This is a genomic window from Psychromonas algicola, assembly GCF_004378355.1.
In the GTDB taxonomy this organism is placed as follows: domain Bacteria; phylum Pseudomonadota; class Gammaproteobacteria; order Enterobacterales; family Psychromonadaceae; genus Psychromonas.
Genome location: NZ_SNUB01000023.1, coordinates 1 through 55,371, shown reverse-complemented (window position 1 = coordinate 55,371; position 55,371 = coordinate 1). Strand labels below are relative to the sequence as shown.

47 protein-coding genes are annotated in these 55,371 nt (G+C 37.7%); 14 read left to right on the top strand and 33 right to left on the bottom strand.

The window, feature by feature from the left end; translation table 11 throughout:
- Window positions 1–113: 113 nt before the first annotated feature.
- Entirely contained in the window at window positions 114–959 is an 846-nt protein-coding gene (locus E2R67_RS11825) for a pPIWI-associating nuclease domain-containing protein (RefSeq protein WP_134291162.1), read from the top strand.
- A gap of 98 nt (window positions 960–1,057) precedes the next feature.
- On the opposite strand, the gene E2R67_RS11820 is transcribed toward E2R67_RS11825, so the two are convergent.
- Together E2R67_RS11820 and mrcB are read right to left on the bottom strand one after the other, a co-directional pair.
- The gene (locus E2R67_RS11820) at window positions 1,058–1,486 is read right to left on the bottom strand and encodes a tetratricopeptide repeat protein (protein WP_134291161.1); all 429 of its coding nucleotides are present in this window, start codon (window positions 1,484–1,486) and stop codon (window positions 1,058–1,060) included.
- A gap of 13 nt (window positions 1,487–1,499) precedes the next feature.
- Window positions 1,500–3,752 (bottom strand): penicillin-binding protein 1B, encoded by a 2,253-nt coding sequence (gene mrcB, locus E2R67_RS11815; protein WP_134291160.1) that lies wholly within the window; start codon window positions 3,750–3,752, stop codon window positions 1,500–1,502.
- Window positions 3,753–4,475: 723 nt separating this feature from the next.
- Between mrcB and E2R67_RS11810 the strand changes: the two genes are divergently transcribed.
- Window positions 4,476–5,060 carry a DUF938 domain-containing protein gene (locus E2R67_RS11810; protein WP_134291159.1) on the top strand — a complete coding sequence of 195 codons (585 nt, stop codon included), beginning with the start codon at window positions 4,476–4,478 and terminating at the stop codon, window positions 5,058–5,060.
- A 62-nt stretch (window positions 5,061–5,122) separates the two neighbouring features.
- On the opposite strand, the gene E2R67_RS11805 is transcribed toward E2R67_RS11810, so the two are convergent.
- On the bottom strand, window positions 5,123–5,695 hold the full coding sequence (locus E2R67_RS11805; RefSeq protein WP_208379517.1) for an AAA family ATPase: 573 nt from the start codon (window positions 5,693–5,695) through the stop codon (window positions 5,123–5,125).
- Between the two features lie 210 nt (window positions 5,696–5,905).
- Between E2R67_RS11805 and E2R67_RS11800 the strand changes: the two genes are divergently transcribed.
- The 7 genes from E2R67_RS11800 (at window position 5,906) to E2R67_RS11770 (ending at window position 13,208) form a co-directional block, all read left to right on the top strand.
- Window positions 5,906–6,859, top strand: a complete 954-nt coding sequence (locus E2R67_RS11800; protein WP_134291158.1) for a metal-dependent hydrolase — start codon at window positions 5,906–5,908, stop codon at window positions 6,857–6,859.
- Window positions 6,860–7,094: 235 nt separating this feature from the next.
- Window positions 7,095–7,598 (top strand): DUF4405 domain-containing protein, encoded by a 504-nt coding sequence (locus E2R67_RS11795; RefSeq protein WP_134291157.1) that lies wholly within the window; start codon window positions 7,095–7,097, stop codon window positions 7,596–7,598.
- 140 nt (window positions 7,599–7,738) lie between these two features.
- Entirely contained in the window at window positions 7,739–8,608 is an 870-nt protein-coding gene (locus E2R67_RS11790; RefSeq protein WP_134291156.1) for a lipase family protein, read from the top strand.
- Between the two features lie 217 nt (window positions 8,609–8,825).
- On the top strand, window positions 8,826–10,178 hold the full coding sequence (gene hflX / locus E2R67_RS11785) for a GTPase HflX (RefSeq protein WP_134291155.1): 1,353 nt from the start codon (window positions 8,826–8,828) through the stop codon (window positions 10,176–10,178).
- A gap of 501 nt (window positions 10,179–10,679) precedes the next feature.
- Window positions 10,680–10,931, top strand: coding sequence for a DUF1127 domain-containing protein (locus tag E2R67_RS11780; protein ID WP_134291154.1), 252 nt, complete (start codon window positions 10,680–10,682; stop codon window positions 10,929–10,931).
- 239 nt (window positions 10,932–11,170) lie between these two features.
- Window positions 11,171–12,466, top strand: coding sequence for an alpha/beta fold hydrolase (locus E2R67_RS11775; RefSeq protein ID WP_134291153.1), 1,296 nt, complete (start codon window positions 11,171–11,173; stop codon window positions 12,464–12,466).
- 34 nt (window positions 12,467–12,500) lie between these two features.
- Window positions 12,501–13,208, top strand: a complete 708-nt coding sequence (locus E2R67_RS11770; RefSeq protein WP_134291152.1) for a hypothetical protein — start codon at window positions 12,501–12,503, stop codon at window positions 13,206–13,208.
- Window positions 13,209–13,366: 158 nt separating this feature from the next.
- Here E2R67_RS11770 and E2R67_RS11765 read toward each other — a convergent pair whose 3' ends face one another.
- The 6 genes from E2R67_RS11765 to ugpB all read right to left on the bottom strand — a co-directional run bounded on the left by E2R67_RS11765 (window position 13,367) and on the right by ugpB (window position 19,127).
- On the bottom strand, window positions 13,367–13,885 hold the full coding sequence (locus E2R67_RS11765) for a DUF2867 domain-containing protein (RefSeq protein ID WP_166739378.1): 519 nt from the start codon (window positions 13,883–13,885) through the stop codon (window positions 13,367–13,369).
- A 196-nt stretch (window positions 13,886–14,081) separates the two neighbouring features.
- On the bottom strand, window positions 14,082–14,921 hold the full coding sequence (locus E2R67_RS11760) for an HAD family hydrolase (RefSeq protein WP_134291150.1): 840 nt from the start codon (window positions 14,919–14,921) through the stop codon (window positions 14,082–14,084).
- Entirely contained in the window at window positions 14,914–16,020 is a 1,107-nt protein-coding gene (locus E2R67_RS11755) for a sn-glycerol-3-phosphate import ATP-binding protein UgpC (RefSeq protein ID WP_134291149.1), read from the bottom strand. The genes E2R67_RS11760 and E2R67_RS11755 overlap by 8 nt, the downstream gene beginning before the upstream one ends.
- On the bottom strand, window positions 16,021–16,869 hold the full coding sequence (gene ugpE / locus E2R67_RS11750) for a sn-glycerol-3-phosphate ABC transporter permease UgpE (RefSeq protein WP_134291148.1): 849 nt from the start codon (window positions 16,867–16,869) through the stop codon (window positions 16,021–16,023).
- Complete coding sequence (gene ugpA, locus E2R67_RS11745; protein ID WP_134291147.1) at window positions 16,869–17,750, bottom strand: sn-glycerol-3-phosphate ABC transporter permease UgpA; 882 nt, start codon at window positions 17,748–17,750, stop codon at window positions 16,869–16,871. Before ugpA ends, ugpE begins: the two co-directional genes overlap by 1 nt.
- Window positions 17,751–17,819: 69 nt before the next feature.
- Window positions 17,820–19,127: a sn-glycerol-3-phosphate ABC transporter substrate-binding protein UgpB gene (gene ugpB / locus E2R67_RS11740; protein ID WP_134291146.1), complete on the bottom strand. Its 1,308-nt coding sequence runs from the start codon at window positions 19,125–19,127 to the stop codon at window positions 17,820–17,822.
- Window positions 19,128–19,381: 254 nt separating this feature from the next.
- Between ugpB and E2R67_RS11735 the strand changes: the two genes are divergently transcribed.
- Both E2R67_RS11735 and E2R67_RS11730 read left to right on the top strand, forming a co-directional pair.
- Window positions 19,382–20,122 carry a glycerophosphoryl diester phosphodiesterase gene (locus E2R67_RS11735; protein ID WP_134291145.1) on the top strand — a complete coding sequence of 247 codons (741 nt, stop codon included), beginning with the start codon at window positions 19,382–19,384 and terminating at the stop codon, window positions 20,120–20,122.
- On the top strand, window positions 20,115–20,909 hold the full coding sequence (locus tag E2R67_RS11730; RefSeq protein WP_243837009.1) for a DeoR/GlpR family DNA-binding transcription regulator: 795 nt from the start codon (window positions 20,115–20,117) through the stop codon (window positions 20,907–20,909). The genes E2R67_RS11735 and E2R67_RS11730 overlap by 8 nt, the downstream gene beginning before the upstream one ends.
- 57 nt (window positions 20,910–20,966) lie before the next feature.
- Here the strand turns inward: E2R67_RS11730 and E2R67_RS11725 are convergent, their stop codons facing one another.
- The 16 genes from E2R67_RS11725 to gltB form a co-directional block, all read right to left on the bottom strand.
- Window positions 20,967–22,751, bottom strand: a complete 1,785-nt coding sequence (locus E2R67_RS11725; RefSeq protein ID WP_134291144.1) for a protein adenylyltransferase SelO — start codon at window positions 22,749–22,751, stop codon at window positions 20,967–20,969.
- Between the two features lie 238 nt (window positions 22,752–22,989).
- Window positions 22,990–23,907: a hypothetical protein gene (locus E2R67_RS11720; protein WP_134291143.1), complete on the bottom strand. Its 918-nt coding sequence runs from the start codon at window positions 23,905–23,907 to the stop codon at window positions 22,990–22,992.
- Between the two features lie 362 nt (window positions 23,908–24,269).
- Window positions 24,270–24,809, bottom strand: coding sequence for a hypothetical protein (locus E2R67_RS11715; RefSeq protein ID WP_134291142.1), 540 nt, complete (start codon window positions 24,807–24,809; stop codon window positions 24,270–24,272).
- 131 nt (window positions 24,810–24,940) lie between these two features.
- Window positions 24,941–25,378, bottom strand: coding sequence for a hypothetical protein (locus E2R67_RS11710; protein WP_134291141.1), 438 nt, complete (start codon window positions 25,376–25,378; stop codon window positions 24,941–24,943).
- 97 nt (window positions 25,379–25,475) lie between these two features.
- Entirely contained in the window at window positions 25,476–26,366 is an 891-nt protein-coding gene (locus E2R67_RS11705; RefSeq protein ID WP_134291140.1) for a DMT family transporter, read from the bottom strand.
- A 165-nt stretch (window positions 26,367–26,531) separates the two neighbouring features.
- A complete protein-coding gene (locus E2R67_RS11700; RefSeq protein ID WP_134291139.1) occupies window positions 26,532–27,131 on the bottom strand; it encodes a glutathione S-transferase family protein in 600 nt (199 codons plus the stop codon).
- A gap of 81 nt (window positions 27,132–27,212) precedes the next feature.
- On the bottom strand, window positions 27,213–27,734 hold the full coding sequence (locus tag E2R67_RS11695; RefSeq protein ID WP_134291138.1) for a suppressor of fused domain protein: 522 nt from the start codon (window positions 27,732–27,734) through the stop codon (window positions 27,213–27,215).
- A 117-nt stretch (window positions 27,735–27,851) separates the two neighbouring features.
- Complete coding sequence (locus E2R67_RS11690; protein ID WP_134291137.1) at window positions 27,852–28,151, bottom strand: hypothetical protein; 300 nt, start codon at window positions 28,149–28,151, stop codon at window positions 27,852–27,854.
- 868 nt (window positions 28,152–29,019) lie between these two features.
- Window positions 29,020–29,307, bottom strand: coding sequence for a type II toxin-antitoxin system RelE family toxin (locus E2R67_RS11685; protein WP_134291136.1), 288 nt, complete (start codon window positions 29,305–29,307; stop codon window positions 29,020–29,022).
- Complete coding sequence (locus E2R67_RS11680) at window positions 29,297–29,548, bottom strand: type II toxin-antitoxin system Phd/YefM family antitoxin (protein WP_134291135.1); 252 nt, start codon at window positions 29,546–29,548, stop codon at window positions 29,297–29,299. The genes E2R67_RS11685 and E2R67_RS11680 overlap by 11 nt, the downstream gene beginning before the upstream one ends.
- Before the next feature lie 1,101 nt (window positions 29,549–30,649).
- On the bottom strand, window positions 30,650–31,336 hold the full coding sequence (gene leuE / locus E2R67_RS11675) for a leucine efflux protein LeuE (protein WP_134291134.1): 687 nt from the start codon (window positions 31,334–31,336) through the stop codon (window positions 30,650–30,652).
- A 200-nt stretch (window positions 31,337–31,536) separates the two neighbouring features.
- Window positions 31,537–35,424 (bottom strand): ATP-dependent RNA helicase HrpA, encoded by a 3,888-nt coding sequence (hrpA, locus tag E2R67_RS11670; protein WP_134291133.1) that lies wholly within the window; start codon window positions 35,422–35,424, stop codon window positions 31,537–31,539.
- A gap of 155 nt (window positions 35,425–35,579) precedes the next feature.
- On the bottom strand, window positions 35,580–37,073 hold the full coding sequence (locus E2R67_RS11665) for a Ppx/GppA phosphatase family protein (protein WP_134291132.1): 1,494 nt from the start codon (window positions 37,071–37,073) through the stop codon (window positions 35,580–35,582).
- A complete protein-coding gene (ppk1, locus tag E2R67_RS11660; RefSeq protein WP_134291131.1) occupies window positions 37,070–39,163 on the bottom strand; it encodes a polyphosphate kinase 1 in 2,094 nt (697 codons plus the stop codon). Before ppk1 ends, E2R67_RS11665 begins: the two co-directional genes overlap by 4 nt.
- 246 nt (window positions 39,164–39,409) lie before the next feature.
- Window positions 39,410–40,879, bottom strand: a complete 1,470-nt coding sequence (locus E2R67_RS11655; protein WP_134291130.1) for a glutamate synthase subunit beta — start codon at window positions 40,877–40,879, stop codon at window positions 39,410–39,412.
- Entirely contained in the window at window positions 40,879–45,396 is a 4,518-nt protein-coding gene (gene gltB, locus E2R67_RS11650) for a glutamate synthase large subunit (RefSeq protein WP_134291129.1), read from the bottom strand. Before gltB ends, E2R67_RS11655 begins: the two co-directional genes overlap by 1 nt.
- Before the next feature lie 842 nt (window positions 45,397–46,238).
- On the opposite strand from gltB, the gene E2R67_RS11645 reads away from it, so the two are divergent.
- Window positions 46,239–47,360, top strand: coding sequence for an MFS transporter (locus E2R67_RS11645; protein ID WP_445177041.1), 1,122 nt, complete (start codon window positions 46,239–46,241; stop codon window positions 47,358–47,360).
- Between the two features lie 3 nt (window positions 47,361–47,363).
- On the top strand, window positions 47,364–47,663 hold the full coding sequence (locus E2R67_RS11640; protein ID WP_134291127.1) for an MGMT family protein: 300 nt from the start codon (window positions 47,364–47,366) through the stop codon (window positions 47,661–47,663).
- Between the two features lie 96 nt (window positions 47,664–47,759).
- On the opposite strand, the gene aroC is transcribed toward E2R67_RS11640, so the two are convergent.
- Window positions 47,760–48,848: a chorismate synthase gene (gene aroC, locus E2R67_RS11635; RefSeq protein ID WP_134291126.1), complete on the bottom strand. Its 1,089-nt coding sequence runs from the start codon at window positions 48,846–48,848 to the stop codon at window positions 47,760–47,762.
- Between the two features lie 72 nt (window positions 48,849–48,920).
- Window positions 48,921–49,832: a 50S ribosomal protein L3 N(5)-glutamine methyltransferase gene (prmB, locus tag E2R67_RS11630; protein WP_134291125.1), complete on the bottom strand. Its 912-nt coding sequence runs from the start codon at window positions 49,830–49,832 to the stop codon at window positions 48,921–48,923.
- A gap of 55 nt (window positions 49,833–49,887) precedes the next feature.
- Here prmB and smrB point away from each other — a divergent pair, with 55 nt between their 5' ends.
- Window positions 49,888–50,433: an endonuclease SmrB gene (gene smrB / locus E2R67_RS11625; RefSeq protein ID WP_134291124.1), complete on the top strand. Its 546-nt coding sequence runs from the start codon at window positions 49,888–49,890 to the stop codon at window positions 50,431–50,433.
- A 181-nt stretch (window positions 50,434–50,614) separates the two neighbouring features.
- Here the strand turns inward: smrB and E2R67_RS11620 are convergent, their stop codons facing one another.
- The 6 genes from E2R67_RS11620 to E2R67_RS11595 all read right to left on the bottom strand — a co-directional run bounded on the left by E2R67_RS11620 (window position 50,615) and on the right by E2R67_RS11595 (window position 55,264).
- Window positions 50,615–50,824, bottom strand: coding sequence for a Type I secretion system protein TolC (locus E2R67_RS11620; protein ID WP_243837008.1), 210 nt, complete (start codon window positions 50,822–50,824; stop codon window positions 50,615–50,617).
- 468 nt (window positions 50,825–51,292) lie between these two features.
- The gene (locus tag E2R67_RS11615) at window positions 51,293–51,730 is read right to left on the bottom strand and encodes a DUF4262 domain-containing protein (protein ID WP_134291123.1); all 438 of its coding nucleotides are present in this window, start codon (window positions 51,728–51,730) and stop codon (window positions 51,293–51,295) included.
- A 102-nt stretch (window positions 51,731–51,832) separates the two neighbouring features.
- Window positions 51,833–52,147 carry a hypothetical protein gene (locus E2R67_RS11610; protein WP_134291122.1) on the bottom strand — a complete coding sequence of 105 codons (315 nt, stop codon included), beginning with the start codon at window positions 52,145–52,147 and terminating at the stop codon, window positions 51,833–51,835.
- Between the two features lie 205 nt (window positions 52,148–52,352).
- A complete protein-coding gene (locus E2R67_RS11605) occupies window positions 52,353–53,024 on the bottom strand; it encodes an HAD family hydrolase (protein ID WP_134291121.1) in 672 nt (223 codons plus the stop codon).
- 73 nt (window positions 53,025–53,097) lie between these two features.
- Window positions 53,098–53,943, bottom strand: coding sequence for a DUF1330 domain-containing protein (locus tag E2R67_RS11600; RefSeq protein WP_134291120.1), 846 nt, complete (start codon window positions 53,941–53,943; stop codon window positions 53,098–53,100).
- A gap of 121 nt (window positions 53,944–54,064) precedes the next feature.
- Window positions 54,065–55,264 carry an HNH endonuclease gene (locus tag E2R67_RS11595; RefSeq protein ID WP_243837007.1) on the bottom strand — a complete coding sequence of 400 codons (1,200 nt, stop codon included), beginning with the start codon at window positions 55,262–55,264 and terminating at the stop codon, window positions 54,065–54,067.
- Window positions 55,265–55,371: the final 107 nt, after the last annotated feature.

The following is a 55,371-nucleotide window of genomic DNA, read 5'->3' as shown; positions in this document are numbered from 1 at the left end:
GCAATTAAACGGAACTAAAACAGTGGGTTACGTTTCGCTTCGCTACACATTTTAACCTACTATTTTTGTCCGCTTAATGCGGCGTTAAGCGTCATGTAAATTTGGTATATAAAATGAAACTAAAAAAACTATTAACATACGATTTCATAATTGATTTTAAAAAATTATTGGTTACTGATTTTGAAAAAACACTTTTCATTGCGAGTCTTCGAAATTACTGCTCTCATGGTAACCCTTTACGGTTTCATAATTTCGCATTTTCTATGCGAGAACTTGTATTACAAGTTATAGATCGTAGGGCTCCAGATAAAGACGTAATGTCAGCTATTTGGTATGAATGTGATAGTGATCAATTTAAAGTTACACGCCGGCAAAAATTAAAATTTTGTGCTCAGGGTTACCTTGCAGATACTTATTTAGATGAAGATGCACTTGATGAGCTAAATGACAGTATTAAAAAATACCTAAAAGAGTTTAATTTCTTTAACAAATACACGCATATTACAGAGAAACATTTTAAGTCATGTCCACAAAAGTTTTATACGGACATGAAATTCATTATTCAGCGTTCAAAAGAAGTGATCGAAGAGCTTTCGTCATTGGAAAGTTTTGTTATCTCTAAAGTTGAATATCGAGTTCAAGATGAAATATTTGACTCGGTGGTTAATAATTTCCCCGATGAATTATCAATATTAGCTAGTAACGTGATAATTGATCAGGTTTCACCTGAAAAATTAGAAATTGAGTACTTAGGTTCTGATGGAATAATAATAGGAGTTGATGGGACTGTTTATGTTAGCCAAGAGTACGGTAAAGGTGAAGATTTTTTATCAATGTCCAATGACTATCCATTTAGTACAACTTTAGAAGTTTCTATTTCTGATCCTAGTGATATTAATATTGACCCGAACAATATCGAAATTGATACATCATCTTGGTTTGGTGATGATGCCGCTTAACAAGCTAATCAACTGGAAGAAAAGTATTGGACACTCAATAGTTGAATACAATAAAATCAATATCTTGCAATTTAAAGTCGATGGGTGCCCTGTTCTTTTTAATACAAGCTTTGTAGGCTGATCTTCTCTAATAACAACTCAGCTTGTTGCGTTAATGATTGATTCGGATTTAAGCTAAGGGCTTTTTCAGCGAATGACTGTGCTTGTCCATTCTTACCTTGACGATAACTGAGTTCTGCTAGTCGTAAATATATCTCAGGGTTGCGAGGAGAAATCCTAATCGCACGTTCTAAAAGCCTTGTCGCTCCTTGTAAATTTCCCTTGTTTTCTTGCAGTTCAGCGAGCGTTAATAGTGAGCCTAGTGCAGAATTTCCCTTTACCGTATTATCAATTCCGTCAGTTGGGTTAAGGATTGAGCTAGGTGCTGTAGGTTCTGTTTTTTCTGGTGCTGTCGTAATAGGTTTAGTAGAACAGGCAACTAAAAAACAAGATAAACCAGCAACAATAGCAATTTTGTAATAATTCATTATTCAGGCCTCTTTAGTTGATTAGCTGACGGAACCAGTCGATGACTTTATCCGACGTTTTGCAACGTATTTCTTCTGTGGGTTCACTACCATTTACAAAAGGCAGTGGAATGGCATTGCTGCAACTATCTTGACTACCGACTCCAGTTTCGCCGTCAACCCAACTGAGCGAGATATTTTTAGGCGGAATATTCTGTAAAGGTTGATGAGCACGCGCTTTAAAAATATCCGCCCAAACGCGCAACGCACCACTTGATCCAGTCAATCCCATTGGTTGGTTATCATCTCGCCCAAGCCAAACAACGGCTTGCATGTCATCTGAAAAGCCTGCAAACCAACTGTCTCGTAAATCGTTACTTGTTCCTGTTTTACCCGCTACCGCAAAGTCAGGTAATAACCATTGTAACGCTTTAGCTGAACCTTCGTGTGTCACTGCTTGTAAAGCATGGCGTAAGGTATAAACGGCACCAGAATCAAAGCGTTTTTGTATATCAATCGGATAGCTTGTTAACACTTCGCCGTGGTTATCGACTACAGAACTAATTGCTAACAATGGCGTATAAAACCCACCAGACGAAATCGTTTGATACATATTAGCGACCTCAAGCGGACTCAATTCTGCAGCGCCTAATGTAATCGCAGGCAATGCAGGAATATCACTTTCAACGCCAAGTCGTTTGATAGTGGATAATATATTATCTAAACCAACATCATTCGCTAAACGCGCAGTGGCTTGATTATAAGAACGTGCTAATGCTTTATATAAAAGTACATCACCATGATCTTTTAAATCATAATTTTTAGGCGCCCAAACATCGCCACTATCCAATACTTGCTCGTAAGGTGCATCACTTATTAGCGTCGCCAAAGTATATTGGTCGTTTTTTTCCAGCGCCGTTAAATATACTGCTGGTTTCATTAACGAACCAATTTGTCGGCTCGCATCAATAGCACGGTTAAACCCTGAATAACGCGTGTTTGTACCACCTACAATAGCAGTAACCGCACCTGTATTAGGTTGCGTAACAATCACAGCACCTTGCAGATTTGAATTAGGATCAGATTGTTTATGTTTTTCGATCGCTTTCACTAAACTAGATTCAGCCGTTTCTTGAATTAATGGATTAAAATGAGTAAAAATAGACAGCCCATCAGAACTTAAATCCTCAGCTTTATAATCATTTTGTAGCTGTCTGCGCACTAGATCTAAATAAGCAGGATAACGTTTGTTACTGCTCGCTGTACGGTCACCAATTTCTAGTGGTGCTTGCTTGGCCAACTCAGCAAGATTTGCATCAAGGCGGTTTTCTCTCACAGCAATATCTAACACCAAATTACGACGTTTTAATGCACGTTCAGGGTTACGCCATGGATTATAGTAACTTGCACCACGTACTAGTGTGACTAACAATGCTTGTTGCGAAAGCGATAAATCCATCAGATCTTTTTTAAAATAATATTGACTCGCTAAACCAAAACCATGAATGGCACGCGGCCCATCTTGTCCGAGGTATATTTCATTCATATACCCTTCTAAAATATCCGCTTTGCTTGCATGTAATTCTAGTAACATGGCCATCAGCGCTTCCTGCGCTTTACGAATTAGCGTGCGCTCTGGCGTGAGGTAATAGTTTTTAATTAATTGCTGCGTTAAGGTTGATGCGCCCTGTGAAAAACCACCTTTTTTAATATTAGTCACCACTGCTCGTGCAATACCACGCAGTGAAATACCGTAATGGTCATAAAAGTCTTTATCTTCAACTGCCACTAGCATTTCTTGTAAAGAAACTGGCACATCCGCAAGCTGCACTAATAATCGGTCTTCATTATGCGATGGATAAATTCCCCCAATAACGAGCGGCTGCAAACGCACTAAAGCATCGTTATATTGACTTTCTAGTGTTGAAATAACGCCTTTATTCAAGGTGATTTTTATTTTTTGTGCGGCAGCTAATTCATCACTGAATTGAAATTGAGGAATGAAAATAGTCATTTGATTTTGATTAATTAACGCTTCACCGGGTTGATCAACATTGTTGACAAAATGGTAGCCAAGCAGCGTCATCTCTTTTCGTAAATCGCTCAAACTGAGTGGTAACCCGACATATAGCTCTAAAGGTCGAGCGTAAACGGTAGACGCCACAGACCATTGTTTATCTTTAAAAGTCGAATTAACAAGGGAATTTAAATACAGAAGAATAGCAACAGAAACCAATATCAAGATCAAAAATGGTATTCGTAATTTAGTAATAAATTGATGAAACACAGTAAGACCTTATCAGGTTAAAAATAAAATGAACAAAGATAATAGCATAGTGAAGCCAGTCAATTTTATGTTTATTGACGACGAATTGTTGCGTAACAGTTTCTTTTTTATGAGAATAATGTTTTAACTCTAAGTATATGTTTACTGCAACACAGACTTTCAGACTGCATATCCGAACAATAGTTTCACTCATTCAGCAACTCAACTTAGCAGTGTTATTTTTAACGAATTGATTTATTGTTGAAGTAATTAAAGTCTTGGACATATATGGACGAAATAGTGGATATCCACTCACTGAAGTTAATTATATCAATCCATTAAAAATTAAATCGATACTCAATGAGCCTACATCAAACTCTCCCGAACGGATTAAGCTTTGCGTATTCTTTTCAGTCTCTTTGCTTAGTTTCTCTTCTAGCCAAGAGAAACTAAAGTCGCCGACAGGGCGAAAATACTGTTATTAACAATCTAAATGTTCCGACGAGCGCAGACGAGTTACTTTACAAATAACAAAGTATTGGCCAGCCAACTCATAAACAAAATACTATTAATAAGTTAACGCTAATAATCCTATTTTTTTATTTAAATATAAAAAGCAGGATGAATCCTACGCCTCAAAGAGAAATAGACATGAACCACCCATCAATAAAAATACTAGTCACAAGTTGCTAAACCCGCTTAAAATACCTTTTAATAAAATCCTTAATACAAAAGAGAATAAGCATGACAAAACAATTTTCTGGTTCTTGTGAACGTAACCAACAACCTATTTTAGAGCAACTTTTTCGCTTATTTAAGGACCGCCAACGAGTATTGGAAATTGGTTCGGGTACTGGACAACATGCCGTGTTTTTTGCAAAACACTTAGCACATATCAATTGGCATACTAGCGATGCGAAAACGAATCACGCGAGTATTAACGCATGGATTGAAGAGTCCCCTAGTCAGAATTTACACTCCCCTATCGAGTTTCTGTTTGGCGAACAATCTTGGCCAGCGATTGAGATGGATGCAGTTTTTACAGCCAATACCACGCATATTATGCAAAAGCATCACGCCAAACTGATGATGGAGACGATTGCTGCGAATCTACAAAAAGGCGGGCTATTTTGCCAATATGGCCCGTTTAATATTGATGGGAAATATACCAGTGAAGGCAATCGCGAATTTGATTTACATTTAGCAAATGAAGGTTGTGGCGGTATTCGAGATATTAATGAATTAACGCAATGGGCAACAGGGCTTCGTTTGGTGGAGAAAATCAGTATGCCTGCCAATAACTTTCTATTGGTGTGGCAACGTTATTAATTGCGGCACCATGATAAGCAATACATTGAGTTGCTTATCATGGTGCATGTTGTCATTAGTTACTATTTTTCAGTAAGTAACTCATCAATATAGCGAATTGCATTTTTTAATCGTGTTTCTTTATCCCCTTTTAGCAACAAGTAATTCTTCTTGTGTGTTATCAAGGCATTTTCAAATTGCGTAAACATTTGCTCTCGCAACTCAGGTCTGTCACGTAAATCGTCTGCCTCCCAAGGAGTATCAATATAGGTTAAGCAATATAAGTCATAGTGATTATTAGTAATGGCTTGATTTAATTCAGGCAATTCAAAACCTTCAAAGTAAGCTTCCGCATACACTTTTGTTTCTAATAAATCAGTGTCGCAAATAAGTATTTTATGCGCACTTTTCGATGCTTCATTTTCTAAGCGTATTTGCCCTTGTGCAATCCGGATTATATCCTTCGGTTCACATACCTTTTGGTGCTTATCCCATTTTTCTTGTGCAAATTCACGTAAAAACTCAGGTGCCCAAACGGTATTGTAATGTGCAGCAAGTTGTCTAGATAAAGTGGTCTTTCCCGTGCTTTCAGGACCAAATAAAACAACTCTTATTAATTTATCGCTTTGCTGCTTAAGTGTTTCTTGTATGCTCACGCAGTATTCCAATGTAACTAAATCAGGTAGGTATTACATATTGAAAGGGAATTGAGGTAAAGCTTTTATAAAATAAATTAAGTATGTTTTTAATAATTGAAAATAGAGTTTATTCAATCCTTGGTAAGTGAAATTTTTAGTCTTCATAAACGGTCTTTATTTTATCGAAAATGATAACTCGCAATTTTTATATGTCGAAACAGGATTGTTATGGACTCAATTACGCAGATTGTATTAGGTGCAGGTATTGCGGGAGCGATCGCTCACAAACAATTGGGACGTAGCGCACTGGTTATTGGTGCGGTATTAGCGACCTTACCTGATCTGGATATTTTTGTTCCTGCCAGCGATGTAGTCACTCGATTTACCGAGCACCGTAGCTTTTCCCACTCTTTGTTTATTTTATTCCCCTTAGCTTTTATTTGCTGCTTATTATTGAAGTTAAAGTTCAAAACTAATGTTATTTCAAGCCAACGGTTATTTTGGTTAACGTGTTTACCTTTAACCACTCATCCTATACTTGATGCTTTTACCAGTTATGGTACACAGTTATTTTGGCCACTAACCACTCATCCTATTTCTATCGCTTCTATTTTTGCGATTGATCCTTTATATACATTACCGCTATTGATTGGCTGTGTTTATTTATGGCGAAATAGTAAAAACTCCACTGCACAAGCAGATAAAAAAACGCAAACCGCAAGACGAATCAACCATATTGGTTTAATAATAAGTAGCGGTTATTTATTACTTGGGTTGTGGTTACAAACACTCACCTTAAATAAAATTGAAACCGCCCTTCACGGTAATAATATCGCAACCAATAAAATATTTATTTCGCCCTTATATCCAAGCTTAAACTGGTGGGGTGCCATCGTGATTGATCAAGGTGTTTACTACGATGTACAGGTTAATATATTCACTAATACTTTACAGATTTCTGCCCCACAAGATCTAGGTTATAGCATGATTGATAAACCGAATTCTGCTTTAACGTCATTGAATTGGTTTACTAATGGTTTTATTCGCTTGCAAGATATTGAAGGTAAATTAGTAGCCACTGATCTAAGAATGAAAACAGGCCAGCTCGGTTACGCCTTTAAATTTGCATTAGCAGAAAAAGAAAATGGCGATTGGACAAACATTACTCCACTGCGCCTATAGGGCTCTTTAAATCAGCGATTAAAATAAATATATAGCGCATCTCCTCTCACCTTAAAAGCAATAATTATCAATCAGTTAAAATATTAACCATTCGAGTTTAAATTAAATAAATTTAGCAATGAGATTTTGTATTTATTTAAAATTAAATAATAAAAATGCAATCTAGGATAAAATTTACACTCCCGTTCTAAGCTAGAGTTAATCTACTTTTATTAACGAACACGAGGGTTCTTCCATGTTTAATTTACGCAGTTGGGCAACACCCATTACTATCGGCTCGTTTATTATCTCTGCTCTTAGTGGTGTTATTTTATTTTTCCATTGGAATATTGGGATGATGAAACCCGCACATGAGTATTTAAGTTGGTTTTTAATTCTTGGTGTGGCAATGCATCTTGTGATCAATTGGCGTCCCATGCTTAGCTATTTTAAAAAACCAATTCCACTCGCTGTGATTGGATTATTTATTGTTCTGACAGCCCTTTCATTTTTCACTTTAGGTAATAGCAATATTAATGGCGGTGGGAAGCACAATAAAATGGGAGTCAAAACCACAGAGTTATTAAAATCAGCTCCCATTACTATGATTGCGCAATTGTCAGAAGTTACGCCAGATACGCTTACCCAACGCTTAGAAGCTGAAGGGATTGTGGTGTTATCTATAGATCAAACCGTGATGAATATAGCCAAAAGTAATAATCTAAATACACAGCAAGTACTCTCAGTACTAATAAAGTAAGTAATACTGCTTTAAAGTTTTAACTGATATTTTAAAATATAGTCAAAATACTATTTTTATAAAGTATATAAAAAACTGTCAGTAGAAGCGGTTATTTAGTAGTATGACCGCTTTCTAGTTGCTAGGTTATCCATAATAAAATGCTTAAATACTTCATTATTTTTACTTCACTTATTTTCACAAGCTCAATGCAAACAGTGCTTGCAGCGCAAAATTTCTCAGCCATTAAAACCCAAGCGACACTTGCTAATGCAACCTATTTAGAGACTGATGAACTTAAAGCAGCAATGCAAGCAAAAGAAATACAGCTAGTACATCAAACCACCCTTCCTGAATCTCAAGTGAGTTATTTTTTAACTCAATCTAACGGTGTGCAGACTATCGCAATTCGCGGTACAGCTAATCTACAAAATGCCATGGTTGATATTGATTTAGCATTACAAGCAGATGCAAAACTGGGCATTATATTGCATCAAGGTTTTGCTTCAGCAGCGCGAGCAATTTACCAAGATGTAAAACCTTACCTAGCTGATGATATGCCTATTCAAACAACGGGCCATAGTTTAGGCGGAGCAATTGCTGTCATACTTTCAATGTACTTAACACAAGATGATTACAATCTGTCACAAATCATCACTTTCGGACAACCTAAAGTCACTAATGTAGCTGGTGCAGAAAAATTCAGTGATTTACCTTTAACAAGAATCGTCACTGCAAAAGATATTGTGCCATTAGTACCGCCACTTAGCCCAATGCAAATAAAAGAGTTAGATATTTATTGGCATATTGGTGAAGAAGTTATTTTGTTAGATAACAGCGAATACTCTCAAACCAATGGTATTAAAAGCATGTTACGTGCAACTAAATTTACTTCATCGATACCAGATGAAGAAAACCTAAATGCGCACAAAATGGATAACTACGCGCGTTTAGTTGATCAATTAATAGATAACGCGGTAGAAATACCTTACAAAACCGAAATAAGCTTTTGGGGCATTTCTATTAATTAAGCTTAAATAATTCCGATACCTGGGAATGCTAATATCAGCTTAATAAAAATCGATGAAGTAAGTATTCAAATACAATGATAAAACCCAATGCTCGAGGCTTAAAACATAGATCATAACCAAATTCCCACCATTACAAACAGTAAAAGCGAAATACATATATAAGCTAGACACAAACGCGTAGGATGCATGGCATAGCATTTTAAGCAATGAGTAAAACATGACAATCGCAACCACTGAAGAATTTATTACACGCGCATTATTAATTTCCATCCGCACTCCTAACGTCACCCAACAAGAAGTCGATGAATCGTTATCTGAACTAGCACGTTTAGTAAATACATTAGGTTTTACTGTGGTGGGAAGTAAAACCCAACGCCAACGATCTACTAAACAATTATCGGTATTAGGCTCAGGTAAACTCGAAGAGCTAGCAGCATTAACTGGCGAAGCAGAGCCTATTGAAGAAGGCGCTGAAAATAACGATGTAGAATTTGACCAAACAGAACTTAATGAACTGCTCGCAAGCGATGATATTAAAGAGCAAGCGAATGTAGTTATTTTTGATTGTGAATTAAGTCCAAACCAATTACATAATGTTGAAGCCGCATTAGGTGTAGAAGTTTACGATCGTACTCGCGTTATTATCGAAATATTCAGTAAACACGCACGTACTCGTACTGCTAAATTACAAGTAGAAATTGCACGACTTAACTACCTAACACCACGAATCAGAGATGAAAATAGTGGTGACCGAGAACGTCAAAAAGGTCGCTGGATAGGTGAAACTGCTTTTGAAGTTAATCGCCGTCGTATTCGCGATAAAATCGCAGATATTAAAAAAGAATTAAAGAAACTACAAAAAGAAATGCAAGGTCGACGCAGTGGTCGTATCGAGCAACTTTGTGTCGCATTGGTTGGTTACACCAATGCAGGTAAATCATCATTAATGCGTGCGCTAACCGATTCTGAAGTATTAGTGGAAGATAAACTGTTTGCCACCTTAGACACCACGGTAAGAACTTTACAACCAGTAACACAACCGCGTATCTTAATATCTGATACCGTCGGTTTTATAAAAAAGCTCCCCCATGATTTAGTGGCATCATTTCACTCAACCTTAGAAGAAGTCAAGGACGCCTCGTTACTACTTTATGTTGTTGATGCGTCGGACGAAAACTTCGTTTCTCAATTAGCCGTTGTTGACCAAGTACTGGGTGAATTAAATGTCGACTTTAATAACAAGTTATTACTACTTAATAAAGTCGATTGTTTGACTGAAAAGCAACAACTTACGTTATTAGAGGAATATCCTGACGCGCTACAAATCAGTACCCGTGATAAGAATGACGTCGCGTTAGTACATAAAGAAATTCAAAACTTCTTAGAGAAAAGAATGTGCGGTGCTTGTTTTAATATCCCCTATACCGCGAGTGGTATTATGGGCGAGATCCACAGCAAAATGATGGTTGTCGAAGAGCAATATCAAGAAGATGGAATACGTATAACCTTGAAAGCAAGTCCTGTTGCTTTAGAGCGATTACATAAAATGCTACAACAAAGCACCTTCTAAACATTTATCTAATACAGCAGCATTTGTTCATATCAATAAAGGCTATTTTTTACATCTGAATCAATAAACACTAACACCAATCTAATATTCACTTTTAATAGATTTTAAGGTTATCACTTTAGTTTTAGTCGTCTAAAAACAGATAAAACAACAAATAATCAAAATAAAGTAATTTAGTGGTTGATTAATAAGCTCAATTAGTTAGACATGTTCCATGTTGAGTTTACAGAGTAAGCCAACATTCATCTTATTACGTTTTTACTGCAAAGAATTAAGGAGACAACATGAACAATTTATATCTAAACAACATGCTGTGTTCTTCTATTCAAGTACATTTACCTTCGGATTTAACCATCCGAGTAGATCATACTCAGCAATAAATTCGTACCCAAAATTTACTTTTTAGGTCACGGATAAAAGTGACTTAATAAGTGAAACTCCCTCTTTAAAAATCTACTTTTATCCAAGACCTTCTTTTTATCATTGAAAAGGAGAGACGTTATGCGTCCATCAATTTATTTATTACTTGCTACTCTATTTATCAAAGCTGATATTTATAACGAACTTCGTAAAAAAGAAAAATTGTTACGAGCTCAAAGAGTTGATATTGCTTATCTTAATAAACATATGATGCAGGATATCGGTATTCAAAGTGATGGTTTTATTGTGGGAGAAAGATTCCCTGTGGCTGTTAAAGCAGATCGAACTGTACGTTACTTTAGACATATAGAATATAGCAAGATGAACACGTAATCTCAGCGCGGTACTTATGTTTTAACCTGTATAGGTTCACAACTAAGTACCGCGCTTAAATTTACCAAATAGAAAAATGACTAAATAAAAAATTAGAAAATTGAATCACTTACTATTTGAATCCAAGCAGCACCATATTCTATTTTCAGTTGAACTTAACCTATAAAAAGGCGTATGATTTTTATCATAATAAGTTTATAGCAATCGCTTAACCCCATTCAGACAATAAGGATCGCCCCTTGCAAACACCTTTTATCGATGGAACCACCTTATATCGCCAGCATCATTTTCAATTACCATTAGATTATAAAAAACCTGATGCTAAGCAAATAAGCGTTTTTGCGCGAGAGTTAGTCACCTTAGCAAAAGATAAACAAGATTTACCTTGGTTGGTTTTCTTTCAAGGTGGACCAGGTTTTCAATCCCCCCGCGCTAGTGGCGAATCAGGTTGGTTAAAACGTTTATTGCAAGATTATCGCGTACTACTGTTAGACCAACGTGGTACAGGTCATAGCTCGCCAATCAACCAAGAAACCTTAGCAAACTTATCTGCAACGGAACAAGCTGAATACCTCACCCACTTTAGAGCCGATAATATAGTGCGTGATGCAGAAGCGATCCGCATTAAATTAAACATCCAAAAATGGGCAACCTTCGGCCAAAGCTTTGGCGGATTTTGCACATTAACTTATCTTTCATTATTTCCAGAGAGCCTTTCGCGTTGTTACGTTACTGGCGGTATTCCTTCCATTACACGCCATGCTGATGATGTTTACCAAGCAACCTATCAACGTACTATCGACAAAAATAATGCCTTTTTCGCACAGTTCCCAACTGCACAAAAAATGTGTTGCGAGATTGCACAATACTTACTAGATAACCAAGTTACTTTACCAAATGGACAACACTTCACCGTCGAACAATTCCAATTAATTGGTATTAATTTAGGTCGATGTAATGCACATTTACCACTCTACTATTTATTAGAAAGTGCCTTTATCGAAGTGAATGGCCGCAAGCAATTAAGCTACAGTTTCTTAAATGATATGCAACAAGAGCAAGGTTATCTGACGAATCCTTTGTATGCGATTTTACATGAATCTATTTACTGCCAAGGTGAAGCATCTAACTGGTCTGCACATCGAGTGCGCGAGCAGTATTCACAATTTAACTATCAAGTTGGCAAGTCATTTATGTTTACCGGTGAAATGGTATATCCGTGGATGTTTGAACAATTAGCAACGCTCAAACCATTACGTGAAGCGGCTAACTTGTTAGCCGAAAAACAAGATTGGGATAAGCTATACGATGCAGACGTGCTAAGTAAAAATAAAGTACCACTTGCCTGCGCCGCCTATGCCGATGATATGTTTGTTGAGCTGGATTATACACGCGAGACCTTAGCGAAAATCCCACTTTCTAAAGCGTGGATCACCAATGAATATGAACATAACGGCATTGGTGTTGATGGCGAAAAAATCCTAAGTCGTTTGATCACCATGGCGGATGGGTTAGATAATTTACCTTCATATTAAATTCAGATATTATCAATGATTTTAAGAGGTTAGAATGAGTCATTCTTATTACATTACTTTACTTTTACAAATGATATATTTGTTCTGTTTAGCAATAACAGTTAGAACTGAACTGAACTTTCTCGTTATGATTTTTGGCGTAGCACTTTTATTCTCTTTTATAGGTTTGCTTTACCATAAAACAAAAAATAAATTTTTTGCTTATCTAGGAATTGCTAGTTTTATCATTTATCTGCCAATAGGCTTATTCGGGATTATTAGTATCAAGAATGAAATGGATAAAGAATCAAAACTAAAATTTTTACAAGGGCAAGAAAAGAAGTTAAGTGAAGTAACTGAACTTGAGTCGGATGAAATAACTGAAATTGAACAACCTAAAAAAGCATATCTTTTAAAGACTCAAAAATATTTCATTCCTATTGGAATATTTTGTATTGCAGTGGGGTTAATAATAGCACCAGCAACAATAGCACCGGGAATACTTTTAATCGTCGTGGCATCACTAAATAAACGTTTAGAAGTACTGCGTGTATACGAAAAACATTCTGAAATAAAACTAGCTATAGCGGCACCACGACGATTTATCAAACATAGCAGTATTAAAGATGTGGCTATTGAAAAAAATATTTTTATTTTAACATTTGATGAAAATGGTAAAGAAAAAAATATAAAAATATCACTTAAAGCATTAATCATAAATGATGAAGATGAATTACTAAATTATTATAAATCATTTGTTTAGTTATTATTAAATACTTAAACTCACAGGAATAATCTCTCTCCATAAAGAGAATATATGTGCCTTTATACATTGAGAGCTATTCAGCATATTGGGCCAATAGGTAAGTGCCTTTGAAAATAGCGCTAAGTTAAAGACATAATTGTACATTCCTCATTTTGCTATATGTCAGAAGTTTCAGCTCGTTTAATAGATGCAGGCACAATTAATTGATGAAGAGGCTCCACGAACAGCATATATAATTTACCAAGAAGATTATGCACATGTACCACAGTTGAGATTGAAATAATATCTTCCTCCCCTTCATGAATATAAACAGAAAGCTTCACATCTAAGTGTTTATCCGAATCACCCAATATAATTTCATGATCACTTAAATAAAGTAAAGTAAATATTCCAACCCTATCGCCAATTTGATATTCACTCACTAATTTATTAGCTTCTACATCACCTAAATGCCCAAGGTTTTTCAACCCTAATATTGATACTATTTGGTTTCGACTTGCCATTAAAAAGTTAACCCAACTTGGAACTTTAGTGGCTTGCTCCAACCAAACTTGAAGCGCGACTCTGCTTCCTTTACTTGAACTGTATGAGTATGAATCTGAATAGTAAGAATCGTTTAGGGTTTTAACTATTTCACTATTGATGGGGATAATTACTTTATTGACAGAAAACATAATAATCTAGTACTCCTTAATATCTAATAAGTAATTAATACTCATCGGCGATCATAATGAATATAAAATGAGTGCGTTAGTCAGCTGCGTAGAAAGAATAAATAATACAAAAATAATATTACCCTAGTAAAAATGCTTATACAAACATAAGTACAAACCCCAAAAAAACGATGTTAACTACTAAAAATCAACTTTTCTAGGAAGACAACAAACAATCCTCAATCTCGTTCGACTGTTTAGATTGTAAAATAAATTCCGCTAATTCAACAAATCCATAACCGCCTTTTTGCGTGGTTAAATAAGCGGGTTTAGCAGCCAATTTAGGCAAAACAGGTAAAATATTTTTTACTCCAAAGGTTAAAGGCAGCCAAGCAAACATACTTTCATCATTCAATGAATCACCTATGTAGGCAATTTCGTTTTCAATGATCGATTTAATCGCCCCATTTTCAAGTAGGTATTTCTCCGCGGTTAGTCGCTTGCTGTGATTGCCAACCCAGACATTAAGATGAATTGAACTAAGCGCCGCATTCACCCTTTGACCATCAACGACTAATTGCTTCACTTTATTTAATAATTCTTCGCATATATTTTCAGCCAGCGGTTCACGATCTTGACTTAAGTTGATGGCCACATCGCAAAACCTAAACCGTTGATCATAGGCATAAGTCACATCGGGATAGTCTTTCAACAATAAGTCTAACTGACGCAGTAATTCACTTTGTTGATGCTTCATTTTACTAACTGCAACCATCTCTCTAGTTGTAAATCCCTTAGCGTTTTTTTGCATCCAAAATGCACCATTCTCACCAATCACGCCATGCACTGGCCACAGTCGAGCCATTTGGTCACACCAACCTGCGCAAGCGCCTGTAACCGGAATAATATTAACGCCAGCATCGTTTAATTTATTTAATGCCAACAAGGTTTCTGCTGGCAATTTCCCTTCCCACGTTAAGGTGTCATCAACATCTGTGAGTAACCACTTTATCTGTTTTGCTTGTTTAAAAGTCAATGTGGATAATGGTTTAGGCATAAATAACCTCTTTTTTCTGTAGAAGATTGCTATCAAAATAAAGATTTTTAGCAGTAATAGGATCGAACAAATGTAAATCCTGTAAGTTAATATCCAGCCCTAATTTATCACCAATATGAATCACCGCATGCCCTTGAACACGAACTACGAGAGCCTGAGGTTGCGCATCAAGCGTATTGCAATATAACAATAAATCAGCGCCTAATGCTTCAATTAAGTCCACTTCAACTTCAAACAACGGATTGTGCTCAACAATTTGAAGATGTTCCGGACGTAACCCTAATTTCACATCACCAAGGTTAATCAATTGAGTGTTCCCCGGTAATAAAGAAGTTCCAAATTCAATGCCTTCAGGCTTCACTATCGCATCTAATATATTCATGGCTGGCGAACCAATAAAAGTCGCCACAAATAGCGAAGCAGGATTATCATAAATTTCTAAGGGCGTGCCGACTTGTTCAACATTACCTTTGTTGAGCACAACCAGTTTATCCGCTAACGTCATCGCTTCCACTTGGTCATGAGTAACATAAATGGACGTTGTGGCTAACCTACGCTGTAGTTTTTTAATTTGAATACGCATTTGTACTCTTAGTTTAGCATCAAGGTTCGACAAAGGTTCATCGAATAAAAAGACCTTAGGCTCACGCACAATTGCACGTCCCATAGCCACTCGTTGTCGTTGACCACCTGAAAGCTCTTTAGGTTTTCGGTCCAATAATTCAGAAAGCTCAAGCATCTCAGCTGCTTCCGTCACTAAACGGTGAATTTCATCCTTAGGTGTTTTACGATTACGTAATCCGTAAGCCATATTATTGTAAACCGTCATATGCGGATAAAGCGCATAATTTTGAAATACCATTGCGATATCGCGCTCACCGGGTTCAAGGTGATTAACCACTTGTCCATCAATAACCAATTCGCCAGATGTGATCTCTTCTAATCCTGCAATCATGCGTAATAAAGTAGATTTACCACAACCGCTGGGGCCAACTAAAACAACCATTTCAGCATCATTAATATCAAGATCAAGTTGTTGTACAGCCTGATACCCATTTGCGTAAGATTTCGCAATATTTGTAAGTGTTAGCGTTGACATTTATTTCTCCGTATCTACTAAGCCTTTAACAAAAGCTTTTTGCATAGCGATAACAACAACTACAGGTGGTAGCATCGCAATAATAGTGGTGGCCATAATTTTGTTCCATTCAACAATACCGTCGACCACACCCAACATCTGCTTAATTCCCATCACAATGGTGTAGTACTGCGCATCCGTGGTGATCAACAATGGCCATAAATATTGGTTCCAACCGTAAATAAAGGTGATCACAAATAAAGCAGCGATATTAGTACGTGATAATGGCAATAAAATATCGAAAAAGAATTTGATCGGTCCTGCTCCATCAATACGCGCAGCTTCAATCAACTCTTGTGGAATAGTTAAAAAGAACTGTCGGAACAAAAAGGTAGCCGTTGCACTGGCAATTAAAGGAATGGTTAATCCAGAAAAAGAGTTCAACATATTCAAATTTGTGATCACTTCAAAGGTCGGCATAATGCGGACTTCAACGGGCAACATTAAAGTGAAAAATATCATCCAAAACGCAAGCATTCTTCCCGGAAAGCGGAAAAACACAACAGCATAAGCTGACAATATTGAAATACTTAATTTCCCAAGCGTTATGGTTAACGCCATCACAAAGGAATTAAATAACATATGTGTAATAGGTAAAGCTGAATTATTAAAGCTACTGTCACTGCTCAATAAGTCCCAAAAAACACTTAACCCAAGGTCACCAAACCATAATGGTGTGCCTGTCGCAAACACATTGTTTTCATGCGTTGTTGCAACCAAAGCAAGCCATACGGGTAACGCGATAGCGAGAATGCCAAAAATCAAAATAACATGGCAAAATAATTTAAATAGCGGTCTACGTTCTACCATTAGTAAGCTACCTTTTTTTCTACGTATTTAAATTGTACAACCGTTAACAATGCAACTAACGCCATTAAAATAACCGATTGTGCGGCAGAAGATCCGAGATTTAATCCGATAAATCCATCGTTATAAACCTTATAAACTAGGGTTGAAGTACTGTTACTTGGACCACCTTGCGTCATGGCATGGATCACCGCAAAAGTATCGAAGAAGGCATACACAAAATTCACCACTAACAGGAAAAAACTGGTGGGAGAAATTAGGGGAAAGCTTATAGTCATAAAGCGTTTAATAGGGCCACTTCCATCAATAGCAGCTGCTTCATGTAATGATTTTGGTACCGATTGTAATGCCGCTAAAAAAAACAAAAAGTTGTAGCTAATTTGTTTCCATGTTGACGTAATAACTACCATCCACATTGCATGTGAACCATTCAGCACTGGGTCCCAATCGACATTTACCCATTGCAGCATTTCACTTACCACACCAATGGTTGGATCGAATAAAAACAACCATAAAGAGCCAGCTACAACAGGCGCAACAGCATAGGGCCAAATCAAGAAAGTACGATAAAAAGTGGTTCCTCGCGTAATATGCTCAGCAAAAGCAGACAATATTAATGCACTGACCAATGCTAATACCGCGACTGTGATACTAAATTGTAGTGTTGTAAAAAATGAAGCCAAATAATTACTATCGTTAAATAAGCTAACAAAGTTTTCTAAACCAACAAACTCAGTGCTTAAACCAAAGGCATCTTCTAGTTGGGTTGACTGAACAATTGCTTGCCCTGCTGGCCAAATAAAAAACACTAAGGTAATTAATAATTGAGGAGCAATCAATGCAATCGGTAACCATTTATTTTTAAAACCGACATGTGATGACATATAAAAACCTGCAATATTGAAATAAAAAATTCGCCACACTAGGATGCTATCGAGTGTGGCGAAGTTGTACTATTTTTGAGTACGTTCGAAGCGACGTAACTCTTCATTACCTTGCTTAACCGCATTATCTAATGCCGTTTGAGCTGATATTTTACCTGCCCATACCGCTTCTAATTGCTCATTAATAATATCGCGTGTCTGCAAGAAGTTACCGAAACGGATCCCTTTAGAATTAACCGTAGGTTCCACTGATGTCATTTGTAATACTGCAACATCTGTCCCTGGGTTTTTCTCGTAAAAGCCTTGTTTCTTAGTGAGTTGATATGCATCTTGTGTGATTGGTAAGTAACCTGTGAATTGATGCCAATCAGCTTGAACAGCCGCGCTAGATAAGTAACTAAAGAATTTAGCGACGCCTTTATATTCCTCACTAGAATGACCACGTAGTACCCATAATGAAGCACCACCAATAATTGTATTTTGTGGTTTCTTAACTAATGAATCATCGTAAGGAAGTTGCGCAACGCCAACATTAATGCCTTCCATATTCGCTTTGATACCAGCAAGCCCTGCTGAAGAGCCCATCGTCATTGCACAATTTTGCGTATAAAATAACGGCATACCTGTTGATTGACGACCGCCGTATTTGAAGATATCAGTCTTAGCCCATTCGCTCATTTGATTGATATGCTTAACAAAAGCAGGTTTATTAAATGTAAATTTTGTATTTAATCCACCAAAACCATTGTTGTTATCTGCCATCGCAACGTTATTACGCGCACCAAAATTCTCTATTTGAGTCCAAGACTGCCACGTTGTTGTAAAGCCACAATGAGCACCAGCTTTCAATAATTTTTGCGAAGCTTCACCCATCTCTTTCCATGTTTTAGGGACAGATTTTATTCCAGCATTGGCAAACATATCTTTATTGTAATAAAGCACTGGTGTTGAACTGTTAAACGGCATTGATAACATCTTGCCTTCATTCGATGTGTAATAACCCGTTACCGCTGATAAATATTTATTCGGATCAAAAGACTCTTTGGTATCAGCCATTAATTCGTGCACAGGGTAAATTGCTTTTTTAGCGCCCATCATGGTTGCTGTGCCTACTTCAAATACTTGAACAATGGCAGGTTGTTGTTTAGCACGAAATGCAGCAATCGCACTTGTCATTGTTTCTGCATAAGTCCCTTTGTAAACGGGTTTAATTTCATATTCAGATTGGCTTGCGTTAAAGTCAGAGGCAATTTCATTTACTTTCTCGCCTAACGTTCCTCCCATTGCATGCCACCACTCAACCTCAGTTTTAGCGTGAGCAGATGCACTCATCAGTGCAGCGGCAACAACTATTCCTGTGATTTTTTTCATGTACATAGGACTTTCCTTTTCTAAAGTTAATTAACTGATTATTTGAAGAGCGATGATTAGCTCAGGTTTTAATTATGCTCATTTCAAATGAACACATTTAATGTTCATTTAGAGACTAAGTGAGCGAGATGACAGTTTAATTACACAAATATGAACTTATTTGAACATTGGATTAATTCAGTTTTGTTTCATTTTTTGCAACAAAACTGAAATAAACTATTGCTAATATTTCCGAAAAATCGGCGACCTTAGGGATTCAAATGAAAGTAACTGCGCACCGAGGCGTTTCCAGTCTCGCACCAGAAAACACGTTGGCAGCATTTAAAAAAACAGCAGAGATGGGTTACCAATGGATTGAGATCGATGTTCAATTAAGTGCTGACCAAATTCCAGTTGTAATACATGATCAATCCGTAGATCGCTGTACTAACGGCAAAGGCATAGTGGCCAAACTTGCATTAGAAGAATTGCAATCTTTAGATGCTGGCTCATGGTTTTCCGAAGCATTTAAACATGAACGAATCCCAACATTAGAGCAGACGCTGATTTTAGCGAGAGACAATAAACTCAAGGTCAATATAGAAATCAAACTCTACCCAGAAGATGATATCGAGCTACTTTGTGAAAAAATAAAAGAAGTAATTGTTGCCTTAAACATAGAGACAACTCAGCTATTATTTTCTAGTTTTGAATTAGCTGCATTGAAAAAAATGCAGACACTATTACCAGCAATACCTCGTGGGTTATTATGGTCGGTTATGCCAGAGAATGGGCTAGATTTATTAACTGAAATTGATGCTTTTAGTGTGCATTGCCACTACCGACATTTAACCGCTCAGCAAGCATTAGCGATCAAAAAAGCGGGTTACAATATTTACTGTTACACACCTAATAACCCTGAAGAAGTCAGCGAATACTGGCATTGGGGCGTTGATATGATGATCACCGATTACCCACAGGCTTATACTGCTTGTAAAGAGGCTCTATTAAGCTATGCATAAAATGACGCAACAACTGAGCCTGCGCCAACAAGCTATTTTAGATATGCTACAAGTACAGGAATATTGCTCCGTAGAAACCTTAGCGTTGCATTTTGATGTCACAACACAAACCATAAGACGCAATATCAATGAGCTTTGTTCAATGGGACTCGCAAGTCGTCATCACGGTGGAGCAGGATTACCCGTCACCTTGATGAATCGTAGCTACGCATCACGCAAAATAAGTAATCAAGATGAAAAAGAAGTGATTGCACAACAAGTCGCAAAGCAAATTCCCGATGGTTGTACTTTGTTCCTAGGAATTGGCACCACTATTGCGACTATCGCCGAAAAAATAACTAATCGACAAGAGCTTAGGGTGCTCACCAATAATCTTGAAGCGGCTTATATTTTATCGCAATACGATAATATTGAAACTTGGGTGCCCGGTGGCAAAATACGCACCAATGATCGCGACATTGTCAGCGATGCAATTAACCAATTTTACGGACAATTTACTGCAGATATAGGTATTATCGGCTGTGCCTCTATTGCTTCAATCGCAAAACCAACAAGACTTAATGAAGGTTATTACGAAGAAACCGAGCTAAGCGGTGAAGCAAACAGCGAAGAATATGTATTCGAACATGAATCAAGAGAAGCAACCGTAAGCCAAGCCATTATTAACGGTTCACAACAGAAGTGGTTAGTTGCAAATAGTGCTAAATGGCAACGAAAAGCCAATGCTAAAGTAGCTCCGTTAAGCTTTTTTGATCAAATATTTACAGCGAATACGATGAGCAAATAAAATGCTTTTTTGGTGTTTATTAACCAAAAAGCATCTCTATTTACAAGGGACTAAACATCACGACGAACAACTAAGATGAGATACGCCACCGAGCTTAAAGAACTCAAGCGGTTTTAGTCGATAATATTTATCTTCCACTTCTTGTGATTGCTCTGCATAAGGTTGTGCCATCACTTCCTGTAGCTCTCGAAGTAAATCGTAATTTCCAATTGCTGCTTGTTGATAAGCTGGCACAACAAACCACTCTCGTAAAATGTATTTTGGATTAACCAATTTCATTTGTTGAGAGACTTCATCGATGCTTTTATTATTTATATCACAGTCGTGATTAAGCAGCGTTTTCCATGTTGAAAACCATTCAATCCAACGCGTATCCGTTTGGCTAATATCTGACTCATGCACCCTATTTTTATTTAACGTATTAAGCGAATTATTGTAAAAACTCTTTTTTAGCGGACGAATATCATCGGGTATTGCAGAGAGCTCTCGAAATAAAATAGTGTAATCAACAGGTGTTTGTATCATCAGCGTTTGTAGATCGTTAAGTAACACTTTGTGCTCAGTAAAATCTAAACTGCTAAGACCTAACTTGGCAGCCCACATTGATTGCATTTCTGACGCCATCACAACTGCAAATCCACTTTGGATCTCATCCAACGCGAATAAAACCTCTTCCTCAGACGTCAGTAACGGTCGTAATGCAGAACAAAACATATCGAAGTTACATTGTGCTGCTTTGGATTGATTCATAAAAGAGAAGTGATGCCCACCGCCCGTCCAAGGTTGATATTGCGGATTAAACACATCACAAAAACCGAAAGGCCCATAATCCAAAGTAAAGCCACCGGCGGCACAATTATCGCTGTTAAAATTACCTTGGCAAAAACCAACGCGGATCCAACTTGCTATCAAAGACGTCAGGCGACCACGAAATGCCTTTGCCAATAACAGAACTTTTTCAGGCATAGGCAGTTGGCTATCAATCTCATCAGCGTATTCGCGTTCAATCAAATGCAGTACTATTTTCTCTAATTCTTGCATCGCATCAAGACGTTCACTTTCACGAGTTCGACGAGAGAAAAGTTCGATCTGCCCTACACGGATAAACGATGGAGCAACACGTGTTGAAATAGCGACAGCTTCAGTCACAAATTGATCTGGTTTTTCAGAACGCGAGCCTTCCGAATACCATCCACGCTTTACCGTTTCTGTTTTTGAAACATACAAACTCAACGACCGTGATGTAGAAACGCCAAGTGCATGCATATGATCCTGCGCTAAAAATTCACGAACGCTCGATCGTAAAACAGCACGACCATCGGCACCACGACAATAAGGAGTTCGACCTCCCCCTTTTAATTGCATTTCCCAACGTTGACCGTTGATAACCGCTTCCAGCACAGAAATAGCACGACCATCGCCATAGCCATTACCCGTTTGAAACGGACATTGATGCGTGAATTCCACACCGTAAATAGACAGCGCATATCCGGTGGCCCACCCAACTTTGCGCATCGGTGCAGGCACTTGAGAAAGGTCGCCAGAGAATAAGCGAACAAAACCAGCATCTTCAGCTATCGAGTCGGCTAAGCCAAGTTCAGCAAAAAAAGCCTTACTGTGCGCAACGTATTCAGGGTCTTTAATCGGCGTCGGATTCACAGGCACATAATGCCCAGAGAAAACTTGGCGTTCAATATGATCATCACCATTTTTAGTCGCGTCAGGATCGCAGTTAAGCGTGTCCATCAAAGAATAATTGGCTAACTTAGCCAATTCATCGAACGTAGCAATAAGCGGCGTCGATACAGTAAAAGGTTTATGTTGAGGCTGTCGATTCGTCATAATGATTGATACCAGAATTCGCAAAGAGAAATGTTAAGGCGTTATCTTACCTTGTTATTTTGCAGAGTTCTGTATTTGTTGCAAGCAAGGGTTTTGATACGAAAGAATGGTGAGCAGATTATGTTTAGAAGGAGTGTGTTAGCAAATACCTATTTATATGCAATCCTCTGCTAATAAAACTTAGCAGAGGATAATTTGCGTTAGCTCCTTTTACTACAAATAAAAGGCACTGAAACCACTACTTATAGGTATGGCTATAACTTTCAATTATTTCCGCTGATAATGGAAAATTTAATTTAGCAATAATCCTATTGATATAAGCGCCAGAGCCACCAATGCAAGCCGAAGAGCTACCATTCAATAGCAATTTCCCCGCTTCTTCTCCAAATCGTAGTTTAAAGTTATAACAATAGTCTGTTTCCCATAACTTATTATCATGATCAGTAAAGTAAAGCGTGTCCAATTGGTAAATGTTCTTCCATTTATATTCGCCCCTTTCATCATAACCATCACCATCACGAACGACATCATCAACGTATAAAACTTGCAATTTGGGTACTGAATTCATGCCTTCGCTTCTACGTTGTGGTCCATCTCTATCACTGCCAATTTTATTTTTACTATTTTCAACAAAAGTTAAACATGCAACTTCAAAAAAAACATCATTGTCTTTACTCCAAGAGCTTGGCACTGCAAACATATTTTCATAACCCGCTATAGGACATTTTTCAGGTGCTTTATACTGAGAGTTTAATGTGCTTTCACATTGTGTCTTATTAGTTTGCAGTGCTTTTTCTGCTTTAGGGTTGTGACGACTAGAGTCACTGACCATCCATTGTGCATAAACATCATCACTTAAAGCTAAACAGCCTAAAGAATCATTTAACTTTTTTCGGTAATACATTAAGTCATTGATCAACCATAAACCTTGATTGAGGAGAGGGTCAGCTTCCTTAGTCATCTGATAGTAACTACATTGGTTTTCATAATAGGTTGATAATGTTTCTTCTGCGCCTTTGTAATTTTTACTATTTGATTGTTTTAATGCATCCGCTCTAAGGGATTTTATTTCGCTTGTGGTGCAATTGGCAAAGCTAAGTGAGCTGAAAGATAACAACGCGAAACATAGCAATATTTTTTTTAGGTGATAAGTCATTGGCTAGCGTGCTCTGTAGAAATAAAGTGATTTAAATACATTAACATTAATTGGTTTTTAGACAAATAAAAGGAATAAAACAAGTCAGAACTAAATACTTCCACAATCAAATTCTATGTATTTTTGATGATGAGAATAATTCATGATTTAGCATATAAGATAAAGATGATCGCTGTAAGGTCACGAATAGAGGAAGTTGTCTCAATCTCAAAATAAACAACGCGACCGAGATCCAGCTAACCTTCTGCAAAACATGGTTCGGATAAATTGCAGGACGCTCAATAACTGAATCGTAAAGCGATGATTTTAATATAAGTAACGAATGGTTGTTGAGAGTTTCTTTCTCTCACTATCCGTTTATTTTAAACAGATAAACACAGCTCAAAAACAAGGCCTGATAATGCGGATTTTTCATAGGTATTTTTAAAATGTTCGGTAACATAAAATGCATTTTGAAGGGACTCGGGAACTTGAAAAATCGTAACGGAATTCAACTTACTATGGACAAATGCCGGTTTTATTAAACGTCCAAGTTTTCCATTTCGCCGTATATGCCACTCAGAAGCTTTTGCGTTAAAACAGTCAATTTCATTATTAGGATTGAATGCAAATAGCGTTTTTTCTTCAACGACAAGTTCAAATAATTCACCATTCATCTTCAATAGTTCACTAAGTGAATCCATTGCTTTTTCATTAAACGCAAAAAATCCCGGTGTAATTTGCGTTATATCAGCAATTTTTTCAACGCCTTCCTGTGTTGCATATCGCATTAAAGGAGCTTGCCATAGCTGCAACTTTGAAGTGCCGTTTATCCACAGATTTCCACCGTCTAAATCTGCTTCATGTTCAGGGACCAACAAACGATAATTTTCCACGTCAAAAGAAACACTGTATACCTTCATGATGCTATTTCCTAATGTGAAATTAATGAATATCCAAAACGTCTATTACCATTAATGAAGCAAACTTTTATTACTCACTTTATACTTTTAAAGCATAAAACAAGTAGCAGAAAATTAACTTACCTAACGGTTTAGAAAGTTTTTTGATAATTGATAATGGCCTGTAAACTAAAGGTATTTTCAGGCTCTGTTTCTAGGTTATTAGCTAAATAAATTAAGTACTCACCGTTTTCTTGAAATATTTTCTCTCGCATTTTTCTCCCCTCTTTCCAAACAACTCCTTCAAGAGAATCAATATCAATCTCTATTATTTTAGCGCTATCAAATTTTGCTTGAGGTAAATAAAAGATAGAAGACTGTGAATCCTGAACAATATACCAATGGTTATTGGGCGTCCTAATTGACAGGCTACTTGGGTGAATCGCTGGCAGAGAAACCTTTAAAATATCTTGCTGCAAAGCTTTTTTGTCTATAGAAATACCATCCTCACCATTATATGAGCCCGTTTCAATAGATTGACATGAGATCAATAAAGGCAGAATAAAAAAGCCTAAATACTTATAAAACATGATAACTCCAACTAGAATGATACGTTCTGGATGACTTTAACTAATAAAAATCTGATTTTATTATCCTAAATTAACAAGTGTCTCGCACTTATTATTCTTATTTAATCACAACCCGCTTACGTGTTAAGGCTATCCCTAGAATGATTAACAACATTGCTGCTAGGCTTTGCCATTCAATAGCTTCTCCCAAAAGAAGTGCGCCAGTAAAATAGGCCACGATTGGAATCACATAATTAATGTATGAAAGGAACGTAGGACCTGCCGAACCAATAACTGCGAACAAAAGAATGGTGGCTAACGCAGTCGGACCGATACCTAACCACAACATAGATAACGAGGCTTTTAAAGAATAACTTTGTTGCCATGGTAAATCTTGCCACAGCCAAAATGGCACTATCACGATACTGGAAATAATCATCACGCCAGCCGATGTTACTACAGGGTGATAAGAAGGTAATCTTTTCACCAAAATGGCATTGATCGCATAACTAAAAGTAGCGAGTAAAATCAATAGTCCACTCAGCAAGTTACTATGAGTTCCTACTAACGACGGCCAAAGCACAATAGCCACGCCAGTAATACCTAACAAAAACCCAAAGATTTTAAAGCGATTAAGGCTTTCCCCTGATACAAAATAATGCGCCAAAATCATTGTCGCCAACGGCATAAATGCCATCAACAATCCTGTAATACCCGAGCTAACATCTTTCTGACCTGTTGAGATAAGAAGAAATGGCAACAAATTCCCCATCACCCCCATCAGTAAAAATACCGCCCAAGCCAACGGCTCCACAGGCAAGCGCCACCCCTTCGCATACATAAAGAGCGTTAGAATAATTGCCGCAATCAAAACCCTAAGCGAGACAATAGCCACAGGGCTAAAGCTTTGCAGTGAGACAGCGGTAAACATAAAAGACGTCCCCCACAGCAGAATGAGTAACAGCAGAAAAAGCCAATCTTTAATAGAAGGTGTGTAGTTGTGAGGCATGTATTTTATCCAATTAGCGTGTTTAATAGGTAAATATGACTAGAGAGTTTACCCGACAACCTCCCACTTTGGGGATAAATTTAATATGGCGAGAGTGAATACACAATGGTTAAAACCTGTAATCTATTGATTTTATTGAGATTAGCTAATGGGTTACCAAGACTATTATGCTTGTGGTTCTGAAACCACAACACTGTCATTTGCCCTTATGTACATCAAATGCTTGTCGTAAAAGCCGTTTCTCGCACAACCATGTTGCAACACTTTTTTGTAGATTGAAGCCACAAATATATCGGCTACGCTAAAGTCGTTACCCACTGCAAATCCTGATTCACAACAGATCGATATACTTAACTTTTCTAAGCAACGCATAATCCAGTCCCCACGAAGTCCTCGCTTTGAAGTCTCATCTAACTCTGGACGCATAAACCTTAATACTGTTCTGTTTTGGGGAGAGTGAATACTAGAGTTTACATACTCACAAACTCTGCGGATGTGAGTTTTTTCATTGAGGCTTTTGCCAAATAAGCTTGGATTAGGAAAGCGTTCTTCCAAATACTCAATAATTGCCATTGATTCAGAAAATACCGAGCCATCGACACAAAGAGATGGGACATAGCCAAAAGGATTTATATCTAGGTATGTTGTCGTTAGTTCGTCAGAGCTGATCTCAATTCTATCGTAACGTATACCCTTAAAATTGAGTACCCACTCCACCCTTTCAGAACTATTCGAGCCTTTTGCGCTATAGAGCGAAACTTCCATACATCCTCCCGAAAAGCATAACGCCTACAACACAGGTAAAATTGGAGTGCAACGGATATTTTATCCGAGTGTTTGTACTTGTTATGCGTCAAATGCAACAATGTCTCTGTTTGTGTTTTCAAAATAATCCAATAATGCGTCGTAACCATTTTCTAGCTTAATGCCATAGTGAGTTTCGTTTAATGGTACAACTAGATGAAATCTAAGTTCTCTATTGCCAACTGTTTCAATACTAGGCAAATCATCCAAAGCCATCGCTGGGATAGTTATTAATAGTGCAATCCAATTATGGTCATTAAAATAGCTATTCTGCGTTTTTACGGTATGCATTGAACAAAGATGAGCCGTTTGCTCATTGTATGACTGCACGGAAGCTAATTCTAAAGAAATCTTTTTAGCATCTCCGTCTGAGAAAGTTAAATAGCAATCATCTGATTCTAAAGGAAATGAGAAAATAAGGTTTATAGGATCTTTATCTTCTCCAACCTGAAAATATCCAGCCCTATAACCATTTGGAATTTCAAAGGCTTGCAAGGGCTTTTCGGAGCCTAATGCTTCTGATAGGTATAGGTATAATGAGCTTTCAAATTTAGAAAATTTCATACTTAGTCCGAATTGACGTATAACGCCAGCTTCTACAGCTGGAAATTGAGGAGGCCTGTCTTTTTAGGCCGGAATAATTGGAAGTCTGCAGTAAGCTTTTGTTATGTGATTTTTGCACTATAGCCACCTATTACATGCTGTACTTTCAACTATTCTCTTGTACACACTATCTTCGATAATGCTAGATTCACTAAGATTATCAAGAATAGACTCCAATTGTTCCAGATCTTCATGACATCCACAATTCTTACTCAAGGCTGGTTCTGCAACAGACAGAACTTCGCCAAAATCTTGAGATGATAACTTCGCATGTGCTTCCTTTAACTTTTCAGCAACTTGCTTTTTTAAAGAAAATAAGTCCTCTGTCTCATTCATTTGAGTAAGAATATTCTCGATATCTAAAATGTAAGAATTCATACCAAACCCTATTTCACATAACAGTATATTATCCATAATTCACGATAAGAACGGATTATGGAATATCAAAAATAGTAAAAATAGTAAAAATAGTAAAAATAGTAAAAATAGTAAAACAATAATAATTAAAACATTTCCTGTCAAAGCTTTATAAGAAAATAAGTCATTTTTTTATGCTTATTTAGAAGGCATTAACTTTGTAGAAACTAAGCACTGCGTCATACTCAGCTTTTTTGTGCTGAGTATGACGCAGACATAAATAAATTAAATATTATAAATCAATTAATTAGAAGTTTATCTATGTAGGAAGAGTGCATTTTAATGCTCACTTTCCACACAAAAAATAACACGATGCCATAAAACTCATTACAACGATGCAACACACAACAACAGTAATAAGAATCCATTCTTAAAGAGCGTTAAGCAAACGAGCCTGATATTTTACTTACCAAAGGTGGCTTAAAAGCCACGTCCCTAAAGCTCGATAATAAAGACATAAACGACACACAATACAGGAACGATCTCCCCACCGTTGAGCTTTCCCAAATGATGGATAACTTTCAGCAACAGCAAACAGGACGTTTGCTGTAAGTTCATCCGATACACGGACGTATCGTATGAACTGGTGCGTTAAGGAAGCTTATTTAAAAGGTATGAGCATCATTTGGATAAGAAAGCGATTCGGTGGCCAGTCTTTTTGCTTACTTTATTCTTCTGGTAAGAAAAAGTATGTCGCCGACAGGGCGAAATCACTGCAAATAACAATCAAGCTGACTAGATGAGCGCAGACGAGTTAAGGTTTAATGTGTTATTGCAGATTTTATAAGTTGGAAATATAAATCCCCACTGATTAACTTGTTATGCAATTTTACTCAAATCGTGATGCTAGTTTTTTGTATATTGCATCTTTATCACGCTTACCGATTGCTAAAACATACACTACAATTTCACCATCTATCACTTCATAGGCTAAGCGATAACCTGCTGTTCTAAGTTTAATTTTATAAACTGAATCATAACCACGTAGCTTAGCCGAAGGTATGTGTGGATTTTCAAGCCGCTCTGCTAATTTTTTCTTAAATTGACTTTGAATTGGTGGTGCTAATTTACTCCATTCTTTTTTAGCTGCAGGAAGAAATTTTAACTTATAACTCATCTAGGTTAACTTCCACAGCTTCCGACAAATCAGAACGACGAGCTTCAACCAACTTCCCAAGCTCATAGTCATCTAACATCTCCATTAAATTTTCATATGTTTCTGCTGGCACTAAGTAAGCAGCTGGCTTGTTGTGATTTAAAATTGCAATTGCAGAACCATCGGCCTCATTTAAAAGTGCTGTTGGGTTTTTCTTTAACTCTGAAATGCTCGCTGAACAGTCAGCTAGAACCTGCCTCATATTTACCACCAATTTAGTATTAATTTAAGCCCTAACTTTAGACCTCTTTTGACAGGAATGCTATTCTTTTTGCTTGTTGCAGAAAAGATCGTGGACAGGCACAAACTGATATTAGCAATATCAATTCATTACAATAAAAATTTGAACAATGTGGCTACGACAGCCCCACCGCTGAGCTTTCCCAATCTGTGAGTTTATTTTAAGTAAAGCCAAACAGGATGTTTGGATTAGTTGAGGCTAGTGCATGGAGCGATGTATGCTACAGCATAGTTTACGAGCGGATTAAGCTCTGCGTATCCTTTGCACGTCCGAAACGGTACGTTTAAAATAAGCGAATAGATTGGATTAGAAAGCGATTCGGTGGCCAGTCTTTTTGCCTCCTTTTTCTTCTGGTAAGAAAAAGATGGTCGCCGACAGGGCGAAAACACTGTTAATAAAAATAAAGCAGACAGGACGAGCGCAGACGAGCTGATGCTTTCAGCAAAAAGACTAAATACTGAAGTATCCATTTAGAAAAGAGGAATTTAACTTAACAAAGGTGGCTTAAAAGCCACGTCCCTAAAGCACTAGAATAAAAATATAAACGACACACAATACAGGAACGACAGCCCCACCGTAGAGCTTTCCCAAATCATTAATTGCTTTTAGCAAACCCAAACAGGACGTTTGGGTTAGGCTCGTTCTGGCCATGGATGGCCAGCAAGAGCCGGTGCGTTATAAAAGCAATTTATTATTTGGAGCAGAAAGCGATTCGGTGGTCAGTTTCTTTGCCAACTTTCTTTTCTGATAAAAGAAAGTTCGGTCGCCGACAGGGCGAAAACACTGTTAATAAACATCAAGCTGACTGAACGAGCGTAGACGAGCCATCAAAAAAACAGATCACAGCAAGTAATTTACTAACTATGCATTCCCACAGAGGACAATGGGAACAAGGAATCTTATTTACCAAAGGTGGCTTAAAAGCCACGTCCCAAAAACACAGCAACCTATTTATTAACTATGCAAAAACTATGCATTCCCACAGAGGACAGTAGGAACGAGGAAACAGTGAACAATGAGAACAAGAAATAGAAACTAGCCCTTTCACAGAAAACCAAAAACCTAACTCGCACTCGCTAATGCCAACTTAACCGCAAAACCCACAAACCCAATCCCAACACCACCAGCTGAAATCGAACTCACTTTTTTGCGTTTACGAAAACTCTCAGCTAATCGTTGCCCTGCATAAATCAACACAGTGAGATAAATGAAACTTAATGATTGAATGGTCAACGCTAATATCAAAAATGGGATCGCAGGTTGTGGGTAGTTAGGGTCAACAAACTGTGCAAAAAATGAAAGGAAAAATAAAATCGCTTTCGGGTTTAATAAGCTCACCAATAATGCTTTTTTAAAAGCTTTAGTGCCCGTTGTCTTTTTAATCTTAAGTGAGTTTTGTAATTGTTGTTCACCTTCTTGGCTTGAACTGCGCCATGAATTGATCGCATCACGTATCAGGTTGTAACCAATATAAATTAGATAAGCCGCGCCAAGATATTTGATCACACTAAAAATTGCAGGATACGTATTAATAACAGTCACAGCGCCTAAAGCTGTTGCTAAAATAAGAATTGAATCTCCCAACAACACACCAACAACGGCTGACCAGCCGACTTGTGCGCCTTGACGCGCAGCAAGCGCTAACACATAGAGCGAGTTAGGGCCGGGCAATAAAATCACAAATACAGCCCCAATAAAATAGGTTAGATAATTTAACACGCCCACGTTTTGTAAATTTAATAATTCCATACTCGACCTATTTTCAGAAATGACTAGCACACCAAGTTACTTAATCGTTTCTCATTAATAACCAGTTTTAAAAGCGACAAAATATAAACAGCTAAAATTTAATCAAATTAGGGCGTGGCTTTTAAGCTACTTTTTTCAAAAAAGCAGGATGAATCCTGCATCCCAACATCAAGTTATAAAGCGCTACTTTTAACTTAACTTTACCCTTTCAACTCAGTTAATTTCAAACGAATACGTTTAGCTGAAATTGGATATGGCGTGCCTAGTTGTTGTGCAAACAAGGACACTCTTAACTCTTCCAACATCCAATATACTTCAGCTAGTTCTGGGCTTTCCGTTTCATCGGTTAATAAGCTTTTACAGAGAGCACGGTAACGTTCTTCAAGATCATGTAACTCGATGGTATTGAGTCGGTCTTGGTTTGGATTAACCGGCAACTTCTCTAAACGTTTTTGTAATGCCAATAAGTAACGCTTAATATCGTTGAGTTTTGCTTCACCCACTTGGCAAACAAAGCCGGGGAAGATAAGACGTTCGAGTTGCGATTTAATATCGCCTTGTGCCACTAACATGCTTAAGTCAGCTTTGCCTTTTAGCTTTTTACTGACAGCATGAGCGAGTGTTAATACTTCTTCCACTTGCTGTGTGATCGCTAAAGTTTTATCTGCTAATTCTGCACGCACTTTTTCTTTCTGTATTTCAAATTCAGGCGCTTCTTGAGGATGAATTTCACCTTCTAAAATGGCATCCACGGCACAACTAATACAATCATCAATTAAGTCTTTCACTTGTCCGAATGGATTAAAGTACAAACCTAGCTTTGCTTTATTCGGTAAGCTTTGTTGTAAATATTTAATCGGTGATGGTACGTTTAATAGGATCAAACGACGCACACCGGCTTGGTTAAAACGCTTGGCTTTTTCTTCGCTATCAAATAATTCTATCGCGACACTTTTGTTTTTATCCACTAACGCTGGGTAAGCTTTGACTTCATAACCGCCGTGATCTTTTTTGAATGACTTCGGTACTTTCCCAAAATCCCATTCCGTTAAATCTGATTTTTCAATGCCTTGTTTAGACACTTTAGATAGCGTTTGTTTTACTTTGCCTTTTAGGTCATGTTGTAGCTGTTTTAAATCAGTGCCTACTGCGACGCTTTTTTGTTTATCGTCAATGACATTAAACTTCATACGTAAATGCGTAGGTAATGCATTTATATCCCATGCATCGTCAGGAATTCGTACGCCTGTCATTCGTAACAATTGCTTTTCAAAGGCTTCCAATAAAGAACCTTGTAACGGCGCTAAATTCGCCATCGCTGCTTCTGCGTAGTTGGGCGCAGGTACAAAATTACGACGAATTGGTTTCGGTAGCGTTTTAATTAAAGCAACAAGTAACTCTTCACGTAACGCAGGAATTTGCCAATCAAACCCTTGATCGGATATTTGATTCAATAACGCTAAGGGAATATTCACCGTCACACCATCTTGCGCTGTGCCTGGTTCAAAGGCGTAATTAAGCTGTAAACGGAAGTCACCTTGCTGCCAATGATCTGGGTAAGCATTCGCAGTCACTTTATCAGCATCATGCGCCATTACTTGATCGCGCTGATAGTTTAGTAAATCAGGCTGTTGTTTCTTCTCTTTATTCCACCAGCTATCAAACTGCTTCGCGCTGCAGACATTTTGCGGCACGATTTCATCGTAAAATAAGAACAAGGTTTCATCGTCCACTAAAATATCGCGGCGACGAGACTTATGCTCTAACTCTTCAATATCATTTAATAACGCTTGGTTATCTTTGAAGAATTGATGACGCGTTTCAAACTCCCCTTCTACTAAAGCATGGCGAATAAATAATTCTCGACAAAGCACTGGGTCAATATGCGTGTAAATCACTTTGCGTTTACTGACTACAGGAATGCCATATAACGTTTGTGTTTCAAAGGCTCCCACAACGCCCGATTTTTTCTGCCAATGAGGTTCAGCATAACTACGCTTTATTAAATGTTGCGCTTGATGTTCAACCCATTCCGGTTTGATACGTGCGGCAACTCGAGCAAATAGTTTTGAGGTTTCAACAAGCTCTGCAAACATGCCCCATTTAGGCTGTTTCTTAAATAAACCAGAACCAGGGAACATAAAGAATTTACTGTTACGTGCGCCTAGATATTCTGCATCTTTGTCTTTTAAACCAATATGCGAGAGTAAACCTGCTAATAACGCTTGATGAATACTGTCAAAGTTAGCGGGTTCACTGCTCACTTTTATATCTAACTCATCGGTTACTTGTTTGATTTGCGTGTAGATATCTTGCCATTCGCGTACACGCATATAGGCTAAGAAATCCTTTTGGCACATCTTACGGAACTGGCCACTGCTCAATTCTTGACGTTGTTCGTTAATGTAATTCCATAGATTTACATAAGTAATAAAGTCTGAATCTTTGTCTTGGAAACGTCTATGTTTTTCATCGGACGCTTGTTGTTTATCCATTGGACGTTCACGCGGATCTTGAATACTTAATGCCGCACTGATCACCATCACTTCGTGCACACAGTTAAATTCTTTCGCTGCTAATATCATTCGCGCTAAACGCGGATCGACAGGTAATTTAGCAAGTTGACGCCCTAATGGTGTGAGTTTTTTACGTGGGTCTTTGGCTTTTAGGTTAACCGCGCCGAGCTCTTCTAATAGACTTAAACCATCTTTAATATTTCTATCTTCAGGCGGCTCTACAAAGGGGAATTTATTTAACTCACCCAAACCCAACGATAACATTTGTAAAATAACTGACGATAAGTTGGTACGTAAAATTTCAGGATCGGTAAATTCAGGACGCCCGTTAAAATCTTCTTCGCTAAATAAGCGAATACACACACCTTCACTGACACGACCACAACGTCCTTTACGCTGATTTGCGCTGGCTTGCGATATTGCTTCGATTGGTAAACGTTGTACTTTAGTACGATAGCTATAACGGCTAATACGCACAGTTCCCGTATCGATAACGTATTTAATGCCGGGAATGGTTAAAGAGGTTTCAGCAACATTGGTCGCTAATACAATACGTTGACCTCGATGCCCTTGGAATATTTTGTTTTGTTCCGCCACACTCAAACGTGCAAACAAAGGTAACACTTCCGTATCGCGTAATTTACGTTTAGTTAATGCTTCAGCCGTATCGCGAATTTCACGTTCACCATTCATAAAAATAAGAATGTCACCGCGACCTAAACTCTGTAATTCATCAACCGCTTGGAAAATGCCTTCAATTTGGTCGCCTGCTGCGTATTCTTCTAACGGACGATATAAGGTTTCTACAGGGAAAGTACGACCTGACACTTCGATAATAGGCGCAGCTTTACCGCGTTTATCACAAAAGTGTTGCGCAAAGCGTTCTGGGTCAATGGTCGCTGAGGTGATGATCACTTTTAAGTCTGGACGTTTTGGTAATAGGCGTTTTAAATATCCCATTAAGAAATCGATATTCAAACTACGCTCATGCGCTTCATCGATGATGATCGTATCGTACTGACTTAAGAATTTGTCGTTTTGGATTTCGGCTAATAAAATACCGTCGGTCATTAATTTAATGTAAGACTTGTCGCTGACTTTATCGGTAAAACGAACACGATAACCAACGGTTTCACCTAACTCAGAGTCAAGTTCATCAGCGATACGATTGGCAACCGTACGCGCCGCTAAACGCCTTGGTTGTGTATGACCAATTAAGCCTGATACGCCACGCCCAAGCTGTAAACAGATTTTAGGAATTTGCGTGGTTTTACCAGAGCCTGTTTCACCTGCGATAATCACCACTTGGTTATTCGCAATCGCTTCGGCTATTTCATCTTTCTTTTCACTGACAGGTAAGTTGGGATAAGTGACTTCAGGCAAATTATCTAAACGTTGCTTACGTTTATCCATCGACACTTGAATATCGATAGCAATTTTAGTCAGACTTTCTTCTACTTTTCCTGGTGTTTTAAGGTTTTTAAGATCGTCGATACGTCGCTTTAAGCGAAATTGATCTTTATATAACACGTCATTTAAATGGTCTTTCAAAGTAGTAGCAGAAATGGTCAAAACAAATACCTAACAGAAACAAAAAACCGATCCTAGCAAGGCTATTGTAAAAAGGATAGTAACAGTGGGAGCTTTCTTTTTTGAATTATAAAATATATGCTTTTTACAATAATTTACACTTATTATAATCTAGGTTCAGAAATATTTTTTGCGCTTTATAACTCAATCGGATCGGATATGACTTTTAAAGACAATCCCGCTTTTCGCTGCAAAGCAATTTCTTTTTCTAACAAACCAAAAAACTCACCATTTTTAAATAAACTAGCAGGCAAAATCATGTGTAATTCTTGCCCATGATAAGAAATCTTGGTGCTTTGCAATGGAAATTCACGACGCCCCATGGTTAAAATAATAGCCAGTCGTAACAGTTGTATGAGCTGTAAATACTTTTCTTGAGTTAACAAGTCAAAGGATTTGATGAAATCAATTTTCCCACGGTGATGCCCCACCATTGACGATATGATTTGTTGCTCTTGTTCACTAAAACCAGGCATAGTTGAATTTTCTAAAATATAAGCACCATGTTTTTGTCTTTTTTTAGAGTTAATATTTAAACCTATTTCATGTAATAGAGACGCATATTGTAAGAACATGAAAGCACTATCTGAAAGTTTATTATTCTGCGCGATTAGTTGCTCGTTAAATAGTTGTAATTGTAATAAAACACGCTTACTAAAAACTTGGTCGACATTATGTAAATCGAGTAAATTGTTAACAGTACGATCACGTGGTGCAATATCTTCTTGAGTATTGTTTAACCCATACAATACTCCTTCTCGTAAAGCAGCACTGCTGACTTCGATTTCTTTTATTGCAAAAAGATCCATCAGGCTACTAATGATACTCAACGCACTTGCTATAATAACAAAACGACTTAGCTCCAAAGACTCTAAACGAATATTATCTCCGTTTTTAGATTTAATAAAACGTTGAATTAAACGCCTAACACGCTTCTCAGTAATATGACTATCACCATATATTTCAAGCATAATTTGCTTTATTGATTTAAAGGAGCCTGAGGTGCCTAAAACACTCTTCCAACCAATAGCAGTACATTCAGCTAAGATAGGTAATAATGCCTTACGAGCACCAGCTTGTGCTAAACGCATTGTTTTTTCTGTAACAATACCATCACTAAAATAACGTTTAGAAAACGACCGAGAGCCAATTTCAATGCTCTTAGTAAACTTGGTTCTAAATCGTTTACCAATAATTAACTCTGTACTTCCACCACCTATATCAACCACTAACGTTGTGCCTTTAATAGGGTAAGTATGCGCAACACCTTGGTAAATTAATTTAGCTTCATTTTCACCACTGATGATTTTAATAGGATAAGGGAATATTTTTTTTGCTCTATCAAGAAACTCAGCACGATTTTTTGCAACACGTAATGTATAGGTTGCAACCACGCTTACATCTTGACACACTACGCCTGTTAATTGCTTCTTAAACTCAGCTAAGCAATCAAGGCCTCTTTGCATTGCTTTTTCCGATAAGTACAAGTTTTTATCCAAACCACTGGCTAAACGAACGCTACTCTTTTTAGTTAAAACTGTTTGGATACACCCTGTGAGCTCTCTAGCAATGACTAAATGAAAACTATTAGAGCCTAAATCAATAGCAGCTAAATAACGCTCACCACTCATAGGCACCCCTTTATACTTTCTGGAGAAGTATCGGATTGTTGATACTCCCCTTTAAGGTAATCATAAATAACCATTTGAGAGCGAAACGGCGCTTCATTTTCACAAGTTAAATACTTATTCGCTTGCTCTGCATCTAATATTCTCGCTTTACAATTATCAGATAGTTGAATATTAATAATATCGACAATACTTTTTTGGACTTTAGGACAATAAATAGGACAGCCCACTTCAATACGTCGCTCTATGTTACGAGTCATCCAATCGGCAGAAGAAATATAAACTCGTTGTTCGCCACCATTAGAAAATATATATACTCGAGCATGCTCTAAATAACGGTCAACGATACTGATCGCTGAAATATTTTCACTTTGTCCCTTAATACCAGTTGCTAATGCGCAAATCCCCCTAATAATTAAAGTCACTTTTACACCAGCATTATTTGCTTGATAGAGTTTTTGAATAAAGATGTCATCAACTAGGTTGTTAAGCTTGAGTGTGATTTCACTTGGAAAACCTTTCTCTGCAAAATCAATTTCTTTATCAATAAGCTCAGTTAATTTATGACGACTATTACTTGGCGATACAATAAGATGTTTAAATTCAAATTGTAAATATGGATGCTTTATAAATTTAAATACTTGTGCAGCTTCTTTGGTGATTTCAGGTGCACAAGTAAATAAGCTAAAGTCCGTATAAATAGTTGCATTTTTTTCATTAAAGTTACCACTTCCAATATGCGCATAACGTGCTAATTTTTTATCTTCTTTTCTAGTAATAACACAAAGCTTTGCATGTACTTTTAAATTGTTAATACCATAGCTGACTTCGACCCCTGCGTTAGATAATTTTTCCGCCCATTGAATATTAGCTTCTTCATCAAAACGTGCTTGTAACTCAATATTTACATGGACTTTTTTACCATTTTTTACCGCTTCGATTAATGCGGCAATCACTGCTGAACGTTTAGCAACCCGATATAGACAGATTTCAATCTGTGTAACTTGTGGGTCAAATGCCGATTGTCTTAGCCATTCGGTAAAGTAATTAAATTTATGGTATGGGTAATACAATAAAATATCCTGCTCTTTAATAGCAGCGGTCAAGTTACTATGTCCATTAAATGCATCATGGTTTAAGGCAGGTAGTTTTTCATACTCTAACGTACTTGCCCCAATAGATGGGAACTGTAAAAAGTCTTTAAAACTTAAATAGCGATCTCCTTCATTAAGCCGTTTATTAGACTTAATTTTTAATCCTTTTTTTAACACTTCAAGCATAGACTCTGGCATTTTTCGGTCATAAACTAAGCGAACGGGTTCAGCATTTAAACGCGTCCGTAAACCACTCGATACGCTTTCAAATAGACTTTGATTTATTTCTCCGTGCACTTCAAATTCTGCATCACGAGTCAGCTTGATTGAATACGTTCGTATAGAATCAAAATCATAAAAAACATTAAATATTTGTGGCAAACAATGACGAATAATATTATCGATTAAAATAATATTTTTTTGCACTATTTTATCTGGTGCAGGAAGCTCTATAAAACGAGGAACCTCACTTGGCACTTCAACTAAAGCAAAATGACTTGGTTGATCTACTTTACGTATCTCAACCATTAAATAAGTACAATCATTCTTAATTTGTTCAATAAGATTAATTTTATCGGTAATCATTAAAGGGTGAATATGGCTACTTAACTGATCTTGAAAGTATTTTGTTAACCATTGTTGGTGAAATTCATTTAATTGTTTTTCGTTAATTAAATCGATGTTATTTTCACTTAACTGAGCCAATAGTTCTTGGTAAGTATGGTCAAATTCATCTTGTAATTGTTTCACTTTATCTTGAATAGCAACAAACAACTCTTTTGCTGCTTCTTTTTGTTTTAGCTGACTAAGAAAGGCAACACGACGAACACTGGCAACTCGAACACGATAGAATTCATCAATATTACTTGAATAAATACCTAAAAAACGTAATCGCTCCAATAAAGGAACATTTTTATCTTGTGCTTCCTGTAAAACCCTTTGGTTAAAAGACAACCAGCTTAATTCTCTGTCCAAGTATTGTTTTTGTTCTATTAGCATAAGCTTTCACTCTAAGATTAAATGACCTTAGCGATATAATAATAATAAAACATTGCAACAATATGACTAAAACTAATTTAAGATGATTAAATTTTAAAATTCATTAGGCGAGTATGTTATACCAATCGCGATAAATAGCTTATCTATTTTACACTGACTAAAACAGTTTCATTCAGGCAATAAAAAACCCTCTGCTTATAAAGGAGAGGGTTTCTTTAACTAGCTTACTTTATTTAAAGGTAAGCCTTAGTCAGCCATCATTAACGAATCGTTGATACATTCAAGGTTAGAATCACCCATTAAGTACGTATCGATTGCGCGTGAAGCTTCACGACCTTCGTTAATACAACGAACGATCAATGATTGACCTGTACGCATATCACCAGCGGCAAAAACGCCTTCTTGCGTAGTTTGGTAATCGTTAGTTTTAACGTTACCGCGCTCATCTAAGCCAATTTCTAACTGTGCTAAAACACCTGTTGGTTCTGGGTGTAAGAAACCCATTGCCAAGAAGGCTTTAGTACAAGGAATTGAACGTACAGAACCTTCAATTTCTTTAAAGTTAGGACGTTGACCCGGTGCTGCTTCTTCCCATTCGATATCTGCAACCACTAACTCTTTAACGTTTCCGTTTTCATCACCGATGAATTCTTTAGTTAGGATTGACCAATGACGATCCACACCTTCTTCGTGAGAAGTCGTTGTTTTTAAGATCATTGGGTACGAAGGCCAAGGCATATTAACAGTACGTTTTTCAGGTGGAATCGGCATGATTTCCACTTGTGTTACAGACGCAGCGCCGTGACGATTAGAAGTCCCCACACAGTCAGAACCTGTATCACCACCACCGATAACTACAACGTGATCATCTTTAGCGAAGATTTCTTCAGTCTTAAGATCCATTCCGTTTGCTCGGCGATTATTTTGACCTAAGAATTCCATCGCAAAATGAACACCTTTTAAGTCACGACCTGGAATTGGTAAATCACGTGGCACCGTAGAGCCACCTGTTAATAGCACAACATCAAACTGCTTACGCAATTCTTTAGCATCAAAATCAACACCAATATGTGCATTCACAACCATTTTAATACCAGCCGCTTCCATTACCGCGATTTTACGGTCGATAACGTCCATGCCTAGTTTAAAGTCTGGAATACCAAAACGTAATAAACCACCTACTTTTTCATCACGCTCATAAACTGTCACAGTGTGACCTGCTGAGTTTAATTGCTCTGCTGCTGCAAGACCAGCTGGACCAGAACCTATGATTGCAACGGTTTTACCGCTACGAGCAGTTGGGATTTTTGGTTTAACGTAACCATTTTCATACGCTTTTTCTACGATTGATTTTTCAATATTACAAATCGTAATTGGATCTTGGTTAATACCCAAAACACATGAACTTTCACATGGTGCTGGACAAACTCGACCCGTAAATTCAGGGAAGTTATTAGTAGAGCTTAGGATTTCCCAAGCTTCTAACCAACTACCACGGTAAACCGCATCATTGAATTCAGGAATGATGTTACCAATCGGACAACCGTTGTGACAGAAAGGAACACCACAGTCCATACAACGAGATGCTTGGTCATTAACTTTTTCACCAAACACATCGTTTTGTACAAACTCTTTATTATTTTTTAGACGCTCTTCAACCGATATTTTCGGTGGAAGTTCACGACCTAATTCTAAAAATCCAGTAGGCTTACCCATTATGCTTCTCCTTTCGCTCTAGCTGCTAATGCTGCCTTATAATCACGCGGCATAACTTTAACAACCTTAGCTAAACTTGCTTCAACATCTGCAAGGAATGCAGCAGCTTGATTCGACTCAGTTAACTCTAAATGTTTAGTGACTTTAGCAATTAATAAGTCTTTATCTGCTTGCTCTAGAGGATCTAAATCAACCAGTTCCATATTACAGTTAGCTTTGAATGAATCGTCTTGGTCCCAAATATAAGCAACACCGCCACTCATACCAGCTGCAAAGTTACGACCTGTTGAACCAAGGTTAATCATGATTCCGCCAGTCATGTATTCACAACCGTGGTCACCGATACCTTCAACAACCACTTCTGCGCCCGAGTTACGTACACAGAAACGTTCGCCAGCCATACCATTAATGTAAGACTCACCTGATGTTGCACCGTAGAAACATACGTTACCCACGATGATGTTGTCTTTAGCGACTAAGATAGATTTACGGTAAGGATAAACAACGATTTGTCCGCCAGATAAACCTTTACCCCAGTAATCGTTCGCATCACCTTCAACAGTAAACTCAACACCTTTTGCAAGGAAACAACCAAATGATTGACCCGCAGAACCTGTGAATTTAACTTGCATTGGTTTTGGTAAACCACTGTCATTGTAGACTTTAGAAATTTCGTTAGAAAGCATGGTTCCACATGAACGGTCGATATTAGTAATAGGGAATTCACCCGTTACCGCTTCGCCTTTTTCAAGTGCAGGTTTTGCTAGCTCGATAAGTTTTCTATCCAATACGGCTTCAAGATTATGTTTTTGAGTCGTTTGGTTGAACATGCCGTCTTCAGCTTTACCTTGTTGTTTGAACAAGATAGTACTTAAGTCTAAGTTCTTATATTTCCAATGTGTTACATCGTCACGTACTTTAAGGTTTTGCGTTTGACCAACCATTTCAGTAATTGTTTTGTAACCTAATGCAGCCATGTTTTCACGCATGCCTTGCACCATGTAATTGAAGAAAGTAACGACATCATCTACACGACCGTCGAAACGTTCACGTAATGTTTTGTTTTGTGTTGCGATACCAACAGGACAGGTATTCAAGTGACACTTACGCATCATGATACAACCTTCAACCACTAATGCTGCTGTTGCTACGCCCCATTCTTCAGAACCTAATAACGCTGCAATGGTTAAATCGCGTGGCGTTTTCATCTGACCATCTGCTTGTAAAACGATACGATTACGTAAGCCGTTTTTCATTAGCGTTTGATGCGCTTCAGATAGACCTAATTCCCACGGTAAACCCGCATGACGAATAGATGATAATGGTGATGCACCTGTACCGCCGTCAAAGCCAGCGATTAAGATAACGTCAGCTTTTGCTTTAGCAACACCTGAGGCAATTGTACCTACACCCGCTTCAGATACTAATTTAACGTTAACACGACCAGCGCGGTTAGCGTTTTTCAAATCGTAGATAAGCTGTGCTAAATCTTCGATTGAGTAAATATCATGATGCGGTGGTGGTGAAATTAGACCAACACCTGGCGTTGAGTGACGAGTACGACCAATCCAGTCATCCACTTTGTGACCTGGTAATTGGCCACCTTCACCTGGTTTAGCGCCCTGAGCCATTTTAATTTGGATTTCAGCTGCGTTAGTTAGGTAGTAAGAAGTTACACCGAAACGACCTGATGCAACCTGTTTGATTGCAGAACGTTCCCAGTCGCCGTTTTCTTTTGGTAAGAAACGAGCTGGATCTTCACCACCTTCGCCCGAGTTCGATTTAGCACCGATACGGTTCATCGCGATAGCTAACGTAGAGTGAGCTTCATGTGAGATAGAGCCGAAACTCATCGCACCTGTTGCAAAACGCTTAAGAATATTTTCAGCTGGTTCAACTTCATCAATTGAAATTGGACCTGATTCTTTAGGTACAAATACAAACTGACTACGTAGTGTTGCGGCATCATCACCTTGCTGATCAACCGTTGCAGCGTATTGCTTAAATTGTTCGTAATTTTTGTTACGCGTTGACTCTTGTAATAACGAAATCGTTGTTGGGTTAAATAGATGTTTCTCACCACGTTGTTTCCACTGGTAAACACCACCCACATCAAGACGTTGAACAGGTACAGCACGTAATGGGTAAGCAAAACGATGACGCACTAAAATTTCAGAGGCGATATCGTCAATAGACATACCTTGAATACGCGTAACCGTGCCTTTAAAGTAAGCGTCAACGACAGCTTTACTAATACCTAATGCTTCAAATATTTGCGCACCTTGGTAAGACTGAATGGTTGAAATACCCATTTTCGAGAAGATCTTCAATAGACCTGCATCGATAGCAGATTTGTAAGATTTGAAGATATCATCAACAGACTTATCTGCAGGTAAACGGTTTTTAGATTGTAAATCAACAATCATTTCTTCAATTAAGTAAGCATTTACAGCAGACGCACCGTAACCAATAACGGTTGCAAAATGATGTGTTTCACGTACGTCACCTGTTTCAACTACGATATCACATAGCGCACGAAGGCCACGTTTAATTAAGTAGTGATGTACCGCACCTGTTACTAACATAGCAGGAATCGGTGCATGGTCAGAGGTTGCATTACGGTCAGAAAGAATAATGATTTCGTAACCATCATGAACAGCATCTTCTGCATAACGACAAATACGATCTAACGCTTTCTTCAATTTACCCGGCTCACCAGAAGCAGCAAATAAAGTTTCTAACGTTTTAGCTTGTAGATGTTTGTCATCTAATGCATTAATTTTTTGTAATTCAGCGTTACTTAATACTGGAGACTCAAGTTCAACTTTATGACAATGCTCAGGCGTTTCAGATAATAAGTTTTTATCTTTACCTAAATAAGTATTTAGCGACATAACCATACGCTCACGAATCGGATCGATTGGTGGGTTAGTCACTTGCGCAAATAATTGTTTAAAGTAATGAGATAAATGCTGAGATTGATGAGAAAGCACCGCTAACGGCCAATCCACACCCATCGCACCTAACGGCTCTTTACCATCACGAAGCATTGGTAATACGATTTCAGATACTTCTTCTGAAGTCACACCGAAACCTTGTAGACGTTTAACCAGTTTACCGGCATCAGGTTGAATATTACGTTCAAGTGCTGCTGGTTGCTCTTCTAATTTAACTAGGTTATCAGATAACCATGTTTCGTATGGCTGTCTTGCTGCAATATTGTCTTTTACTTCTTCATCAGAAATAATGCGCCCTTGCTCAAGGTCAGCAACAAAAATACGACCAGGTTGTAAACGACCACGAGACTTAATGTTCTCTGGTTCAATTTCAACAACACCTGATTCAGATGCCATGATTAAGAAATCATCTTTAGTCACACAGTAACGTGAAGGACGTAAACCATTACGGTCAAGCGTTGCACCTACTTGAACACCATCAGTGAAACAAACGGACGCTGGGCCATCCCAAGGTTCCATTAAGTTTGCATGGTATTGGTAGAAAGCACGACGTTTTGGATCCATGTCTTTATTTTCTTGCCAAGCTTCAGGAATCATCATCATTAATGCATGAGGAAGGCTTCGGCCAGAAAGCACTAATAATTCTAACGCCATATCGAAACTTGCAGAATCTGACATACCATCTGTACAGATTGGCATTAACATGTCTAATTCGCTACGCGTAAAGAATTCAGCTTCAAGTAACGCTTCACGCGCTTTCATCCAGTTGATATTACCGCGAACCGTATTGATTTCACCATTATGGGCGATGTAACGGAACGGCTGCGCTAAACGCCAGCGAGGGAATGTATTTGTCGAGAAACGAGAATGAACCAAAGCTAAAGCAGTTACCATGCTTGGATTTTGTAAATCCAAGAAGTACTGAGGTACTTGCTCAGTGGTTAACTGACCTTTATAAACGATAGTTTTGTAAGAGAAAGTATTAATGTAGAAGTTATCTTCAATACCTTGCACAGACTCTAAACAAATGCGCGTTGAGTAATTACGTAGAATGAATAGTTTACGCTCTAAAACCTCTGGCTTCATATCTGGACCGCCAGTCACAAACATATGTTCGAACTGTGGTTCACTACTTAGAGGATCATCACCAATCATTGAATTATCAGTAGGAAGAACACGGTAACCAATGACTTCAAGGCAAAGACGCTCAGCAGTTCGCTCTAAGATTTCACGACATTGATCTCGATGATGTTCATCTTTCGGGAATAGGATGGTACCTACGCCGTACTGATCAAATTTAGGAAGCGTGATGCCTTCTTTTAAAGCTTCATTTACTAAAAACTCATGTGGTTTTTGTAAAAGAATACCAGCTCCATCACCGCTGCATGGATCACAACCTTGACCACCACGGTGCTCCATACGTGCAAGCATATCTAAAGCTTGTGTCACAATCTTGTGAGACTTGCTGTTTTTTAGATGTGCTACGAAACCGATACCACAGGCATCGTGTTCCATTTCAGGCACATAAAGGCCTTGAGCGTTTTGCTCTTTATTAGTCATAAACATGTCCTTCAAGGTAAAGCAATAAGGTCTTTTTTATCGTTTACCTAATGTTCGAGGTACTACACACAACTTATTCTTGAGTCATCCCGTTGGCGCCCAAAAAAAAGCAATTAATTTGTTACTTAACACTTAAGTGTCTCTGGAAAGTTCACAAAGAGCTTAAGCTACTAAGGCAGGCTACTGTTTAGGTAGGGGGTACTTAGTAATAAACTTCTCTTGATTAAGAAAAAACGCGCATAAGATGTCTATAAGTACAGGCTTATATCATATTTTTGTGTTCACCATCTCTATACGGCTGTTATTTTCACCACATTCTATCGTTTTCAAGAGAAAAAATCCAACATTTTTATGCACTTTGTTACATATTTTCCATCTTCGCTATAGCCCAACTAAACACTAGACTCCTTGAAAGTAACAAATCCTTAAAATGCTTGAAGTCAAGATAACACATAGCTCAAAACAAGATCTATTGCACAGAGCAAGGAAGTCGTTACATTTGGTTACATAAAAAAACACATCTTTAATGTGAATTTATACCCAAAAAAAATGAATATAAATTCAAAATGAATTTTTTTATAATTTAAAACAATTAAAAAAAGCGGCCTAACTCTTGCGTAAATCCCCTGTTAGAAAAAAGATGAACTCATACGCCGCAAGCTTTACAGTCTATTTGTTTAAATAATAACCTCTTCTATAAAAAAATAAAGCACAAAAAACAGACAATTCGCTTTATAAAAGAAAAAGCGTAAAATACTTCTTTTTCTAATAATTGTGCACCTATGAAATCTCCCCCATTTTTTCAAAAACCAGAAAACTTACTCCTCGCGATGGCGTTTATCATGCCATTAATATTTTCTGTTTGGATGGTACTGCTTAATAACTTTGTTGTTGAAAAAGCTAACTTTACAGGAGTAGAAATTGGTATTTTACAAAGCTTACGTGAAGTGCCTGGATTTTTAGCTTTCACTGTCATTTACGTTTTGTTATTCATTAAAGAGCAACGCCTTGCAATCCTTTCGCTTGGCATCACAGCTGTAGGCGTCGCAATCACAGGTTTTTTCCCACAAGTAATGGGGTTATATTTGACTACTATGTTAATGTCGATTGGATTCCACTACTTTGAAACGGTGAATCAATCATTAACATTACAATGGATTGATAAAGCTAAAACACCACATTTTTTAGGAAGAATTCTCTCAGTTAAAGCAATGGCTTCACTTCTTGCTTATGCAAGTGTTTGGATCTTGATGGATTACTTTAATGTTAGCTATCAAACGACTTACCTAGCCTTTGGTGGTTTAGGTTTGATACTCACTATTATATTGGCTTCTGCTTTTAAACAATTTCCACCTCTAACAGAGCAAAACAAAAAATTCATTCTAAGAAAACGTTATTGGTTATATTACGCACTCACTTTCTTTAGTGGTGCACGCAGACAAATATTCGTTGTGTTTGCAGGATTCTTAATGGTTGAAAAGTTCCATTACAGTGTTGCTGAAATCAGCGCCCTATTCTTAATTAACTACGTATTTAATTGGTTATTTGCCGCTAAGATTGGACGATTGGTAGGACACTTTGGAGAGCGATCTATATTAGTGTTTGAATACACTGGCCTTATGATTCTATTTATTTCCTACGGTTTGGTTGAGAACAGCACGGTTGCGGCTTCACTTTATGTTATCGATCATCTCTTCTTTGCTTTAGCGATTGCCATTAAAACTTACTTTCAAAAAATAGCCAATCCTGAAGATATTGCAGCAACGGCTGGTATTAGTTTTTCAATTAACCATATTGCAGCTGTCGTTATTCCTGTTTTTCTCGGCTTATTATGGATAGGCAATCCGTCATGGGTTTTTTATTGTGGTGCTGGCTTTGCTTTATGTTCGTTAACTTTGTCTTTCTTGATCCCTAGAAATCCAGCGAAAGGTAATGAATTCACTTATCAGAAAAGAGAAGCGTAAACAGTGCAAGAGTTTCAACAGAACATTTACACCATTCTCGCTTATTTAGAAGTCGGAAAGTTAACCACTTATGGGCAATTAGCAAAGCGAGCTGGATTTCCACATCATTCTCGTCATGTTGGAAAAGTATTATCAAAGTTACCAAAGGACACACGTTTGCCTTGGTATCGCGTGGTTAATTCGCAGGGTAAAATTTCTTTATCAGGTGAATCTTTTTTAAGACAAAAAATACACTTAGAGAAAGAAGGTATTGAAATAACTGATGAAGGTAAAATAGTGAATTTCAAACAATATTTAGATTAACTTATTCGTTACCAACTCAAACAAAAAGCCCCTGTTAATATGAATTAACAGGGGCTTTTTTAAATCGATTCTAATGTTTAGACGACTATAACCGCTTTATTTTAAATGCGGAGTATTCGTTGTGACATGTAAGTTCTGTGCACGGTGACGCAATGTGTGGTCAAGTAACGTAATTGCCATTTGTGCTTCAGCAATCGGTACAGCACGAATGCCCACACAAGGATCGTGACGACCTTTAGTGATCATATCAGTCGCTTCGCCATCAGTCGTAATAGTACGACCGGGAATAGTTAAGCTAGACGTAGGTTTTAATGCAATTGAAGCAATAATATCTTGCCCAGTTGAAATACCACCTAATACGCCACCAGCATGATTTGATTGAAAGCCTTCAGGCGTCATTTCATCACGGTGCTCAGTGCCTTTTTGATTTGCAACAGCGAAGCCATCACCAATCTCTACACCTTTAACTGCATTAATACTCATTAAAGAATGTGCCAATTCAGCATCTAAACGGTCAAATACAGGCTCACCTAAACCGACAGGTACGCCAGAAGCAACCACAGTCACTTTAGCGCCAATTGAGTTACCTTCTTTAATGAGTGCTTTCACACAATCTTCTAATTCAGTTAGCTTTGAAGTATCAGGGAAAAAGAATGGATTGTTTTCAACTTCACTCCAGTCAATCGTATCAGGCGTAATATCTCCCATTTGACTTAAGTAAGCTCGAATCTCAATACCAAATTGTTCTTTTAAGTATTTCTTCGCAATCGCACCCGCAGCAACACGCATTGCAGTTTCACGCGCCGATGAACGACCGCCACCACGGTAATCGCGGTGTCCGTATTTCTGATGGTAAGTGTAGTCAGCATGTCCCGGACGGAATAAATCTTTAATTGCTGAATAATCTTTAGAACGTTGATCTGTGTTTTCGATGATCAAACCAATGCTACAACCAGTTGTTTTACCTTCAAAGACACCTGAAAGAATCTTAACTTGATCCCCTTCTTGGCGCATTGTTGTGTAACGAGATTGACCCGGACGACGACGATCTAAATCATGTTGCAAATCAGCTTCAGTGATTTCTAACCCCGGCGGGATCCCATCAATAATACAACCCAAAGCTGCACCATGACTCTCACCAAAAGTAGTCACTTTAAAAACTTGACCAATACTGCTTCCTGCCATTTTTTAATTCCTGCTTATCAATTTTTATTTTAAAAGGTAGTTAAGAAAAGGTGCTCAATTACACCTTCTCATTTAAATTTTAATGTTATCTAATTGTGCTTTAGTTAGTGCAAAGACGCCATGTCCGCCAATAGAAAACTCAATCCATTGGAAAGGAATTTCTGGGTAAGCCGCTTGCAAATGAACTTGAGAGTTCCCAACTTCTACAAACAAAACACCGTCTGTATTAAGCATAGCACCTGCTTGGCGTAACATATCTCTAACTAAATCGAGCCCATCATGACCACAAGCTAACCCCAATTCAGGTTCATGCTTATATTCTTCTGGTAAATTTGCCATATCTTCTGCATCCACATAAGGTGGATTAGAAACGATTAAATCGTATTTTTCATTTTCGATGCCACTGAATAAATCAGATTGAATAGGGAAAACCTGTTGTGAAACACCATGATTTTGAATATTAATATCAGCCACTTCTAACGCATCTTCGGATAAATCAACCGCATCCACTTCTGCTTCTGGAAATTCATAAGCACAAGCAATCGCAATACAACCACTGCCAGTACATAAATCTAAAATACGCTTAGGTGATTTTTTCACCCAAGGTGCAAACTTAGCTTCGATTAATTCAGCAATAGGAGAGCGTGGTACCAAGGTACGTTCATCGACATAAAATTCTAAACCAGCAAACCAAGCACTATTAGTTAAGTAAGGCACAGGAATGCGTTGTTCAATACGCGTTACAATTAATTCCACTAACATTTGACGTTCACGTTTGGTTAAACGTGATTGCAAAATAGTCACATTACTTTGCAAGTCAAGGTTCAGTGATGGCAATACCAATTGCACTGCTTCATCCCAAGCATTATCAGTACCGTGGCCAAAAAATAGGCCGGCACGATTAAACTCAGTTACAGCCCAACGTACTACATCTTGAATGGTGACTAATTCATTCACCGCTTCATCACTAAAAATCGTATCCAATTTATTCTCCAATTGAGGTAAACTTCCGCATTCAATCATCTAGCTTGGGAAAAACATGACCGATAAAAATAATGATAATGATTTTTCGCTGTTTAGCGCAGAATTTGCAGGTATCAAAAAGTTGCAACAGGATACCATAAAACTGCCACCGAAAAACATCAAGAATAAAGCGGTTATCAAAGAAAAACGCGAGCAGAATTTTGAACAAAGCCACTTCTCAGATGGCTTTGAGCCTCAACTACCCGATGAAGGCCCAATGCGTTATAGCCGAAGCGATGCTGAAAAATACTTAGTAAAGCAATTACGTCGCGGTGATTTTAGCCCAGAAATCATTTTAGACTTACACGGTTTAACGCAACAAGAAGCCAAAAGTGAATTAGCCGCATTAATTAATTGTTGTAAAAAAGAAGGCTTGTATTGTTGTAGCGTGATCCATGGAGTAGGGAAACATATCCTAAAAAAGCAAGTGCCTTTATGGCTAGCGCAACATCCCGATATTTTAGCTTTTCACCAAGCTCCCCTTGAATTTGGCGGACAAGGTGCCTTATCTATTTTAGTAGAATTAGAAGATTGGCAAATGAAAGAAGAGAAGAAGCGTTAAGGTTTTGAACAAAAAAGAGCTGTGAACCTACTAATTGAATTGAGACTAAAATAAAAAATTGTAACTAATGCTCCAAAACCAAGTCGCTTTCGTCCACAGATTTCTTCAGTTCTTAAATTTTCGTTAAGTGTTTCATCAACATGTAACACTAGATGATAGTGATTAGACACTTAATTTCATACTAAAAGTGCGTAGGCACAAATATCAATATTAAAAAGCGAAGCAAGGTAATGTAATGCATGCGCTCAACAACCCACTGCCGTCTATGTTCAAAGGACTTTTCTGTGTATTTATCTTCACCACATAAATAAGCACGACGAACACAGCGATAAATACAATGGTAATAAGGTGTATCAGTTAACGAGACTTGTGATTGGCGAGATTGAGTCATAACAAACACTCTCCTAAATGCAAAAATAAGCATTTCAAGAAGATAGTTTAACTATTACAATAACAAAGTAGATGGGTGCCCGCTTCTTTACTGCCTTGCTATGTATTGACTCTAATTTCACTAAATAAATGCTCATTTTCGGATGAAGTGGAAAGAGTAACTCCCTCGTAAGTCTCGAAGACTAGCTGAGCAGTTATATTGCCTTTTGTAACTTCATATACGGTAATCTCTTGGGAGCCAGCTAAGTACCAATTTTTCTCTTCGAATGACCAGCCTCCATTCTTGAACCATGCTAGAAGATCCTTCAATTCTGGTGAATCATATTCTTTATCGCAAACTAGGAACGATACTTGATTATTGCCTTTACTGAATAGCTTATTTAGCACAATTTATAATTCCTTTTGCCACATAATGCCGCTGTAACCAGTCCAAATCATGGTAATAATTTGAGTCTGGTTTACAGCTTTGTTATACGATTTTAAGCGCTTCATTTTGAACCGTAAGTTTACAACTAGCCTCTGTTGGTAATGCATTAAATTTGTCAGGCCAGAACATAACATTTAGACGGATTGGCCGATCATAAAAGCGTGTAGCAATGCCTGCATATTCCGGTAAATATTTTTCTTTCACCGATTTAAAGATGACATCAAATTCTCCGCCTAAGACATTGGCAGTTCTGACACCCTCTTCAAATTTCCGACCATCTTTTATCTCAGAGGCAATATCAGAAAGGATTGAATGCATTGTTTCCCGCTTTAAGCCAAAGATCATAATTTCAGGATGATCAAATGACTCCTCAAAACCAATACTATACGAAAATTCTTCTCTTTCTCCATTAGCATCGAAGACATACTGAAATTGCCATCCGTATTTCTGAATATTTTCTTTAATAGATTCGATGCTCATTTATACCTTCCTATAACGCGGACAAAATAGTGGGTTAAAATGTGGAGCAAAGCGAAACCTAACTCACCGTTTTATTTCCGTTTAAATACATTATTATGAGTTTTACCTAAACACTTTGAAATGAGCATCTTGAATCCATTTATCTTTAAGCTCTTTATCAATCTCAGGGTAATTTTCAAAGATTTCACTTTCGAAATCAGCTTGCACTGAGGACTGAAAGTTTTCAACCGCTTTCTCGTAACATTTATCTAATATTTCTAGGTAGCTACTTACGAAATAATCAGCCTCTTTAACGGATAATTTTTGGTCGAAACGATTCAAATATAGCTCACGAAATAGCTTATTCAGCCCTCTTTTATTTAGATTCAATATAGAGTCTAAATACTGCATAGCTTCATTGAAGGAAAGATCATTCATCGCATTACTCATAACGAGGCTGTAGAATTTCTCAATTCCCAAGAAAACACAGCATTTTAAAATTTAATTACCAAATAAAACAATAAGTTAAAAATCACAAATTTTTACAAATCTATAAAAACTAGTTATTCTACAACCTCAACGTTCGCAACTGGGGCAAATTTATAGCGCTAGCGGAAAATTTGTCCATTCCAGCTTGCGCTTGTTAGGCATTTTCATTGGTTTCGATCCGTTGTATTGCTTCTTGTATGTCGCTTATGGAATCAATAATTCCGTCTACCTCTTTAGGCTTGGAAAAGTTGCCATTACGAACCCAGATGGCTTTCATTCCAAGTTTTATTGCCGGTTTTAGATCGTTTTCGGGGTTGTCCCCGATACAAATACAAGAATTAGCTTGGCTCCCTAATTCATTCAAACAAGCTTCAAATATATTAGGATCAGGCTTCTTAGATCCAAATTCTTCTGAAATTTTGATAGCTTTGAATAAATGTCTGATACCCACAAAATCTATCTTGGCATTTTGACATCGGGCCCTGCCATTAGTCACTATCCCAAGGGAATACTTCTGAAATAATTCGTCTAAAGCTTCTTTAGCTCCATCGAAAAGCACAGCTTCAAAGCCATACTTATCTTTGAAGTCTTTGAATAACTCATCCGCAATCTGATCGCAATCAAACAACTCGACACAAGCTAATTGATACGCAGTATGCTTGTTTTCATAGCCATTCTTCTGATGATGAAGCACTGATCTGACAAATTCATCTTTTGTTGCTTTGATAGAGTCTTCAAATCTGAAAAATTGATTAGTTAAGAAGAGTCGCATTGTCTCTGCTCGATCTATCAAGGTCTCGTCTAGGTCGAATATTAGTGATGACATATTTTAAGCCTAACGCCTTGCTCACCGGAAAATTGGGAGCGCAGCGAGTAATTTTTCCGAGTGCAGCAACTTGTTAGGCTTCTTTGCCCATGAAAATTGCTACACGTTCAAGCCCTGCATCGCGGTGGACTTCACCTTTGTGAAATTCTTCGCTTTCAATCGTGGCTAGAAGGTTGCGACGTTGAGGATAACGAACAAATATAAAATGATCCCAATGCTCCGCTAGCATACAATCCTTGTGACCGCCGAATAAAAAAATGGGCTTTCCACCATAAATTGGGTATGCACCTCTTCTCAGCAACTCAAAACCTGCAATTTTGGAATAGCGATCATATGCTTCCTTTCCACTAACACTTTTACCGTCTTCATTAAAACCCCTGTACTCGGCGACCGGCTTATATTTATTTAGATTATAAACAAATAGTGCCTCATCCAGATTTTGAGTTCTTGCTACTTCCATTTGCTTGTCATCTGGCCAAACAGCAATATTTTCAGCGCTCCAATTGGCGCTAGGTGTACCTTTATCGGCAGTCCCTTTAAACAACCTAATAAGCCATGACATCCATTTAACCATATGAAAAACAATCGATGGCTCCGGCTTAATTGCTAAGATGACATGCTCAGAACAAAACCGTTCTAGAACATCACCGAAGGTGGACAAGAATTCGAGCCCCTCTTGTAATGAGGAAAATTCGTCGATCAGAATTTCATCCACCAACATCCCTTCTCGAGCAACTGGGTCAACCTTAACCCGATATAATCTTTTGCCACTAAAGTTATGCTCAGTTTCTCTCAACCATTTCTTGTAGCCATCAATATCTTTAACTTTAAGATGATAGACAAGAGACAATCGACTTGCCCCTTCCTCTTCTATGACTTTACGGCATGATTCTTTATCTAGTGTGGTAAAAATGTGCATTGTTTTTCCTGATGATGCCTAACGCCTGAATAATGTGTGAACTAGTTTGGCAGTTTTATTGCGGTGTTTGCAACTAAAAATGACAAACTAAAGTGAATCACTATTTATTCTCTTGTTAGAGCTACATTGACAACCTAAACTGCTCGATTTTTCGCCCTAACACATCCTCAGGTGGACGGCCATCAGACTTTGCCATCAACATTTCGATAATGTCGTCATCACTTAGAACCAAGATCATTTTCTTACTAATAAGCCATTGCTCCCTCAGCGTATGTTCACATCCAGCAGAGTCTCCTCCTTTTCGGGAAACTATGATTCCAAATAAACCAGCACCATGAGATTTTAAATAATTGGCCATTTGAAGCGCTTCTGTCTTCTTCACTTTCCTTGTGTAATTCTTTGCATCAACGATTACATAATCAGCACCATATTTTTCTCTCATGAATGACCAAAATCCCTTATCAGAATAATTGGGCATAATGAAATCACGGCGATTTGACTTAGATTTGTCAGCAAGTTCGGGAATTGGTTTATTTAAAGGAGGTGTAAATAGATGCTCAAGAATATCTCCTACTAGACTTTGATAAACATAACAATCTGCCCTGCCAGAGGGACACTTCTCTAAAGAGTCAATAAGCTCTTCTTCTCTGGTAGACTTAGAAGCTCTATGGAGTTGAGTTAGAAATAATGTTTTGTAGTAACTCGGTGAAGCATTTTGGATTTGTGGTTTAAAATTATTAGCAATGTACCCTAGATCCCAAACCTCAATATTTTCTGTAGAAAATATTTCCAACTCCCTTTCTTTCAACGTACCAGGAACCGCCAATACCATCTGGCAATTGCCATACTCTTCTTTATATTTTTTAAGTTGTTCTATGATGCCTTTTGAGCGAGCCATTCCTCTAATGAGAAATGATTTACATTCGATGAGTAGATTTTCTTTAGTATTTTGCCTTACTCTGTTAACTATTAGATCTACACGGTAACGAGTATTTTTCCCTAAAAGAGGTTCTATTTGAACATTTTTATAGGAATCATTGTTACTTATTAGTTCTGATAGAAAACTAATAAATTCATGTTCTCTAGGCTGCCTATCAAAAGTTCTGTGGCAGTTTGGACAAAGTATTGTAAAGTTATTTTCGCTAAAGTCTCCACCTTCAGAAATTGGAACAATTGAGGCTAACTCAAGTGGCACTATGTCATCAGTTATGCCGCATGAAACACAGGTATGATTATGCTTTTTCAGCAACAACTGACGGAGTTTAGCTGAGACACTCCGACGCGGTTTTATTGTCACGGTCTTTTCAATTCGTTCCAGCAAATGCTAACTCCTCGTTTGTAGCTCTAACGCTCGATTAACGGGTTAAAAATAGTGGGCTAAAATCTAGCGAAGCGAAGAGCCCGCTGTTTTTAATCCCTGTTTAATTG

Excerpts from the sequence above, each read along its gene's own strand:
- E2R67_RS11825 (WP_134291162.1), top strand. The coding sequence starts at position 114 with ATGAAACTAAAAAAACTATTAACATACGATTTCATAATTGATTTTAAA.
- E2R67_RS11820 (WP_134291161.1), bottom strand. The coding sequence starts at position 1,486 with ATGAATTATTACAAAATTGCTATTGTTGCTGGTTTATCTTGTTTTTTA.
- E2R67_RS11810 (WP_134291159.1), top strand. The coding sequence starts at position 4,476 with ATGACAAAACAATTTTCTGGTTCTTGTGAACGTAACCAACAACCTATT.
- E2R67_RS11800 (WP_134291158.1), top strand. The coding sequence starts at position 5,906 with ATGGACTCAATTACGCAGATTGTATTAGGTGCAGGTATTGCGGGAGCG.
- E2R67_RS11795 (WP_134291157.1), top strand. The coding sequence starts at position 7,095 with ATGTTTAATTTACGCAGTTGGGCAACACCCATTACTATCGGCTCGTTT.
- E2R67_RS11790 (WP_134291156.1), top strand. The coding sequence starts at position 7,739 with ATGCTTAAATACTTCATTATTTTTACTTCACTTATTTTCACAAGCTCA.
- hflX (WP_134291155.1), top strand. The coding sequence starts at position 8,826 with ATGACAATCGCAACCACTGAAGAATTTATTACACGCGCATTATTAATT.
- E2R67_RS11780 (WP_134291154.1), top strand. The coding sequence starts at position 10,680 with ATGCGTCCATCAATTTATTTATTACTTGCTACTCTATTTATCAAAGCT.
- E2R67_RS11770 (WP_134291152.1), top strand. The coding sequence starts at position 12,501 with ATGAGTCATTCTTATTACATTACTTTACTTTTACAAATGATATATTTG.
- E2R67_RS11765 (WP_166739378.1), bottom strand. The coding sequence starts at position 13,885 with ATGTTTTCTGTCAATAAAGTAATTATCCCCATCAATAGTGAAATAGTT.
- E2R67_RS11760 (WP_134291150.1), bottom strand. The coding sequence starts at position 14,921 with ATGCCTAAACCATTATCCACATTGACTTTTAAACAAGCAAAACAGATA.
- E2R67_RS11755 (WP_134291149.1), bottom strand. The coding sequence starts at position 16,020 with ATGTCAACGCTAACACTTACAAATATTGCGAAATCTTACGCAAATGGG.
- ugpE (WP_134291148.1), bottom strand. The coding sequence starts at position 16,869 with ATGGTAGAACGTAGACCGCTATTTAAATTATTTTGCCATGTTATTTTG.
- ugpA (WP_134291147.1), bottom strand. The coding sequence starts at position 17,750 with ATGTCATCACATGTCGGTTTTAAAAATAAATGGTTACCGATTGCATTG.
- ugpB (WP_134291146.1), bottom strand. The coding sequence starts at position 19,127 with ATGTACATGAAAAAAATCACAGGAATAGTTGTTGCCGCTGCACTGATG.
- E2R67_RS11735 (WP_134291145.1), top strand. The coding sequence starts at position 19,382 with ATGAAAGTAACTGCGCACCGAGGCGTTTCCAGTCTCGCACCAGAAAAC.
- E2R67_RS11730 (WP_243837009.1), top strand. The coding sequence starts at position 20,115 with ATGCATAAAATGACGCAACAACTGAGCCTGCGCCAACAAGCTATTTTA.
- E2R67_RS11725 (WP_134291144.1), bottom strand. The coding sequence starts at position 22,751 with ATGACGAATCGACAGCCTCAACATAAACCTTTTACTGTATCGACGCCG.
- E2R67_RS11720 (WP_134291143.1), bottom strand. The coding sequence starts at position 23,907 with ATGACTTATCACCTAAAAAAAATATTGCTATGTTTCGCGTTGTTATCT.
- E2R67_RS11715 (WP_134291142.1), bottom strand. The coding sequence starts at position 24,809 with ATGAAGGTATACAGTGTTTCTTTTGACGTGGAAAATTATCGTTTGTTG.
- E2R67_RS11710 (WP_134291141.1), bottom strand. The coding sequence starts at position 25,378 with ATGTTTTATAAGTATTTAGGCTTTTTTATTCTGCCTTTATTGATCTCA.
- E2R67_RS11705 (WP_134291140.1), bottom strand. The coding sequence starts at position 26,366 with ATGCCTCACAACTACACACCTTCTATTAAAGATTGGCTTTTTCTGCTG.
- E2R67_RS11700 (WP_134291139.1), bottom strand. The coding sequence starts at position 27,131 with ATGGAAGTTTCGCTCTATAGCGCAAAAGGCTCGAATAGTTCTGAAAGG.
- E2R67_RS11695 (WP_134291138.1), bottom strand. The coding sequence starts at position 27,734 with ATGAAATTTTCTAAATTTGAAAGCTCATTATACCTATACCTATCAGAA.
- E2R67_RS11690 (WP_134291137.1), bottom strand. The coding sequence starts at position 28,151 with ATGAATTCTTACATTTTAGATATCGAGAATATTCTTACTCAAATGAAT.
- E2R67_RS11685 (WP_134291136.1), bottom strand. The coding sequence starts at position 29,307 with ATGAGTTATAAGTTAAAATTTCTTCCTGCAGCTAAAAAAGAATGGAGT.
- E2R67_RS11680 (WP_134291135.1), bottom strand. The coding sequence starts at position 29,548 with ATGAGGCAGGTTCTAGCTGACTGTTCAGCGAGCATTTCAGAGTTAAAG.
- leuE (WP_134291134.1), bottom strand. The coding sequence starts at position 31,336 with ATGGAATTATTAAATTTACAAAACGTGGGCGTGTTAAATTATCTAACC.
- E2R67_RS11665 (WP_134291132.1), bottom strand. The coding sequence starts at position 37,073 with ATGAGTGGTGAGCGTTATTTAGCTGCTATTGATTTAGGCTCTAATAGT.
- ppk1 (WP_134291131.1), bottom strand. The coding sequence starts at position 39,163 with ATGCTAATAGAACAAAAACAATACTTGGACAGAGAATTAAGCTGGTTG.
- E2R67_RS11655 (WP_134291130.1), bottom strand. The coding sequence starts at position 40,879 with ATGGGTAAGCCTACTGGATTTTTAGAATTAGGTCGTGAACTTCCACCG.
- gltB (WP_134291129.1), bottom strand. The coding sequence starts at position 45,396 with ATGACTAATAAAGAGCAAAACGCTCAAGGCCTTTATGTGCCTGAAATG.
- E2R67_RS11645 (WP_445177041.1), top strand. The coding sequence starts at position 46,239 with ATGCCATTAATATTTTCTGTTTGGATGGTACTGCTTAATAACTTTGTT.
- aroC (WP_134291126.1), bottom strand. The coding sequence starts at position 48,848 with ATGGCAGGAAGCAGTATTGGTCAAGTTTTTAAAGTGACTACTTTTGGT.
- smrB (WP_134291124.1), top strand. The coding sequence starts at position 49,888 with ATGACCGATAAAAATAATGATAATGATTTTTCGCTGTTTAGCGCAGAA.
- E2R67_RS11620 (WP_243837008.1), bottom strand. The coding sequence starts at position 50,824 with ATGACTCAATCTCGCCAATCACAAGTCTCGTTAACTGATACACCTTAT.
- E2R67_RS11615 (WP_134291123.1), bottom strand. The coding sequence starts at position 51,730 with ATGAGCATCGAATCTATTAAAGAAAATATTCAGAAATACGGATGGCAA.
- E2R67_RS11610 (WP_134291122.1), bottom strand. The coding sequence starts at position 52,147 with ATGAATGATCTTTCCTTCAATGAAGCTATGCAGTATTTAGACTCTATA.
- E2R67_RS11605 (WP_134291121.1), bottom strand. The coding sequence starts at position 53,024 with ATGTCATCACTAATATTCGACCTAGACGAGACCTTGATAGATCGAGCA.
- E2R67_RS11600 (WP_134291120.1), bottom strand. The coding sequence starts at position 53,943 with ATGCACATTTTTACCACACTAGATAAAGAATCATGCCGTAAAGTCATA.